Here is a 57671-nt window from a genome sequence, read left to right on the forward strand (position 1 = left end):
GAGACGGGGCCGGGGAAACCCCGCCTCCCGGAGGCGGCACCGTGGCTCGGCCGGTGGTGCCGCCGGGTGGCCACGGCGAGTAACGGGGAGTCTCGCCGTTTCGGGGCCGGTCGGGTGGGGCGCGTGGATGCGGGGCGCGCTCCCAGTCGCCGGGTGCCGGGGCGTGCACCACGGGGCGTGAGGGGGGTCATGACACCGGCTCCGTCAGTTCGCGGTCGAGCGGGATCTCGGCCGTGACGGTCACCGCCGCCGGGTCCAGGTCGGCTGGGGTCGGCATCACGCTGCCGGGGAGCTGGACGGCGGCGGCGCCGTGGGCGACGGCGGAGGCGAGGGCCTCGGGACCGCTGCCGCCGGCGATCAGGAAGCCGGCGAGGGAGGAGTCGCCGGCGCCGACGTTGCTGCGGACGTTGTCCACGCGCGCGCGGGCGAACCAGGCGCCCCTGTCCTCCACGAGGAGCTGCCCGTCGGCGCCCAGGCTCGCGAGCACGGCGCGTGCGCCCATGCCGCGCAACTCCTCGGCCGCCTTCAGGGCGTCACCCACGGTTGCCAGGGGGCGCGCGACGGCTTCCGCGAGCTCTTCGGCGTTCGGCTTCACCACGTCGGGCCGCGCACACAGCGCCTCCAGCAGCGCGCGCCCCGAGGTGTCCAGGGCGATACGTGCGCCTCCGGCGTGCGCCCGCGTGACGACGTCGGCGTACCACGAGGGCGCGAGCCCCCGGGGCAGGCTGCCGCAGCACGCGATCCAGTCGGCGTCGCGCGACTGGGCGCGCACCGTGTCCAGGAGGAGCTCCTGTTCCTCCGCGGACAGCTCCGGGCCCGGCGCGTTGATCTTGGTGAGCACCCCGTCGGACTCCGCGAGCGCGATGTTGGAGCGGGTGGCGCCGGCGACCGGGACCGGCGCGACCTCGATGCCCTGCGCGTCGAGCAGATCCGCGACGAGCGCCCCCGGCGCACCGCCCAGGGGCAGGACGGCGACCGTGCGCCGTCCGGCGGCGGCGACGGCGCGCGAGACGTTCACGCCCTTGCCGCCCGGGTCCATGCGTTCGCCGGTGGCGCGGATGACCTCGCCGCGTTCCAGGGTGGGGACCTCGTAGGTGCGGTCGAGGGAGGGGTTGGGGGTGACGGTGAGGATCATGCGCGCACTACTTCCGTGCCGCCGCGTTCGATGGCGGCGGAGTCTTCCGGGCTCAGCCCGCTGTCGGTGATCAGCAGGTCCACGTCGCTCAGGTCGCCGAAGCGGGCGAAGTGCTCCTGGCCGTACTTGGCGGAGTCGGCCAGCAGCACCACGCGGCGGGCGGCGGCGACGGCGGCCCGCTTGACCGCGGCCTCGGCGAGGTCGGGGGTGGTCAGACCGTGCTCGGCGGAGAAGCCGTTGGCCGCCACGAACAGCACGTCCGCCCGGATCTCGCCGTATGCGCGCAGCGCCCAGGCGTCCACGGCGGCGCGCGTGCGGTGCCGTACGCGCCCCCCGACCAGATGGAGCTGGATACCGGGGTGGTCGGCGAGGCGGGCGGCGATGGGCAGGCTGTGCGTGACGACCGTGAGGGAGGACTCCAGCGGGATCGCGGCGGCGACCCGCGCGACCGTCGTACCCGCGTCGAGGATCATCGTGCCCTCGGTCGGCAGTTCGGCGAGGGCGGCCTTGGCGATGCGGTCCTTCTCGTCGGCGGCGGTGGACTCGCGTTCGGCGAGGTCCGGTTCGAAGTCGAGGCGGCCGGCCGGGATGGCGCCGCCGTGCACCCGGCGGACGAGACCGGCGCGGTCGAGGGCCTTCAGGTCACGGCGAATGGTTTCCGCAGTGACCTGGAACTCCTCGGCGAGCGACAGCACGTCCACCCGGCCGCCGTCACGGGCGATCCGGAGGATCTCCTGCTGCCGTTCCGGTGCGTACATTCCGCTCGCCTCCACCTGCTGCGATCGACTCGATCGAATCGTTGTCCGGTCGCCCCCGGATACCTCCGGATGCCTCCCGCCGCTTCCGACCACTTCCGGATCATGCCCGAACGTGTGGTTTCAGTGCGAGGCTACGTCCGAATTTCCGGAAAGTAAACAGGTTCAGACTTCAATCGGGCATGAACGGACTTCCGGCTCTGCCGGGACGACAGAAAGGCCCGGCACCTGTTCGGTGCCGGGCCTTGCGTCCTGCCTGGTCAGGACACCAGCTCGGGCTCCTTCTCCGGCGCCGGCAGTTCCTCGTCCGCCGCACCCTCCACATGCTGGGCCGGCCGCTTGGGCAGGGCGGACATCAGCAGGAAGATCGCGCCCATGACCCCGGCGACCCACCACAGCGCGTGCTGGAATGCGTGCACGAAGGCCGGGCCGACCTGGGCCGGAGCCAGCCGGTCGCCGATCTCGCCGAAGAACACCACCGAAACGAGCCCCAGCCCGAGCGCGTTGCCCATCTGCTGCACGGTGTTGATCAGCCCGGACGCGGAACCGGCGTGCTCGCGCGGCACCTCCGAGAGCACCGCGTCCGTCAGCGGGGCGACGATCAGCCCCATGCCGGCACCCATCACGACCAGCGGCAGGGCCATCTGCCAGGAGGCGATGGCGAGGCCGTAGTGGTGGGCCTCCCACAGGTAGACCAGCACACCCGCGCCCATCACCAGCGCGCCCGACTGGAGCACCTTGCGGCCGAAGCGCGGGACCAGCTTCTGCACCGACATCCCGGCGGCCACGGACACCGCGATCGAGAACGGCACCCCGGTCAGCCCCGCGCGCAGCGGGCTCCAGCCCAGACCGATCTGCATGTACAGCGTCCAGACCAGGAAGAAGATGCCGAGCGCGACACCGAAGACGGTCTGTACGGCGATGCCGGCGGCGAAGCTCTTCACCCGGAACAGGGACAGCTCGACCAGCGGAGAGCCGTCGCGGGCCGCCTTGCGCCGCTCGTACGCCACCAGCGCCGCGAACACGACGAGCGCGCCCGCCATCGAGACGTACCCCCACAGCGGCCAGCCCAGCTCGCGGCCGCGGGTGAGCGGGTAGAGCAGCATCAGCAGGCCCAGCGAGACCAGGGCGACGCCGACGAGGTCCAGCTTCAGCGCCTTGGGGGCCTTGGACTCGGTGATGAAGCGGCGGCCGAGCAGCCAGGCCATGACGCCGACCGGCAGGTTGATGAGGAAGATGGGGCGCCATTCGAGGCCGAACAGGTTCCACTCCGTCAGCAGCGCGCCGAGCAGCGGGCCGGAGACCGCGCCCAGGCCGACGATCGCGCCGAACAGGCCGAAGACCTTGCCGCGCTCGTGGGCCGGGAAGGTGGCGTGCACGATCGACAGCACCTGCGGCACCATCATCGCCGCCATGCCGCCCTGCAGTATGCGGGAGGCGACCAGCATCTCCGGGTTCACCGCGAAACCACACAGCGCGGAGGCGAGCGTGAAGCCGCCGATGCCGAGCAGGAAGAGCCGCCTGCGGCCGTGGATGTCGCCGAGCCGGCCGCCGGTGATCAGGCCGGCGGCGAAGGCGAGGGCGTAACCGGCGGTGATCCACTGGATCTGGCTGACCGAGGCGCCGGCGTCCCGCTGGATGGACGGGATGGCGATGTTGACGATCGTCACGTCCACCAGGTCCATGAAGGCCGCGGTCATGACGATCGCCAGGGCCAGCCAGCGAGTGCGGTCGGATGAAGGTCCGGGAAGCGGCGCGGGGGCTGCCGTACGGATCGGGGTACGGGATGCCGCGGCGTCCCGGTCCCGGCCGGACGTCGGCTGCGGCTCGGTGTCGCGCGTCTGCGGCTCGGCGCGCCCCGCGCTGGAGCCCGTGGTGGATACGGTCCCGCGCCCGTCGGCGGCGTTGCGGTCGTTCGAGGTCATGACGTGAACCTACGTCCCCATTAGGTCAGATCGTGTCCTAGTCGTACGGCATGCTCGTATGCATGACTACCGACACACCGGCTCGGCTGCTGCAGTTGCTGTCGCTTCTCCAGACTCCGCGCGAGTGGCCCGGCGGTGAGCTGGCCGAACGGCTCAGGGTGTCCCGCCGTACCGTGCGGCGGGACATCGACCGGCTGCGGGAGCTGGGCTATCCGGTACAGGCCACGAAGGGCGCGGACGGCGGATACCGGCTGGTCGCGGGCAAGGCGATGCCTCCGCTGGTGCTGGACGACGAGGAGGCGGTGGCGATCGCGGTGGGGCTGCGGGCCGGTGCCGGACACGCGGTGGCGGGCGTGGACGAGGCGTCGGTACGGGCCCTGGCCAAGCTGGAACAGGTGCTGCCGGCCCGGCTGCGGCACCGGGTGTCCACGCTGCAGGCCGCGACCACCCCGCTGACCAGCGGGGACGGGGCGAGCATCGCGCCCGAGACGCTGACCGTGATGGCCTCGACGGTGGCGGGGCACGAGCGGCTGCGGTTCGCGTACCGGGACAAGGAGGGCGACGAGTCGCGCCGGCTGACCGAGCCGCACCGGCTGGTGTCGACGGGACGGCGGTGGTACCTGGTCGCCTACGACCTCGACCGCGCCGACTGGCGTACGTTCCGGGTGGACCGGGTGAGCGAGCCGTTCGCGACCGGGGTGCGGTTCGCGCCGCGGGAGTTGCCGGCGGGGGACGCCGCCGAGTATCTGCGGCAGTCCATCCACCGGCGGCAGGAGACGTACGAGTTCACGGTGCGCTTCGCCGCACCGGCCGAGCGGGTCTCCGCGCACGTGCCGGCGTGGCTCGGGGTGCCGGAGGACGACGGGGAGGGCGGCTGCGTCCTGAGGGGCACGTCCGGCGATCCGGTGGAGTGGCTGGCGGTACGGCTGGCGATGGCCGGGGTGGAGTTCACGGTACGGGAGCCGGGCGAACTCGTGGAGTGTGTACGGGAGTTGGGGAGCCGGCTGAGCCGGGCGGGGGGCGTGCGGCCGTCCGACGGAACCTGACCGGAGCCTGACTGGAACCCGCCCCCAGGACCCCGCCGCCAGTACCCCGCACCGGGACGCGTCTCCCGGATCGACCCTGCCCCCGGACCCCCTGCCGGACCCCGGAACCGGATCCCGCGGGACGGTCTAGTCCTCCCCGCCCCAGGCGAAGCCGCGCAGGGCCCCGAGATTGCGCAGGGCCAGGGCCGCCGGGCCCTGCGGGCCGGTGGGCGGCTCGGAGGTGGCGGCCCAGGACTCCACGGCCACGCGGACGGCCGCACCGGCGACGGCCGCGGCGAAGCGGAGGGCAGGGGTGACCGGGCGGGGCCCGGCGGGCACCGGGCCGGCTCCGAGGGCCTCCCCCCGCGTCGCGAGGATCTCGCCCAGCGTCGTCTCCGATGCCTGGCACACCTCGGCCCAGACCTTGCGCAGGGCCGGGCTGGTGTCGGCCAGGCGGATGAGGGTGCGGACCCACTCCCAGGACGCCGCCGAGACGCCGATGCCGGGGGTGAGGGTGTGCTGGACGGCGTGTTCCAGCGCCTCCGGGACGCCGAGGTGGGCCGGGGCCGCGCGGACCGCTTCCGCCCAGCGCTGGGCGCCGGCGGCGTAGAGCGGGGCGACCGCTTCCTCCTTGGTGGCGAAGTAGCGGTAGAAGGTACGGGGCGCGATGCCCGCGGCCTGGGCGATGTCCTCGGCGCGGGTCGCCCGCAGGCCACGGCGGACGAACAGGCCGCCCGCCGCCCGGGCGATCTCCATCCGGGTCTCGGCCTTCCTGCGTTCGGTCAGCGAGACCGGTGCGGAGGCGGAAAACGGCTGGTCAGCGGCGCTGGGGGTGGTGCTCATCCGGGCAGGCTATGCCCATGTGGCAGAATCTGCCATCCGGCGGTCCACCCCGGGGTTCAGGTACGGGGTGGGCCGCCGTTCCAGCACCTCCCGGGCGCGGCGATCGCGCCTGCGGTCCCGCCGGCCGGGCAACGGCTCACGGCCCGGCCGTAGTTGGCCGAACCAGCCCTCGACGACGGCCTCCGTACGGCTGGACGGCCACGGCGCCGTGCGCCCGTGCACAGGCCGTCCGGGGCACACAACAGGCCTGTCACGTGCGGGAGTTACGGTCCGGCCGCGTGGACATGAGAGAGCCGGGCTCCGGCACCCGGGGGGGATGGGTGCCGAAGCCCGGCCTTGGGAGGTCCCGGCGCCGGGGGGGATAGTGCGTCGGGACGTGGCTCACGTGGGGACGGCCGGCGGTGCGATGGTCGCCGTGCGGTGCGGCTGTGGTGTGGTGCCGTGCGGTGTCAGGTTCGGTGTCAGGTGCGGAGCGGATGCACTGTGTCGCGGTGCTGTGGGGAGTGCGGTCGCGGTTCGCGGGGCACGCATGGGTTGTTCCCGCGGGCCCGGGCGTTGAAGCGATCGGACTACGCCATGTTTGCGCCGTCTTTCGCCACCGGCGTGCGCGGCCCCGGGCAGCGCACGCCCCACAACGACGCACACCAGGCGCAGCCGCGTCCCCAGCCCCGTACGCCCACGCAACCGCGCCCCCTTCCCCGCCTTCCCTGCTCCTGCAAGCCGGTACGCCGCCGCCCCCGCATCCCTTACGCCGCCGCGTCGAACCCGGTGTCCCGCGCCAGCTTCTTCAGCTCCAGCAGTGCGTGCTTCTCGATCTGGCGGATCCGCTCGCGGGTCAGACCGTGCTCCTTGCCGACCTCCGTCAGGGTCCGCTCGCGGCCGTCCTCGATGCCGTAACGCATCTTGATGATGGAGGCCGTGCGCTGGTCCAGACGGCCGATCAGGTCGTCCAGTTCCTCGCTGCGCAGCAGCGTCATGACGGACTGCTCGGGAGAGACCGCCGAGGTGTCCTCCAGGAGGTCGCCGAACTGGGTGTCGCCCTCGTCGTCCACCGCCATGTTCAGCGAGACCGGGTCGCGGGCCCAGTCGAGGACGTCGGTGACACGCTCCGGTGTCGAGCCCAGCTCCGCGGCGATCTCCGCGGGCTCCGGGTCGCGGCCGTTCTCGCGGTTGAACTCACGCTGGACGCGGCGGATACGGCCCAGCTCCTCCACCAGGTGGACGGGGAGCCGGATCGTGCGGGACTGGTCGGCGATGGAGCGGGTGATGGCCTGACGGATCCACCAGGTGGCGTACGTCGAGAACTTGAAGCCCTTGCGGTAGTCGAACTTCTCCACCGCGCGCACCAGGCCGGCGTTGCCCTCCTGGATCAGGTCCAGCAGGGGCAGGCCACTGCGCGGGTAGCGCCGGGCCACGGCGACGACCAGGCGGAGGTTGGAGCGGATGAAGACGTCCTTGGCCCGCTCGCCGGCGGTCACCAGCGCTTCCAGCTCCTCACGGGTGGCATCCGACGCGGACTCCTCCTCGCCGTCGAGGACCTGCCGCGCGAAGACACCCGCCTCGATGGTCTGGGACAGCTCGACCTCCTTCGCGGCGTCGAGCAGTGGCGTGCGCGCGATCTCGTCGAGGTACATACCGACCAGGTCACGGTCGGCGATCTCGCCGCCATGTGCGCGAAGCCTGCTTGCCGAGTCGGCCGTCTCGCCGGAGGCGGACTGACGACGGGCGACGGCACGGGTTGCCATGCGTGCTCCCTTGCGTTGGGGCGGTGGTCCTGGTGGGCGCTCAGCACTCCGGGGACTGTGGGGGAACTCTCCTCGTGTGCCCTGCATCCGATGGAAACAACGACTGGAATCCGGACAGAATTCCCAACCTGCCCCTCAATTTTTCTGATCATGCAGTACCCTGTTGCGCCGCACGGGCGTCAGGGCGCCGCAGAACGTACAGAGCTGCAGGTCAGGCTGGGAGTCGAGGGAGATCTCGACCGCCTCGCAGCGGTCCAAGACCGCAATCGCCCTGTCCGTGAGACGGCCCTCACATGCGACACCGCGACCACCTTCACTTCGGGAGAGCGCCGCCCTTGGCCACCCTCCCACCCGGAAGACGGCCCGTGCCGGCCGATGGTTGCCACGGAAACCGAATCACAACAAAACCAGGGGTACGCCACATGCGGCCCTTACCGGGCGAAGGTCGCGCACGTCACTCCTCAGCCGAACTGCACCGACCGCTTCGCCATGCCCATCCAGAACCCGTCGATCACGGACCTCTGCGCGTCCAGCTCGCCGCCCGCCTCGGCCGCGCCCATGGTGACGAAGAGCGGGGCGAAGTGTTCGGTGCGCGGGTGGGCGTAGCGGCCGGCCGGGGCCTTGTCCAGGAAGTCCAGCAGGGCGTCCCAGTCCCGGGCCTCCAGGGCGGCACGGCCCCAGTCGTCGAACTCGGAGGACCAGCTGGGCACGCCCCCGCCCGTGTACCGCAGGGCGGCGAGGTTGTGGGTGAAGAAGCCGGAACCGACGATCAGCACCCCCTCGTCCCGCAAGGGGGCGAGCTTGCGGCCGATGTCCATCAGGCGGACCGGGTCGAGGGTGGGCAGGGAGATCTGCAGGACGGGGATGTCGGCGGCCGGGTACATCTCGACGAGCGGGACGTAGGCACCGTGGTCGAGGCCGCGGTCGGGGATGTCCTGGACGGGGATGCCGGGGGCGCGCAGCAGCTTGCGCACGGACTCGGCGAGCCCGGGGGCGCCGGGGGCGTCGTACCGGACCCGGTAGTAGTGCTCGGGGAAGCCCCAGAAGTCGTGGACGAGCGGGACCGTACGCACGGCACCCAGCGCGAGCGGGGCCTCCTCCCAGTGGGCGGAGACCATGAGAATCGCCTTCGGGCGGGGCAGGCCGGCGGACCAGGCTGCGAGCTGGCCGGGCCAGACGGGGTCGTCGGCGAGGGGAGGCGCGCCATGGCTGAGATAGAGGGCGGGCATACGCCCCTCCGGCGTGCCCTCCACGCGCGTGCCCTCCGCCGGCACGCGCTCCTGCGGGACGCGTTCCCGCGTTCCAGGGGGCATGGCAGGCATGGCGGACGCAGTGGACATGGCGGTGGCTCCCCACGGATACTTTGCTTTAACTCTCAAGTTCTATGCAGAGACTACGCCCGACTTGTTCAAGTTTCAAGGAGACGGCTCGTACAGTGGGAGACATGAACACGGCACCCGACTCCGCCGACGCACGGCATCGCTGGCTCACCGACGGGGAACAGCGCGTCTGGCGTGCGTACATGCACGCCACCACCCTGCTGGAGGACCACCTCGACCGGCAGCTCCAGCGTGACGCGGGCATGCCGCACATCTACTACGGGCTGCTCGTCGGCCTCGCCGAGGCGCCGCGGCGGCGGCTGCGGATGACCGAACTGGCGATGAAGTCGAAGATCACCCGCTCCCGGCTGTCGCACGCGGTCGCGCGGCTGGAGAAGAACGGCTGGGTGCGCCGCGAGGACTGTCCCTCGGACAAGCGCGGCCAGTTCGCGGTCCTCACGGACGAGGGGCTCGCGGTGCTCAAGCGCACCGCGCCGGGCCATGTGGACGCCGTGCGGCAGGCGATGTTCGACCGGCTCTCCCAGGAACAGCAGAAGGCCCTCGGCGAGATCATGGAGATCGTCGCCGAGGGCCTCCAGCCCAACGAAGCGGGTGCGGACCTGCCCTGGCTCCGCTAGCGGCTCACCGTCAGTGGGCCACCACCGGCACCGGCACGGCGTCCTCGGCGTTCTCGGCGCCGTCGCCGGAGGCCACCGGGGTGGAGCCCGGGCGGCCGGCGTTGACGAAGGTGAACGCGATCAGCGAGGCCAGCGCCAGGATGCCGACGGCGAGCCAGATCGCGGAGCTGTAGCCGTGCACCATGCCCTGGAGCTTCACCAGCTCCTGCTGCGGCCTGGTCGCGGCGCCGGCGATGTGGTCCTTGACGTACGACGTCATCGCCGAGGCGGCGATGGTGTTCAGCAGCGCGGTGCCGATCGCGCCGCCCACCTGCTGCGAGGTGTTGACCATCGCGGAGGCGACACCGGCGTCCCGGGGCTGGACACCCTGGGTGGCCAGGGACATCGCCGGCATGAAGGCCGTGCCCATGCCGAGGCCGAGCAGCACCATCGCGGGCAGCAGCTGGGTGCCGTACGAGGTGTCGATCTTCAGCTGGGTCAGGATCAGCATGCCGAGCGCGGCGACCAGGAAGCCGGGACCCATCAGGAAGCGCGCCGGGATCCGGGTCATCAGACGGGCGCCGATCTGGGTGGAGCCCGTGATCATGCCGGCCACCATCGGCAGGAACGCGAAGCCGGTCTTGACCGGCGAGTAGCCCTTCACGACCTGGAGGTAGTAGGTCAGGAAGAGGAACAGGCCGAACATGCCGATGATCGCGAGGCCGAGGGAGAGGTAGATACCGCCGCGGTTGCGGTCGGTCACCACGCGCAGCGGCAGCAGCGGGGCCTTGACCCGGGACTCGACGACCACGAAGGCGAGCAGCAGCACCGCGGACGCGACGAACATCGAGACGGTCACGGCGTCGCCCCAGCCGTTGGACTCGGCGCGCGTGAAGCCGTAGACGAGGGCGATCAGGCCGAGGCTGGACAGGAGCACGCCGGGGATGTCGAGCGGGGAGCGGTTGCGGCCGCCCTTGGGCTCGCGGATGACGAAGTAGGCGCCGGCCGCGGCGATGACGGCGAACGGGACGTTCACGAAGAAGGTCCAGCGCCAGTTCAGGTACTCGGTGAGGAAGCCGCCGAGGATCAGGCCCACGGCACCGCCGCCGCCGGCGATGGCGCCGTAGATGCCGAACGCCTTGGCGCGCTCCTTGGCGTCGGTGAACATCACCGCGAGCAGGGAGAGCGCGGCCGGGGCGAGCAGCGCGCCGAAGACGCCCTGGAGGGCGCGGGCGCCGAACATCATCGCGCCGGTGGTGGCGGCGCCGCCGAGCGCGGAGGCGAGGGCGAAGCCGATCAGACCGGTGACGAAGGCGCGCTTGCGGCCCCACTTGTCGGCGATCCGGCCGCCGAAGAGCAGCAGACCGCCGAAGGCGAGGGCGTAGGCCGTGACGACCCACTGCTTGTTGCCCTCGGATATGCCGAGGTCGGTCTGGGCGGAGGGCAGCGCGATGTTCACGATGGTGGCGTCGAGGACGACCATCAGCTGGGCGAGCGCGATGAAGACGAGCGCCTTCCAGCGGTTGGCGTCACCGCTCGGGGCGGCGGCGCCGGAAGCCTTGCGGGCTGTTTCGGACATGGGGTTACCCACTTCGGAACTTTCGTGACGGAAAACGAGAGGGAGGACGAGGGAGAACGAGAGGGAGGACTTCGCCGGAAAAGATGAAGTAGAGCGAAAAAACGGAACCTGCCACTACGGCTCGTCCACGGTGACGGCCGCTGTGGGGGTGGACTGGGGCGGGGAGCCGAACTGATCGGTCAGCCCTTGCGCAGCTCCCCGATGGTCACGGCCTCACCCGGCAGGGCGGAGCGGGCGGGTGCCCGCAGGCCGTCGAGGAACAGCTGCAGATGGCGGTGGACGAAACGGTCGTTGTGCAGGCAGTCCGTGCCGGCCGGGGGCCGGCTCAGCTGGGCCACGGCGATCATCAGGTCGCCGACACCGACGTCCGGCCGGAGCTGCCCTGCCGCCCTGGCCCGGCTCATGACCTCCTCGACGAGCTGCTCCAGGCGCTCGCGGGAGGCTTCCAGGTCGGGGTGGAACCGGTCGAAGGTGCTGGAGATCATCGGGCACAGCGCGCTGATCCGCTCGTCGGCGGAGGTGTGCACGAAGTGCTCCAGTGCGGCGAAGGCGTCCCCGGTCTCGGCGAGAGCCAGCTCGGCCGCCTCGGCCGTACGGTCCATGACGGAGCAGACGACCTCGCGGACGAGGGCGTCGCGGTCGGGGAAGTTGCGGTACACCGTGGCGTTGCCGACGCCGGCCCTGCGGGCGATGTCGTCCAGCGGCACATGCGGACCGTCCTCGACGAACATCTCCTGGGCGGCGGTGACGATCCGCTCCCGGTTGCGCACGGCGTCGGCCCGGGGCCGGGGCATCTTGCGCGGTGCCGGGGTGGTCGCGGTCGACACGGTCTACTCCTCGAAAGTGTGCGGGAGCCCCACGGGGTCGTTCCTGCCGGGGGCGATGATCGCGATCCGGGGAAGCAGTCCCCGTTTCGCTCGGACACACGGTTAAACGGGGAAGGGGTCCCCGGTTATTTCCCGCCCACAAAGAGAATGCCTGTGACCTGAGCCACACTCATCTCCGGTCGGGATTCACCCTCTTGCGGGCCCGCTTTCCCACGATCGGTCTCCTCCAGCGCGCGCCTGGCTCCCCCCTCGACACAGGGTGAGCGCAAGGGTGCAGCCGGAGATCCGCGGCTGCCGTGGAGCGAGAGGTTGACGCATGCCGCCGCAGCCGCCCCGCCACATACGCCTCCCTCACGAGCGCGTCCCCGCCGAGTGCCTGTCCCCCGGAGGCGCGGCCGACGAGGGGTTCGTCACGGACGAGGACCCTGCGGGGGAGGGGGGCGGGTGCGACGGGCGCCCGATACGCTCGCGCCGGATGGCCGCTCTCGCCGCGGTGACCGTTCTGACCCTCGCGGTCAGCACCTCGGCCGGGGCCGGACATCTGACGGCGCCCACCACCGCCGGGCCGATCGCCCTGGCCCGTTCCGCCGCCTTCGCACCCTGCATGATCCACGGCGGTTCCGACGTCCAGATGACCGAGGGCGTCCCCACCCCGCACGGATACTCCCGCTCCACGGGCACGGTGCACGCCCTGACCCTGATGGTCGACTTCTCCGACGCGCCGGGCGAGGGCAGCGCGATGAGCCGCTTCCACGAGTTCTTCCCGCAGACCCAGCAGTGGTTCCGCACCGCGTCGTACGGCCGTCTCGACTACGTGCCCGAGACGCCGGTCACCGACTGGCTGCGGATGCCCAAGCCCTTCAAGGAGTACGGCATAGGGCGCGGCGCGCCCTTCGACCCCGGCTACCGGCAACTGGTGCAGGACCTCGTGGCCGCGGCCGACCCCAGGGTGGACTTCCGCTCGTACGACCTCCTCAACGTCCTGGCCACCCCGAACGCCGGCCCCTCCGCGCTGGACACGGTCCTGTCCGTGACCTTCGCCGGGAACGGCGACGCCCCGGTCGCCGACGGCGTCCCCGTCGCCAACGCGTCCTTCGTCTACTCCCGCCAGGACGACGGCTCCGGCTCCTACTCCCGTACCGGCTACCGGGTGCTGCCGCACGAGAACAGCCACACCTTCGGGCTGCCCGACCTGTACACCCAGGAGGGCGGGGGCGTGGTCGGGCACTGGGACATCATGAGCGAGGACTGGGGGGCCAACAACGACCTGCTCGGCTGGCACAAATGGAAACTGGGCTGGCTGGACGTCTCTCAGATCAACTGCGCGGTCCGGCCGGGCAGCGCCGAGTACACGCTGACACCGCTGTCCCGGGCGGGCGGCGAGAAGCTGGTGTTCGTGCCTACGGACTCCCACAGCGGATACGCGCTGGAACTGCGCACCCAGGGCGGCAACGACGAGTCGGTGTGCCGCCCCGGCATCCTGATCTACAAGGTCGACGCGACGATCGACACCGGCCGCGGCCCGATCACGGTCTACGACGCCCACCGCAACAGCGGCGGCTGCACCCGCAGCCCCAACATCCAGGCAGAACTCTCCGACGCCCCCTTCTCCCCCGGCGAAACCTTCACGGACCCTGGCCACGGCATCACGGTCCAGGTGCTGGACGCGGATTCCGGGGGGAACTACCGGGTGCGGGTCTCCCGGGGGTGAGGCGGTCGGCCACCCGGCCGGCCGGGTTTACCGTAGGCGTGCCCGAACGCCGTACCGGAGAGTCGATGCCTGGGAAATCCGTACTGGACGCCGATGCACCTGCCGAGGACGGGCCGCCGGGGGAGGTGGTCGGGCCGCTGGTCCGCGGGGTCGGTGTGCTGCGGCGGCTGACCGAGGCGGGCGGCGTGCTGAGCCCGAGTGCGCTGGAGCGGGCCACCGGGCTCGCCCGGTCCACGGTCGACCGGATCGCCGCGACCCTGGCCCGCATGGACTACGTCCGCCTCGACGGCCGGGACGTCGTCCTCACCCCGCGCGTGATGGAGCTGGGCAACGCCTATCTGGCCGCCCTGCGCCTGCCCGCGCTGCTCGGCGCGCGCGCCGACGGCCTCGCCGACGAGCTGGACGAATCGGTGTCCCTCGCGGTCGCCGACCTCGACGGCGTCCGCTTCGTCCACCAGGCCACCCGGCGCCGCGCGCTGTCGGTGAGCTTCCGCATCGGCGACCTGCTGCCCGCCGAACGCACCGCGCCCGGAGCGCTGTTCGCGACCGGGTGGACCGAACCGGACTGGGCGCGCTGGCGGGAGCGCCGGGCCGCGGACCCGCGGGACACGGCCTTCCCCGCCGTACCACCCCGGCAGACACCCGCCGGCGACACGGCCTTCACGGACCGGGTGGAGCGGGCGCGCCAAGACGGCTGGGCCCTGGACGACCAGCTGATCGAACCGGGGCTGGTAGCGGTCTCCGTGCCGGTACGGGACCCGGACACCGGCCGCCCGGTCTGCGTGGCGAGCGTGGTCAGCCACACCAGCCGGCACTCGGCGGCCGACCTGCGCACCAGCCTGCTGCCCCGCCTGCGTACGGCGGTGGCGGCGATGGAGTCCGACCTGCGTACGGCACCCGTGCCCGAGCCCGGCCCGCCGCCCTCGGGCCTGGCGACCTGGACGACGGCGTCCAAGCACGAACTGGGCCGGGACTTCGTGGAGTCACTGGCCCGGGGTCTGACCGTGCTGACCGCGTTCGGCGCGGGCCGCTCGGCGCTGCCGCTGACCGAGGTGGCACGGGCGACCGGCCTGTCCCGGGCCACGGCCCGCCGCGCACTGCTCACCCATGAGCACCTGGGTCTGGTCAGCGCGCGCCCCGACCGCACCTTCACCCTCACCCCACGCGTACTGGACCTCGGCTTCCCACCCCTGTCCCGCACCACGCTCCCCCGCCTGGCCGAACCCCATCTGCGCGCCCTGGCGGACCGTCTGCACGAACCGACCGCGCTCGCGGTCCTCACCCCCGACGGCACGGAGATCCAGTACACGGCCGGGGCGGACACCGGCCGCGTCCTGACCGTGCACATCACCGTGGGGGCCCGTCTCCCGGCGGCGGCGACCTCCCTGGGCCGCGTCCTGCTGGCGGACAGCTCGCCCTCCTTCCCGGAGGTCCGCGCCCAGGGCTACGCCCTGGCCGACGAGGAACTGGAGTCGGGCCTGCGCTCCATCGCCGTACCGGTGCGCGACCGCACGGGCCGGGTGGTCGCCGCAGTGTGCGTGGCCACTCACGCGGCCCGCCGCACCCCTGAGTCCTGCGTCCACGACGTCCTCCCCGCCCTGCGCACCACCGCCGACCGCATCCGGACGGACCTCCGCGCGGCCTCCCGCTTCACCCGCGTCCCCCCGGCCTGAAACGCCGGGGTCAGAAGTGGGGTGAGGCCGGGTCGCCGCCGAGGCGCAGGTCGCCGACCCCGTCGAGGATCTTCTCGGCGGACGCGACATGGCGGCCCGCGGTGATGAGGTCGCGCAGGCACCGGTCGAGTGGGGTGCGCTCGGTGTAGACGGCGGCCGATCCCACGGCGTCGTACAGGAGCTGGACCGCCTCCCGGCAGGCCCGGTGGGCGAACTGGCGGGCCAGGGCCGCCGTACCGCGTTCGGGGGCCAGGCCCGCCGCCTGCGCGGTCCAGGTGTTCTCCAGCGTGGAGTACACGTAGGCGTCCGCCGCGCCGATCAGCGACTCGGCGTGCGCCAGGTCGGCCGGGACGCCCGGCCGGGGCAGCGCGGAACGCCTGGCGGCGAGGATCTCCCTGGCGGCGTTCAGCGCGGACCTGCCGATGCCCAGCGGCACGCCCGCCATCTTGAGGGCGAGGTTGTCGGCGCGCAGATGGAGCGGCTCGTGCCGGGTGCCGGACGGCACCAGCCCGAACGTGTGCCGTTCGGGGACGAACAGGTCGGCGACCTCGAAGTCGTGGGAGCCGGTGCCGCGCAGCCCGGTGGTGTGCCAGGTGTCGAGCACCCGTGCGTGCGCGGCGTCGAAGACGGCGATCCTCGGGGCGCCTTCCGGGGTCTGGAACCCGGCCATCACCCGGTCGGCGTGGGTGATCCCGCTGCCGTGGGTCCAGCGGCCCGACAGGACGTAGCCGCCGTCGCGCCGCTGCGCCCGCCCGGTCGGCGGCAGCACGGTCGCGGTGATCAGGTCCGGGTCCGGGAACAGCTCGGTGAACACCTGCGCGGGCAGCGAGACCACGGCCAGCGCGGCGTTCAGCGCGACGGCGGCGCACCAGGCGACCGAGGCGTCCCCCTCGGCCAACAGGTCGACGGCCCGCGTGATCTGCGGCACGGTCATCTCGACACCGCCCAGCCGCAGTGGCAGGGCGGCGCGCAGCAGCCCGGTGGCCTTCAGGCCGTCGAGGACGTCACCGGGAATCCGGCCCTGCCGCTCGATCTCCGGCGCGTGTGCCGGCAGGCCCGAGACGTACGCCCGTACGCGGTCCGTGACCGATGCGGCGGTCAGGCCCGGCTCGGCCCGGGCCGGCAGCTCCATGGTGGTGGTCATCCCGTCCTCCTGGTTCGGCGGGTTCGGCGGATTTGGTGGGATCGGCCGGTTGTGATCACAGGTCTTCCAGGGCCTTGCCCAGCTCGGCTGCCAGCGTCTGGAGGTTCGGGGAGCGCATGACGCTGTAGTGGTCGCCGGGCACGTCGATGCTCTGTGCCCGGTCGCCGAGCAGGTCCAGCCACTTCCGGGTGGTCGGGGCGGTGGCCCCGTCCATGGCCCGCAGCAGCCGGACCCTGCCCCGGTACGCGGCGGGCACGTGGCCGGCCAGCGCGCGGCTGAGGCGCAGGAACCGGCCCGCGAGCCGGTCCAGGGTGGCGGCGTCGATCTCGTCCGGCAGGACGGCGGCGTGCCGGGCCCGCGTGAGGAGTTCCTCCATCGGGGATCGGCCGCCCGTGGGTTCGAAGTCGGCCGGCTCGGGACTCCAGTCGCTTCCCGCCAGGCCGGCCAGGTCGCGGGCGAACCGGGCCAGCAGCGCCGCGTCGGAGGCGGGTTCGGCGGGACCGGGCGGTTCGAGCAGGTCCACGGCCGCGACCAGCTCGACCGTCGCGCCCCGCCCGGCGAGCAGGTGGGCGATCTCCAGGGCGATCACTCCGCCCATGGACCAGCCGCCGAGGCGGTACGGGCCCTCCGGGAACCGTGCGGTGATCGCGTCGGCGTAGTGCGCGGCCAGGGCGGCCACGGTCTGCGGCTCGGGTTCGAGGTCGGGGTACTGGAGGGCGTGGAACGGCTGGTCGTCGTCCAGGAGGGCGCCGAGCCCGGCGTAGCAGAGCACGTCGCCGCCGACCGGGTGGACGAAGAACAGGGGGGGCCTGCTCCCGGTGTCCCGGACCGTGACCAGGGCCGCCCGGCCCTCGTCGCCGGGCTGCTCGCGCAGCACCTCGGCGAGCGATGCGACGGTCGGCCGGGCGAGCAGCGTGGCCACCGGCAGCGACCGCCCGGTGCGCTGCCGGATCCGGGTCATCATCCGCACCGCGAGCATCGAGTCGCCGCCGAGGTCGAAGAAGTCCGCGGTGACGTCGACGGTCCCGTCGGCGGGCGCGAAGAACTCGGACCAGATCTCGGCGAGAAGCCGTTCGGTCGCGTCGCGCGGTGCGACCGCGGCGCCGGAGCGCGGGGCCGGCTCCCCGGGCGACGGCAGGAGGTGGCGGTCCACCTTGCCGTTGCCGGTCAGCGGCAGCTCGTCCAGGAGGACGATGCGGGCGGGCACCATGTAGCCGGGCAGTTCCCGGCCGAGCGCCTCGCGCAGCTCGTCCTCGGCGGTGCCCGACACGGCGTACCCGACGAGCCGTCTGGGGCCGCCGCGCTCGCCCTCGGCCACGACGGCGGCCGCGCGGACGTCCGACCGGCGCAGCAGTGCCGCCTCGACCTCGCCCAGCTCGATCCGATGCCCCTGGATCTTCACCTGGGAGTCCATCCGCCCCAGGAACTCGATGTCGCCGTCCGGCAGATAGCGGCCGAGGTCGCCGGTCCGGTAGAGCCGCTCCCCCGTCGTCGGCTGGCGCAAGAACGCAGCGCGCGTCTTCGCCTCGTCGCCGAGGTAGCCGCGGGCCAGGCCGGCCCCGGCGATGTAGAGGTCGCCGGGTACCCAGGTCGGGCACGGCCGCAGCGCCTCGTCCAGCACATGGAAGCGCTGGTTCCGCATCGGCCTGCCGTACGGGATGCTCGTCCAGGCCGGGTCCACGCGGGTGATCGGGTACTGGATCGACCAGATGGACGCCTCGGTCGCGCCGCCCAGGCTGCAGATCCGCGCGTTCGGCAGGATCTCGGCGATGGCTGCGGGGAGGGTGACGGGGATCCAGTCGCCGCTCATCATCACCACGCGCAGCGACGGCGGACCGCCGAGGGCCCGTACGTGCTCCACGAACATCTCCATCAGCGCGGGGACGCTGTTCCAGACCGTCACACCGTGCCGGTTCACGAGATCCAGCCAGGCGGCCGGTTCGCGCTGCGCCGACGCGTCCGGCAGGACCAGGGCGCCGCCGGCCGCGAGCAGGCCGAACACGTCGTAGACCGAGAGGTCGAAGTTGAGCGCGGACAGGGCCAGGACGCGGTCGTGCGCGGTCACGCCGTACCGGTCGTTGATGTCCTGGATCGTGTTGACCGCGCCGGTGTGCTCGATCATCACGCCCTTCGGCACCCCGGTGGATCCCGAGGTGAAGATGGTGTAGGCGAGATCGTCGGGCCCGGCCGGGGAGGGCGGCAGGGGGCCGCTCGCACCGGTGTCCGCCGGCTCGGTGTCGACGTGCAGCGAGCGGGTTCCGGTCGGCAGGTCGAGCCCGGCCGCGACCGCCGACCGGGTCAGCACCAGCTCGATACCGGCGGTCTCCATGATCGTCCGCAGTCGGCGGGCGGGCATGGCCGCGTCGACCGGCACGTAGGCGGCGCCCGCCTTGAGGATGCCCAGTGCCGCGACGACCTGTTCCCAGCTCTTGTCCATCACGATGCCGACGTGCACGCCGGGGCCCGCGCCGCGGTCGATCAGCCACCGGGCGATCCGGTCGGAACGGCGGTCCAGCTCGCCGTAGGTGAGGGTGCGGGCGGTGGTGATGACGGCGGGCGCGTCCGGGCGGGCCGCGGCCTGCCGCAGGAACGCGTCGTGCAGCAGCTCGGCGGGGACGAGGGCGTCCGTGGCGTTGGCCGCCCTACGAGCCTCTAGGTCGGCCACCGGCGCGAGCACGGACGGCGGACGGTGCCACGCCCCCTCGCCGCACAGGTCCCGCACCAGGTCCAGGTAGGCCTCCCACATCCCGTCCACGACGCCTGCGGGGAACATCTCCTCCACCACGTCCCAGTTGAGGACCAGTTCCCCGGCCTCCTCCAGAGCCTGGTGGTCGAGCCACACCTGCGGCGTCCGCACCGAGCTGGACGCGAGCCTGCCCAAGGCGCCGAGCGTGGTCAGTGCCGTGAGCGCCCCGCGCTCGTCCTCGCCCTGTCCCGAGAAGCCGATGGTGCTGGTGAAGACCACGGGCATGCTCGCCAGGCCGGTCCCGCCCCGGGTGCGGTTCAGCTCGCGCAGCACCTCGACGCCGCTGACGTGCCCGTGTTCGAGGTCGGTCAGCAACTGGTTCTGCAACCGCGTGGCGCCCGAGGTGAAGTCCTCGGCGGGAGCGGTGTCGACTTCCAGCAGGGTGGTCGCGCTGAGGTTTCCGACGACCCTGCCGACGTCCTCGTGCAGCGACCGCCGGTTGAACGCCAGCAGGTTGAGCGTGAAGCGCGGCGAGGCGCTCCAGACGCCCAGCACCTGCGCGTACGCGGTGCACAGGGCGGCCGAGGGCGAGATGCCGGAGGTGGCGGCGTTGTCCTTGAAGGCCTGCCATGCCCCGGGCGCGATCCGGGCCGTGCGGTGGGTGAACTCCGGTCGCCGTGGCGCGGGTCCGGGTCGCAGCGGCAGCTGGGGCGCGGGCGGGAGGGAGGCGACGCGTGTCTGCCAGTAGGCGAGCGACTTCTCGCGCGGCGCGGTGTCCGTCGTCGCGGCGGCGAGTACGTAGTCGCGGTAGGTGACGGCCGGGGCGGGCGTCGCGGGTGTCCCGGAGCGGTAGGCCTGCGCCCACTCCCGGAAGAGCACCCCGCAGCTGCGGCCGTCGATGATCAGCGCGTCGAAATTGAGGTGCAGCCGGGTCGTGCGCGCGTCGAGCAGGGATGCCCGGACGTCGAACAGCGGCCAGGTCTCGGTGTCGAAGACCTGGTGGCGCATCTCCTCGTGGATCCGGGCCAGACGGCGAGCCCGTTCGGCGTCGTCGCAGGCCCGCAGGTCGACGGTGGCGATCCGGTAGTCGGGGACCTCGGCGAGCACCCGCTGGTGCCCGTCCCCGGACACGACCGCGCGGAGCATGTCGTGCCGGTCGACGAGGTGCCGGAAGGAGGTGGCGAGCCGGTCGAGGTCGGTCTCCTCCAGGTCGATCTCGACGAGGAAGGAGGTGGAGACGTTGCCGAGCTCGAAGGCGTCGGTCCGGCCGATCAGGTAGGCCTGCTGGAGGTCGGTCAGCGGGAACGGCTCATGGCGGGCCGCCGGGTCGGCGACGAGCGTCCCGCCGGCCTCCTCGGCCCCGTCCGCACCGCCGCCGCGGGCCTCCTGGACGGTCCGCGCGATCTCGGCCACACTCCGGCCGTCCAGCAGCTCACGCAACGGAACATCCACACCGAAGCGCCGGGCGAGAGTCTGCCGGACGTCCATCGCGATCAACGAGTCCACACCGAGGCTCCGCAACGGAAGATGCAGGTCGTCGCCGGTGACGTCCGCACCACGCGCCCGGCCGACGATGCCGGCCACCAGCTCGGCGGCGTTCTCGGTCCCGGGCGCGGCGGGCCCCGCCGTTCCGGGCGCGGCGGGCTCGGCCGGACCGGGCACCGCTTCCAGGCGTACGCCGTCGGCGAGCGCCAGGGGCGTGCCGTCGGCGCCCACGAGCCTGATCTGCGCGATCAGCGGTCCGCCGGGAGCCGGTGCCTGTTCCTCCCTGCGGGGGCCCTCCGTCCAGAGCCAGTAGCGCTCGCGCTGGAACGGGTATCCGGGCAGGGACGCGGGCGGCCCGGCGGGCTCGCCGTGCACGCGGGTCCAGTCGATCCGGACGCCTCGGGTGTAGAGCGCGCCGAGGCTGTCGAGGAGGGTGCGGCGGGCGTCCTCACCCTCGCGCAGCGACGGCAGGAACGCGGTGTGCTCGGCCGCCTCGACCCGGTCGAGGAGCGGCACGGCGGACCCGATCTCCACGAAGGTCCGGTGCCCGTCCCTCACCAGCGCGGCGACGGCATCGGTGAATCGTTCCGGCTCGACGGTGTGCGCCGGCGTCCGCAGCGCCTCCTCCAGGCTCATCGTGCCCGTGACGCACGCGGCGACCGGCTCGCCGATGCCGTGGCCGAGGACGGCGGCCGGTTCCACGCCCCACGACCGCCACAGCTCGGCGAGCGCGTACGCGACGGCGAACGGCGTTGACTCTCCGCCGGCCGCCTCGGCGCACCGGTCCAGGGCGCGGCGGAAGACCGGCTCGGCCTCGGCCAGTTCGGCGGCCGCGCCCGTGTACCGCGCGTCCAGGCGGCCGGTGAACAGGAACACCGGGCCCCCGCTGGTCGCCGGGGTCCGCGCGCCGACCCGGACGCCGGGCGGCGGCGCCTGGTCGGGGCGTGTGCGGGTGAGCAGGTCCCGCAGCTCGGCGCGCGAGGACGCGACGGCCGTGAGCCGGTGCGTGAAGTGCGCCCGCCCGAGGCTCGTGGTCCGGCAGATCGACGCGAGCGGGTCGCCGTCGGCACCGTCGGCACGATCGGCGCCGTCGGTGAGCAGGCCGGCGTAGCGGGCGGTCAGCTCGGCGAGCGCGGCCGGTGTCCTGGCCGACAGGGTCAGCAGACGTGGCCCGTTCTGCCCGGCGGGCCGGACCCCCTCGCCGGGCGGCGCCTCGTCGAGGACGACCGGAGCCTCTTCGATGATCACGTGCGCGTTGGTGCCGCTGATGCCCTGCGAGGACACCGCGGCGCGTTTCGGCCCCGCCGTCCCGGGCCACGCGGTCTCCTCGGTGACGAGTTCGACCGCGCCCGCCGACCAGTCGACGTGCGGCGTGGGCTCGTCCACATGCAGGGTGGCGGGGAGCCTGCCGTGCCGCATCGACAGCACCGTCTTGATGACCCCGGCGACGCCCGCGGCCGCCTGGGAGTGCCCGATGTTGGGCTTCAACGAGCCGAGCCGCAGCGGCCGGTCACGGTCACGGCCGTAGGCGGCCAGCAGGGCGCGCGCCTCGATCGGGTCGCCGAGCGCGGTGCCGGTGCTGCTCGCCTCCACCACCTGGACGTCACCGGGCGACAGCCGCGCGTCCTTCAACGCCTGCTGGATGACCCGCTGTTGGGCGGACCCGCTCGGTGCGGTGAAGCCGTTGCTGGCGCCGTCCTGGTTCACCGCGCTGCCGCGCACCACGGCCAGCACGGGGTGACCGAGCCGCCGCGCGTCCGACAGCCGTTCCAGCAGGAGCAGACCCACGCCCTCGGAGAGCCCGCTGCCCGCGGCGGCGGCCGAGAACGGGCGGCACCGGCCGTCCGGCGACAGGCCCTGCATACGGGTGAACTCGGTGAACAGCTGCGGTGTGGCCATGACCGTCGCGCCGCCCGCCAGCGCCATCGCGCACTCGCCCTGGCGCAGCGACCGGACGGCCAGGTGCAGTGCGACCAGTGAGGACGAGCAGGCCGTCTCCACGGTGATCGCCGGGCCGCGCAGGCCGAGCGTGTAGGAGATCCGGCCGGACGCGGCGCCGCCCACCGTCCCGGTCGTCAGGAAGCCCTCGGCCTCCTCGGGCACCTCGCCGTGCCCCAGCCCGTAGTCGTTGCAGGACAGCCCGGTGAACACGCCGGTCTCGGTGTCGCGCACCGACTCCGGGTCGATCCCGGCGTCCTCGAAGGCCCGCCAGGCGCTCTCCAGCAGCAGCCGTTGCTGCGGGTCCATGGCGAGGGCCTCGCGCGGGCTGATGCCGAAGAAGCCCGCGTCGAAGTCCGCCGCGTCGTAGAGGAAGCCGCCGGAGCCGGTCAGGCTCCGGCCGCCGTTCTCGGGGTCGTGCAGGCCGTCGGCCCAGCCCCGGTCACGGGGGAACGCGCCGACGGTCTCCCCGCCCGAGGCCAGCAGCCGCCACAGGGCGGCCGGGGAGTCGATCCCGCCCGGATACCGGCAGGCCATGCCGACGATCGCGATCGGCTCGCGGTCGCCGTCCTCCAGCTCGCGCAGGCGCTCGCGTGCCTGGTGCAGGTCGAGGGTGAGCCGCTTGAGGTATCCGAGCAGCTTCTCGTTCGATTCTGATCCCATGACGGATCGGTCCTCCGTAGGCGGGTCAGGAGCCGGAGAGCTCACGGTCGATGAAGTCGAGCAGTTCCGCGGCGGTCGCGGCTTCGACGAGCGCCGCCACGTCCGCCCCGATGTCCCCGCAGGTGTCCTCCTGGGCGGCCGGGGCGGCCGGGGCCTCCTCGGGCGGTACGAGTTCGGTGTCCAGGACGGCGACCAGCTCGGGCAGCGTCGGTGCCTCGAACAGCAGGGTGAGGGGGAGCCTGAGGTCCGTCGCCGCGCCCAGGCGGTTGCGGAACTCGACCGAGGTGAGCGAGTCGAACCCGAGCTCGCCGAAGGGGCGGTCGTCCGGGATCGCCTCGGGCCGGGAGCCGAGGACGGCGGCCATGTGGGTCCGGATCAGGTCGGCCAGGACCCCGGCGCGCTCACCGGTGCCCAGGCCGGCCAGCTCGTCCCGCAGCGGCCGCTGCCTGCGGTGTGCGGGTACGCTCCCGGGCCGCCCCGCTCCGGCGGCCGCCACGATCTCGCGAAGGACCGGCGGAAGGTCCGCTCCGAGGCCGCGCAGGGTCTCGCGGTCGAGCCGGGCGGGCACCAGGACGGCGTGCGGTGACGGCAGTGCCGCCTCCAGCAGGGCCAGACCGTGCTCGGGGGCCATCTCCACGAGCCCGGCCCGGGCGAAGCGGGCACGGTCGGCGGCGGTGAGGGCGCCGATCATGCCGTCCGGGTCGTCCCACAGGCCCCAGGCCAGTGCGAGGGCGGGCAGGCCCTGGGCCCGGCGGCGGCGGGCGAGCGCGTCGAGGAACGCGTTGGCGGCGGTGTAGCCGCCCTGCCCGGCGCCGCCGAGCGTCCCCATGATCGAGGAGACCAGGACGAACGCGGTGAGCGGGTGACCCGCGGTCAGCTCGTGCAGATGCCAGGCCCCGTCGGCCTTGACGCGCATCACCCGGTCGATCTGCCGGGGGGTGAGCGAGGTGATCGGCGCGTCGTCCACCACGCCCGCGGCGTGGATCACGGCGGTCAGCGGGTGCCGGCCGGGGACGGCTTCGATCATCGCGGCGACGGAGTCCCGGTCGGCGACGTCCACGGCGGCGAACCGCACCTCGGCGCCGAGCCCGTTCAGGTCGGACGCCAGCTCGGCCGCTCCGGGCGCGTCACCGCCGCGGCGTGAGGCCAGCAGCAGGCGTCGTGCGCCGTGTTCGGTGACCAGGTGCCGGGCGACGGCCCGGCCGATGGCGCCGCTTCCGCCGGTGATCAGGACGGTTCCGTCCGGGTCGAGGACCGGCGGGACGGTGAGTACGACCTTGCCGACGTGGCTGCCCTGGCGCAGCAGTCCGAAGGCTTCGGGTGCCCGCCGGACGTCCATGTCGGTGACGGCGGGCCAGCCGAACGCGCCCTCGGCGAACAGCTCCACCGCGCGGTTCAGGAGGCGGGCGAGGTGCTCGGGCGGCAACTGGAGCAGGTTGAACGCCTGGTAGCGCGCGCCGGGATGTGCGGCGGCCACCGCTGTCGGGTCGCGCGGGTCGGTCCTGCCCAGTTCGACCAGGAGCCCGCCGGGACGCAGCAGCCGCAGCGACTCGTCGACCAGCTCACCGGTCAGCGAGTTCAGGACGAGGGCCATGCGCCGGCCGGCCGCGCCGAAGCGTTCGCCGAATCCGGGCTCGCGGGACGAGGCGAGGTGGTCGTCGTCGACGCCGAGGGCACGCAGCGCGGGCCACTTGGCGGGACTCGCGGTCGCGTAGACCTCCGCGCCCAGGTACTGGGCCAGTTGGACGGCGGCCATGCCGACGCCACCCGCCCCGGCATGGATCAGGACGGGGTCGCCCGCGCTCACGCCGCCGAGCTCGACCAGGGCGTGCAGGGCGGTCAGGTGGGCGACCGGCACGGCGGCGGCCCGGGTGTACGACCAGCCGTCGGGGATCTTGACGAGGGTGCGGTGGTCGGCGTGGGCCACCGTGGCGAACGCGGCGGGGAACAGGCCCATCACCCGGTCGCCGGTGGCCAGGCCGTGGACACCGGGCCCGGTCGCGGTGACCACGCCCGCGCCTTCCAGGCCGAGCGGGCCGGGGTCGCCGGGGTGCATGTCGAGCGCGCCCAGGACGTCGTGGAAGTTGAGCCCGGCGGCGCGGACCGCGATCCGGACCTGGCCGGGGCCGGGTTCGGCGGCGGCCTCGGAACAGGGCCGGACCTCCAGGGCGCTGAGGGTGCCGCGTTCGGGGATGTCGAGCCGCCAGGCAGGCGCGTCCCCGGGAAGCCGAAGCGCAGGATCGCCCACCGCCGAGCCGAGCCGCGGCACCAGGACGGCACCCTCACGGACCGCCACCTGGTTCTCCTGCGGCACCAATGCCGCAGCCGGCACCTCGGTGATGTCCGGGGCGAGGTCGACCAGGGCGAACCGGCCCGGGTGCTCGACCTGTGCCGTCCGCACCAGGCCCCAGACCGCCGCCTGCGCGAGGTCCCGGACGCTCTCGCCGGGCCGGACGGCGACGGCCTCGCGGGTGACCAGCACCAGGCGGGAACCGGCGGGCCGGTCCTCGGCGAGCCATCGGCCGAGCAGATCCCGCGTCCGCTGGACCGCGTTCCTGGCCGCCGTCGCCGCGTCGGCCGCGTCCTCGCCCGCCGGGCAGGCCACGACGGTGTGCTCGGGCGGCTCGGCCGCCGCGAGCAGCGCGTCCAGGCCGGGGACGTCCCACGGGACCGGCACCTGCCCGGCCGGCGATCCGGCCGCCGGCTCGGGCAGCGGTTCCCAGCACAGCGCGAACAGGGAGCCGCGGGCCACGGCGGCGGGATCGGCCGGGCGGCCCACCGCGACCGGGCACAGTTCCAGCGACTCGACCAGCCCCGCCGGCTCCCCCGAGGCGTCGAGCAGGGTCAGAGGCAGGCCCGCGGCCACGGCGGGCGCCGCGTGCACCCGCAGGGACGCACTGCCGCCCGTGCCGAACAGGGACACCCCGCGCCAGCGCAGCGGCTGCACGCGCTGCCCCTCGCGGCCCGGGGCATCGGCGAACAAGCCGTGCAGGGACGCGTCGAGAAGGGCGGGGTGCAGCCGGTAGGCCCCGGCGTTCGCGGCCTCCGGCTCGGGCAGGACGGCCTCGGAGAAGTGCTCACCGTTACGGCGCCAGGCGGCCCGCAGCCCCTGGAACACCGGCCCGTACTCGTACCCCCGCAGACCGAGGTCGTCGTACATGCGGGCCGCCGGTACCCGCGTCGCGCCGGGCGGGGGCCAGTCCAGGGGAGCCGGTGGCGTGGCCGTGTCGGGGCCGAGGACGCCGGCGGCGTGCTCGATCCACTTCCCACCGGTCGCCCGGCCCGATATCCGGCAGGTCCGCAGCCCGTCGCCGTCCTCCCCCGCGACCCGGACGCGCAGGTCGACGGCACCGTCCTCGGGAAGTTCCAGCGGCGTCGAGACCGTCAGCTCCTCGACCCTTGCCGTACCGGCCTTCGCACCCGCGTGCAGTGCCAGCTCCAGGAACGCGGTGCCCGGTACGACGATCGTCCCCGACAGGGCGTGGTCGGCCAGCCAAGGATGGGTGCGGGTCGACAGCCGCCCGGTGAACACCGTCTCACCGTCGCCGAGTTCGACGGCCGCGCCGAGCAGGGGATGGCCGGCCGGGGCCTGGCCGAGGTCGGCCGTGCCGGACGGCCCGGCCGTGCCCGTGAGCCAGTAGCGGCGTCGCTGGAAGGGGTAGGTGGGCAGGTCGACGTGGCCGGCGGCCGTTCCGGTGAGCCGTTCCCACGCGAGGGGCAGACCCTGGACGTAGGCCTCGGCGGCGGAGGTGAGGAACCGGCGCAGGTCCCCCTCGTCGCGGCGCAGCGAGCCGGTCACGATCCCGTCGGCCCCGGCCTCCTCGAGGATCTGGCCGATGCCGGCGGCCAGCACCGGGTGCGGGCCGACCTCGACGAACGTGGTGTGGCCGGACGCGACGAGCGCCTCGACCGCCTCCTGGAAGCGCACGGTGTGCCGCAGGTTCCGGTACCAGTAGGAGGCGTCGAGCCCAGCGCCCTCCTGCCAGTCGGCGGTGACCGAGGACATCAGCGCGATCTCGCCGGTGCGCGGTGCCAGCGACGCCAGCCCGGACAGGAGCCGCTCGCGGATCGGTTCGACCGCCGGGCAGTGCGAGGCGTAGGCCGCCGGGATCACGCGGGCGTTGACGCCCTCGGCCCGGTAGGTGTCGACCAGCTCGGCGATCGCGTCCGGGGCTCCGGCCACGGCGGTGGTGGCCGGACCGTTGATCGCGGCGATGCTCAGCGTGCCGAGTCGTTCCCGCACCCGCTGGGCGGGCAGCGGGATCACGGCCATCGCCCCCTTGTCCATCAGGTCGACGGCCAGACCGCTGCGCAGCGCGACGGCGCGGGCGCCGTCGTCGAGGGAGAGCGCCCCGGCCACGACGGCGGCGGCGATCTCGCCCTGGGAGTGGCCGACCACGGCGTCCGGGACGACCCCGGCCGACCGCCACAGCTCGGCCAGCGACACCATCACGGCCCACAGCGCGGGCTGTACGACGTCGATCCGGTCCAGCAGGGGTGCGCCGTCCAGGACGTCGGCCAGCGACCAGTCGATGTACGGCGCGAGTGCCCGCTCGCACTCGGCCAGGCGGGCGGCGAAGACGGGACTTTCGGCGGCGAGCGCCGACGCCATGCCCCGCCACTGGCCGCCCTGTCCGGGGAAGACCAGAACGGTCCGGCCGGGCTCGCCCGCGCGGCCGGTGACGACGCCGGGGGCCTGTTCGGCGCGGGCCAGTGCGGCCAGGCCCTGCCCGGCCTCCTGCCGGTCGCCGGCGATCACCACGGCGCGCTCGTCGAGGGCGGCCCTGGCGGTCAGGGCCGGTGCCGCGCCGACCGGGTCGAGCGGCTCGGCGGCCAGCGTCCGGGCCTGCTCCCGCAGCGCGTCCGGTGTCCGGGCCGACAGGACGACCGGCACCACGGGCGGCCGCGCCGGCTCTTCGGCGGGTTGGGCCCCGGCCGGCGGCTGCGCCAGGATCACGTGCGCGTTGGTGCCGCTGATCCCGAACGAGGAGACGCCGCCGCGCCGGGGCTCGCCGGTGTCCGGCCAGGGTCGGGCCCGGTCGAGCAGGGCCACCGACCCGGCCGCCCAGTCCACGTGCGGGGACGGCTCGTCGACGTGCAGCGTGGCGGGCAGGGTCGCGTTCCGGATGGCCTGGACCATCTTGATGACACCGCCGACGCCGGCCGCCGCCTGCGCATGTCCGATGTTGGACTTGAGGGACCCCAGCCACAGCGGCCGGTCCCGGTCCCGCCCGTAGGCGGCGAGCAGGGCGCCTGCCTCGATCGGGTCACCGAGGGCGGTGCCGGTCCCGTGCGCCTCCACGGCGTCGACCTGCCCCGGCGTGAGCCCGGCATCGGCGAGAGCGTCCGCGATGACGCGCCGCTGGGCGGTGCCGCTCGGCGCGGACAGCCCGTTGGAGGCGCCGTCGGAGTTGACGGCGCTTCCGGCGACGACCGCCAGCACGGGGTGGCCGTGGCGGCGGGCGGCCGAGAGCCGTTCGACCACGAGCATGCCCGCGCCCTCGCCCCAGCCGGTGCCGTCCGCCTGGGCGGAGAAGGCCTTGCAGCGGCCGTCGGCGGCCAGCACCCGCTGGCGGGACAGCTCCACGAACATGCCGGGGGTCGCCATGACCGTGACCCCGCCGGCCAGGGCGAGCGAGCACTCTCCGGCCCGCACCGACCGCACCGCCTGGTGCAACGCGACCAGCGACGCCGAGCAGGCGGTGTCCACGGTCAGCGCGGGCCCGTTCAGGCCGAGGACATAGGCGATCCGCCCGGAGATCACGCTCACGCTGGTGCCGGTCAGCAGGTGTCCCGCGACCCCGTGCCCGGCCGCTTCCATGCTCGGCCCGTAGCCGGAGTGCATCGCCCCGGCGAACACACCGGTCCGGCTGCCCGCCAGCGTCGTGGGGTCGATCCCGGCGCGCTCCAGCGCCTCCCAGGTCACTTCCAGGAGGAGCCGTTGCTGCGGGTCCATGGCGAGGGCTTCACGCGGGCTGATCCCGAAGAACTCGGCGTCGAAGTCCGTCACGTCCCGCACGAAGCCACCGTGCCGGACGTACGACGTCCCGGTCCGGTCCGGATCCGGGTGCTGGAGCGTCGCCAGGTCCCAGCCGCGGTCGTCGGGGAAGTCGCCGATGGCGTCGGTTCCGGAGTCGACCAGGTTCCACAGATCGTCGGGCGAGCGCACCCCGCCGGGGAACCGGCAGGCCATGCCGACGATGACCACGGGGTCGTCGGCGTCGTCCGCGTCGTCCGGGTGTGCCCGCTCCCGCACGAGCGCCGGGGTACCACCGGTGGACGCGTCCGCACTCAGCTCACCGAGTACGACGGCCAGGGCGGCCGGGCTCGGGTGGTCGTACAGGAGGGTGCTCTCCAGCTTCAGCCCCGTCGCGGCCGACAGCCGGTCGCGCAGTTCGAGCGTCATGGCCGAGTCCAGGCCCATCTCCCGGAACGTCCGCCCGGGCCGCACGTCGCCGGCCGACCCGGCGCCCAGCACGACCGCCGTGAGGCTCCGGACCAGCTCCGGCATGGATCGCCGGTCCACGACCACGGCCGGGGCCGGGGTCGTGTCCGGCGCCCGCTCGCCGGCCCCGGGCATCCCGGACGGCCAGTAGGAGCGGCGCTGGAACGGGTACGTCGGCAGGTCGGCCAGCGGCGCCGAACCGGGCAGCAGCGCGGCCCAGTCCACCGCGACGCCTCCTACGAAGGCCTCGGCCGCCGCCGTGAGAAACCGGTGACGGTCGCCGTGGCCGCGCCGGAGCGTGCTCAGCGCGGCGCCGTCCCCGCCGTGCGCGTCGATCGCCTGCCGGATGCCCATCGCCAGCACGGGATGCGGGCTGACCTCCAGGAACGTCGAGTGGCCCGAGTTCAGCAGCTCCTCGACGGCCGGTCCGAACCGCACCGGCTCGCGCAGGTTGCGGAACCAGTACCCGGGGTCCAGCTCGGCGGTGTCGATCGGTCCGGCGGTGACGGTCGAGTAGAACGGCACGCCGGTGGAGCGCGGGGCGATCCCGGCGAAGGCGGTGAGCAGTTCCTCCCGCAGTTCCTCGACGTCCGCGCTGTGCGAGGCGTAGTCGATCGGAACCCGCCGGGTCCGCACCTGCTGCCCGTAGTGGGCGGCCAGCGCGTCGAGCGCGTCGAGGGGACCCGCGACCACCGTGTGCGCGGGGCCGTTGACCGCCGCGATCGACAGCGAGGCCGCCACCGCCGCGAGGTCGCGCTCCACGCGTTCGGCGGGACGTTCCACCGACAGCAACCCGCCGCGGCCCGCGATCCGGTTCAGCACCCGGCTGCGCAGGGCCACGATCCGTGCGCCGTCCCGGAGCGACAGGGCGCCCATCGCGGTGGCGGCGGCGATCTCGCCCTGCGAGTGGGCCACCACGGCGGCCGGCTCCACGCCGGCCGAGCGCCACAGCGCGGCCAGCGACACCATCACCGCCCACAGCGCGGGCTGGATCACCCCGTCGCCCTCCAGCGGGGGCGCACCGGGGACCCCGCGCAGGACATCGGTCAGCGACCAGTCCACGTACGGGCCCAGAGCGTCGGCGCACGCGCCGATCCGGTCGGCGAAGACCGGGGAGGTATCGATCAACTCCGCTGCCATTCCGGCCCATTGGGAGCCCTGGCCGGGGAAGACGAAGACCGGCCGGACCGGCGGCCCCTCGTGCCGGCCCTCCACCACGGCCGCCGACGGCCGGCCGGCCGCCCGTGCCGCCAGTCCGGTGAGGAAGCCGGCCCGGTCGTCCGCGACGACGACGGCGCGGTGTTCGAACGTGGTGCGGGTGACGGCCAGCGACCGGCCCACCGAGGCCATGCCCAGCTCCGGACGCGCCTCCACATGGGCGCGCAGCCGTGCGGCCTGGTCACGCAGCGCGGGTTCGTCACGCCCTGACAGGACCCAGGGCAGCGTTCCGGCGTCGGACTCGCCGGCGGCACGCTCCGCGCCCTGCCAGTCCGCGAGGATCACATGGCAGTTGGTGCCGCCGATCCCGAACGAGCTGACTCCCGCGACCAGCGGCTCCTGCGGTGACGGCCAGGACCGGGTCTCGGTGTTGACCCGCAGACGCAGCTCGTCGAGCGGGATCCGGTCACCGGGCCCGGAGTGGTTCAGGCTGGGCACGAGTTCGCGTTCGCTGACGCACAGGACGGCCTTGATGAACCCGGCGATCCCGGCCGCGCCCTCCAGATGACCGATGTTCGTCTTCACCGAGCCGACCAGCAGCGGGGCGTCCTTCGGGCGGGCCGGGCCCAGCGTCGCACCGAGCGCGGCGGCCTCGATCGGGTCGCCGACCCGTGTGCCCGACCCGTGCAGCTCGACGTACCGGACCTCGCCCGGCTCGACGCCCGCATCGGCACAGGCGGCGAGGAGCACCCGCTCCTGCGACGCACGGCCCGGCGTCGGCAGCGTCTCGGTCGCGCCGTCGTTGTTCAGGGCGCTGCCACGGATGACGGCGTAGATGCGGTCGCCGTCCCGGACGGCGGCTTCGAGGAGCTTGAGGACGACGACCCCGCCGCCCTCGCCCCGGACGTAGCCGTTCGCGCGGCCGTCGAAGGTGAAGCAGCGCCCGTCCGCCGACAGCGTCCCGGCCCGTTCCAGGGCCAGGGTGCCCTCCGGCGCGAGCACCAGGTTCACCCCACCGGCCAGCGCCAGGTCGGACTCACCGTCCCGCAGGCTCGCGCACGCCAGGTGCACGGCGGCCAGCGACGACGACTGCCCGGTGTCCACCACCAGGCTCGGTCCGTTCAGGTCCAGCGCGTGGGAGATCCGGTTGGCGATCACACCACGCTGCACCCCGGTCAGCGTGTGCCCGGTCACCGCGTCGGGGCCCAGTCCGTTGAGCAGCGTCGCGTAGTCGTCGGCGATCACCCCCAGGAAGACACCCGTCCTGCTGCCCTGGAGGCCCCGCGGCAGGGTCCTGGCGTCCTCGAGGGCCTCCCAGGCCAGTTCGAGGGCAAGCCGCTGCTGCGGGTCCATGGCCACGGCCTCGCGTCGCGAGATGCCGAAGAACTCGGGATCGAACCCGTCCACCCGGTCGAGGAACCCGCCGCGCGCCGGACCCCGGCCGCCGCGCCGGCCGGTGATCGCGTCACCGCCGCCGCGCAGCAGCCGCCAGAACGCGCCCGGCCCGTCCGCCTGCGGGAACCGGCAGCCGATCCCGACGACGGCGACCGCGCGTGAAGGGAGGTCACGCACGTCGTGACCAGCGATGTCCATCAACGTAAGTTCCTTTGGTGGAGTGGATTAGATCCCTGATCAGCACCCCCGGGTGGAGGGTCGACCGGATGTACGGCCGGATGTGCTACCGGACTTGAACGGGCGCACTCGGGTGCACCTCACGCTCGATGCGCGGCATGATGACGGGAACGTAGATGTCCTGGATGGCCTCACCCGCGTCATGGGCCTCCCAGTGCTCACGGCTCGCCCAGCGCTCGACGAGGACGAACCGCCCGGGATCCTCCTGCGAGTGATAGGCCTCCCAGCTGACACAGCCGTCCTCGCCGAGGCAGAGCACACGCATCCGGGCCAGAGCGTCGCCGACGACGGGAACGTTCTCGGGGTCGGGGACCCGGACGATGACGATGAGGTCGAACATCACTGCTCCTTGGCGGCGGTACGGGCGAGCTCCGGCAGCCACTCGGCGGCGGGAGTGAACGGGTGGCCGAGCGAAGTCGCCCGGTCGGTGGCCATGGCGAAGTCGGCAGGGCAGGAGAAGGGCGACAGGTCGGGGTCGCCGGCCGCGTCCTCCTTCTCGATCACCCGGGCCTTGAGCCCGGTGGCGTTCTCCACCGAGGCGCAGACGTCGTACACGCCGACGGGATCGGGAGAGGCGACGTTGACCGCTCCGGTGACGTGCGAGGTGACCGCCCAGGCGAGGAAACCGGCCGCGTCCTCGGCGTGGACCAGCGAGGTCCGGCCGGGCCGGGCGTGCGCGACGATCGGCCGGTCCTCCCGGACCCGGTCGAGGTGGAAGCGGTAACGACCCGTGAAGTCCCCCTCGGCGGCCAGGACATGGGCCACCCGGGCAAGGACCACCGGCACCCGCGCATGACGGGTCAGCGCGGCCTCGGCCTGGCGCTTGCCCTCGCCGTAGTTGGCCTCCAGATAGTCGGGGTCGTGCCACGGGAGGCCGGTGTCGAACGCGTACTGTGCCGGGTCGAGTTCGTCCTCCCGGGCGAGTGCGCTCAGCGCGGGTGCGGCGCTCGCGCCGCGGAACGTGTCCGCGTTGTACACCTCGATGGTGCTGGTCATGACGATCTTCCCGGCCCGGTCGCCGAAGGCCTCGGCGGCCTCGACGGCGGCGTTGGGGGTGTAGCACATCTGGTGCACCACGGCGTCGAACCGCTCCCCCGCGACGGCGGCGGCCAGCTCGCCGGGGCGGGTGACGTCGGCGCGCAGCCGCCGGACCGAGTCGCCGAAGGGGTCGGCGGTCCGGCCGCGGGTGACGATGGTGACGCGGTGGCCCTGGTCGAGCAGCCGGCGTACCAGCACCTTGCCGAAGTAGCGGGTTCCCCCGATGACGCAGATCTCAGCCATCTGCTGTTTCCTCATCTTTCCTGTAGTGCGTGAGCAGGGTCCGCCCGGTGGGTGGGGCCCGTGCTAGGCGGTCGCGGCCTCGACCTCTTCGGGTGCGGCCGCCGGGGCCTCGGGCGCCGCGGTCTCGTCCCGGCTGACCAGGCAGACGACCGCGCACACGGCGGCCACCGCGGCGGCGACGTACCAGTTTCCGCCCGGTACGCCGAGGGAGCGTGACAGGTCGAACAGGACGCCGGCGAGCAGGGAACCGATCATGTTTCCGGCGCTGCGGAAGAAGTGCATGGCGCCCATGGCCTTGGCGAGCCGCTGCTCGGGGACCTTGCGGGCGACCCAGACGTCGAAGGACGGCACGAAGAGGATCTCGCCGAGGACCACCGTCAGACAGCCGACGACCACCCAGGCGGCACTCCGGCCGGCGCCGAAGGCCAGGAACGCCACCGTCATCCCGGCCAGACCGATCGCCATGACCGTGCCGGGGCGCAGGCGCCCGTTCAGGAACTTGAACACCGGGTACTGCAGCACCAGGATGCTCAGACCGGTGATCCAGAACGGTGAGGACGGCGCCCACTGCGGGACGTACTGCTCCAGGTGCAGCGGGATGCCGACCACGAATCCGATCGACAGGAACCAGAACACGCCCGACAGAAGCAGATAGCGGGTGGCGCCCCGCACCTCGATGCCCTTGAACACGGCCGTGCTGAACAGCGGCCTGCGGATCTGCCCGGCAGCCTCCTCGTCGTCCCTGGGCGCGAAGCCGTCCCGGGGGATGAACGCCGAGGCCACCAGGCAGTAGCCGAGGAAGACCGCGAACACCACGGTGAACAGGGTGCGCAGTTCGACGCCGGCCAGCAGCGCGCCGAGCAGCGCACCGCCGAACAGGCCCACCTGCGCGGCCATCTGGAAGGTGGAGAAGGCCTTGGGCCGTTCGTCGTCCGGATAGGAGACGAGGACGTTCTTCAGGCCGGGAAAGGAGATCCCGGAGCCGAAACCGATGAAGAACGCGAGCACGCTGTAGCCGAGCACGCCGCTGCTGAAGCCCATCAGGCCGAGGGCGCTCGCCTCCAGCGCGGTGCCGAGGAACACCGCCCGGCGGACCCCGCCCCGGGCCGCGATCCCCTCGTAGAAGAAGGTGGCGAGCAGCCGGCCCACGTAGGTCATACACATGACCAGGCCGGCCCAGAACCCGCTGTCGGTGCCGCCGAGCGAGGCGACGAGGACGGGGAACCAGATGTAGCTTCCCGTGTTGGCGAGGAGGATGCCGGCGTTGACGCCGATGAGCGCCCGCCTGCGTTCGGTGCTCACGCGGCCTGTCCCCTCTGTGCGGGGGCGCGCAGCCCGGCGATGGTGCGCGCGATGGCGGCGCGGTCGATCGCCACCCCCTGGACGACGGTGGCCGAGGGGAGCGCGGACAGCGGCTCGCCGGGGGCGTGCAGGTTGTACGTGGCGGTGGCTCCGACGCTCAGCGGGTGGGCGCCGCCGGCTTCGCCGCGCAGCTCGTCGAAGTAGCGCCGGCCGCCGACCGTGGCCTGGTGGCGCAGCGGCTGGGCCAGCGCGGCGTCGTCGCCGCGCAGCAGGTCAAGCTCGCTGAGGAAGGAGTATCCGTGGTAGGCGCCGGTGTTGCCCGAGTCGGTGCCCACGAGCAGATTCCCCCGGCCCAGCGCGGCCAGGGCGTTGCGGCGCATGTCGGCGAGGGCGGCGGTACGGGTCTCCTGGCAGCCGTACTCGATTCCGAAGGGCTTCTCGATGCCCTTGACGAAGTCCAGGTTGCGGCTGTCCTGCGTCTCGACGAAGCCCTCGCGGCCGTACTCGGTGAGGAACTCGTCACGGGTCATGACCATGGGGCGCAGTCCGGCGAGGGTGGAGACGAACCGGGCGCCCTCGAGGCCCTTCCAGTCGGCCGCGCCGAGGGTGCGGTCCCGCACGGTGTGGGCGAAGAGCCGGAAGCCGCACTCGTACGCCCAGCGGGTCTCCTGCTCGGTGTTGCAGTCGATGACCGCGGTGATGCCGCGCTCGGCGGCCATCCGCGCGGTGAACGTGAGGACCTCCCGCGACAGCCGGGAGAACCGCACCGGGCTGCCCGGCTGCTCGGTGCCGTCGGTGAACATGACCTTGAGGAAGGTGCCGCCGCGTGCGGCGTTGGAACGCAGCGCGTGATCCAGGTCGGCCTCGACGGCGAGCATGTGCACCGGCGCCGGGAACTCGACGCCGTGGCCGGTCAGACCGGCGGTGTTGGTCATCGCCGTGACGGCGTATCCGCAGTGCACGACCTCGGGGTAGGGCCAGGGCGAGGCCTGGCGTCCCGCCTCCCAGGCGTCGGCCACCAGGGGGTAGCCGAACATGTCCACGACGTGCGTGACCCCGTGGTACAGGTACTGCAGGGCGATGATCCGCGGGTCGTCGGCCGTGTCGTCCCAGTTGGCGGGGAGCGAGACATGGGCGTGGGTCTCGGTGTAGCCGGGCCACAGCTCCGGCTCGTCGCCTTGGCGGGTGCCCGAGGGGTCGATACGGGTGAAGACACCGTCCTCGGTGGTCACGTCGAAGAGCGTCGCGGCGTCGAGGGCGGGGACGGCCACGCCGCGCAGGGTCGCGGGCTGCCGCGGGTGCTTGAGGGCGGTGTTCATCGGGCGACGTCCACCTTCAACCGCAGGTCGATGCGGTCCAGGCCTTCCTCGCAGCGCTTGTTGACCTCGGTGCGGTCGGCGCCGGTGAAGATGATGTGGCCGATCCAGTCGAAGTTGCTTCGCGCGAGCCGGGTGACCTCGGTGCCCGGCTTCTTGTAGGCGAGGGCGTCGTGGAAGCCGGGCAGCTCCCGCAGGCCGTCGAAGCCGATGGACTCGACCACGCCGGCGATCGGGGCGCCGAACCAGTGGCCGCCGGCGGTGGTCTCGCCGGGGAAGGGCAGTTCGGGCCGCTCGCCGAGGGCCTGCCGGATGACTTCCAGATACGGGTCGACGCCGGAGCTGATCTGCATGAGGCTCGGCACGATCCCGCCGATGAGACGGCCGTTGACCTCGCAGAGCACCGGTCCGTCCGGGCCGAGCAGGTACTCGGTGTGGATGAAGCCGAAGTCGACGCCCAGCTCGTTCAGGACGCGGGTGGTGGTGGCGAACAGCTCGTCCTGGAGCGGGTGTCCGCCGAAGTAGGTGGCGCCCATCTCGATGAAGTGCGGGAAACCGCTGAGCGGCCGGTCGGTGAGGCCGAGGTTGACCACCTCGCCGTTGCCGAGGACACAGGACTCCACCGAGATCAGCTCGCCGGTGACGAACTCCTCGATGACGATGTCCGGGATGCGTACGACGCCGCGCCCGTAGTCGGCGACCTCGGCGAGTTCGGCCAGGTAGGCGTGCAGGTCGTCCTCGTCCTTGAGGTGCAGGACGTGCAGGCTGGCCGTGCCGTCGGAGGGCTTGACCACGCACGGGAAGCCGATCTCGCGGACGGCGGCCTCCACCTCGGCGGGGTCGGCGACGTGCGCGAAGCGCGGCTGGCGTACGCCGGTGCCGTCCAGGGTGAGGCGGGTCAGGTGCTTGTGCCGGGCGTTGCGGGCGCCCTCGACGCTCATGCCCGGCAGGCCCAGCGCCTCGGCGACGGCGGCGGTGTGGACGGTGTGGTACTCGCTGTACGTGGTGACCCCGTGGATCGGCTTCTCCGTGTGCAGCTTGCGTGCGAGAGCCGTCAGTTCCTCGATGGAGAAGGCCTGTTCGCTCTTGACGACCTGGCAGTTCGGATGCGCGTAGGCCGCCTCGGCCAGCGGCGACGCACCGAGGTAGAAGTCGGGGTCGACCGACACCAGGGTGACGTCGTGTCCGAGCTCAAGGGCGTTGGCGATGCCGGCGATCCCGTTGGGATTGCATTCGATCATGAGGATGTGCATGACGTACGTACTCCTTGGCAGTCTTGGGGTGTGGGGAAGTCCGGTCAGCGCGCGCAGGCCCTGGAGAGCGCCTGCGGCCGGCCGCCGGCGCGGGCCCGGTGCACGGCCGCGACCACGGCGGGCAGGTCCAGGCCGAGCGCGGCCATGACCTCCTCGTGGTCACCGCCCTGTGCGGGCCAGCTCTGGTCCGCGCTCACCGGGGTGACCTCGCAGTGGGGCAGGAGCAGAGCGAGGGCCTCGGCCGCGCCGCCCTGGGCACGGTGCTCCTCGACGACGACGAACTTGCGGTGGTGGCGGGAGAGTTCGGCCGCGGCCTCGGTCAGATGCGGGTGGTCCAGGTAGGTCAGGTGCGCGTGGGCGGTGCCCGGCGTGTCCTGCCGTGCGGCCAGGGCCAGGCGGGTGCCCTCCTCGCCGACCGACACCAGACAGACGTCGGCGGGATCGCCCCGGTGCTCCCAGTTGACCAGCGGGGGCCGCTCGCCGGACCAGTCGAGCGACTCGTAGCGGGCATTGCGTCCGGTGCGGATGTAGTGCGGTGTGCCGGAGCGCGCCGCGTCCCGGACCACCGCGCGCATCTCGGCCTCGCCGTAGGGGGCCGCGATGGTCACGCCGGGGACGCTGCGCAGGATCGCGAGGTCCTCCAGGCAGTGATGGGTGGTGCCGAACCACGCCCCGGAGACGCCCGCGTACGGCGCCACCACGGTGACCCCGGCGGACAGATAGCCCAGGGCCAGCTTCAGGCTCTCCGCCGCCCGCAGCGCCGCGAACGGCGCGAAGGTGCTGACGAACGGCTTGTAGCCGCCGGCGGCGAGACCGGCCGCCATGTCCACCATGGCGCCCTCGGCGATCCCGAGGTTGAAGAAGCGGTCGGGGTGCGCGGTCTGGAAGGGGTGCCCCTTGCCGCCCAGGTCCGCCTCGAGACAGAGGATGGCGGTGTCGTCGGCGGCGAGCCTCGTCAGCTCGTCCCGGTAGGCGTCACGGCCCGAGAGGGTCATCGGATGGCTCGCTTCCACTTGGCTGCGCGCTCGGCGTCGATGGTCACGTAGTGGGAGGCGGCCTTGCCCTGTACGGCGGGCACGCCCTTGCCCTTGACGGTGTTCGCCACGACAGCCAGTGGTCTGCGGGCAGTCGACCGGTCCGCGGCGAACAGCTCGGTGAGGAGCCCCAGGTCGTGCCCGTCCGTCTCGGCCACCTCGAACCCGAAGGCGGCGAACCGCCCGGCGAGGTCCGGCAGCGGCGAGATGTCCGCCACCAGACCGTCGTTCTGGCCCCCGTTACGGTCCACGACGAGCACGAAGTTGCCCAGCTCCCGTGCGGCGGCGACCTGGCAGGTCTCCCAGACCAGCCCCTCCTGCAGCTCGCCGTCACCGGCGATGGCGATCCCGAGTCCGTCCTTGCCGCCGATCCGGCGGGCGAGGGCCCATCCGGCGGCGTAGGGGACGCCGTGGCCGAGGCTCCCGGTGGGGAACCGGACACCGGGGACCTTCGGGCCCGGATGACCGGTGTAGGGCGAACCCGCGAGGCCGTAGAGCGGCGCCGGGTTCTCCGGCAGGACGCCGCTGACGTGCAGGGCCGCGTACAGCCCGGCGGCCGCGTGCCCCTTGCTCAGGACGACCTCCGTACCCTCGTCGGCCGATGCCCGGTGCAGGGCCGCGACCAGGATGTCGAGTACGGACAGGCTGCCCCCCAGATGGCAGCCGCGGGGGCCGGCCGCCATGTCGACGACGAGCCGGCGGGCCTGTGCCGCGCGTGCGGTCAGGGTGGCGAGCACGGCCTGGCGGGTGTGGTCCTGTGCCACGGGTACGGCGGTGTCGAGTACGGCGGTCATCAGCGGCTCCTCTCGGGCAGGGCGAACCACCGGTTGACCGCGTCGGCGAGCAGCGAGCGCGCGGTGCGGTACTCCATGCCGTCGATGCGCTCCTCGTCGGTGTGGTCGAGCGAGGAGTCACCGGGCCCGTACGCCACCATCGGCACGTCGCGCCAGGTGGTGGCGAGCGTGTTCATGTCGGAGGTGCCCTTCTTCACCACGAAGCGGGGCTTGACCCCGGCGTCGGCGAAGGCCCGCGTGAAGACCTTGACCAGCGAGCTGGAACGGCCGCCCGCGTAGCCGGGGGTGGCGCGCAGCACCTCGATCGCCACGTCGTCGTCGGTCTGGCCGAGCGCGGCGGCGCGCAGCGCGTCGAGGTCGGCACCCGGCGGCACCCGGAAGTTGAGGATCCCGGTGGCCGAGTTGTGCTCGCGCTCCGTGGCGCAGCTGATGTCGATGACGGCGCTCAGGGCCTCGGGCGCCAGTGCGAGCACCGCGTCCCGGAGGGCACCGAGGGCTCCGGTCAGGCGGTCCGGGGCGGACACCGCGTCCATGCCCGCCGAGTGACCGCTGGGCACCGAGGCGGTCACCCGGAGCTTGAAGAGCCCGAAGTAGCCGAGGGTCAGCTTGTGCGAGCCGCTCGGCTCACCGATGACGACGGCGTCGGCGGGGTAGTGGTCACGGACGTGGTAGGCGCCCTTGGAGGAGGAGATCTCCTCCTCGACCGCGCCGACCACGCACAGCTGGCCGTCCTCCGGGATGTCCGCGTGCGCGAGCACCTCCAGGAAGTTCGCCAGGCTGCCCTTGGCGTCGACGCTGCCCCGGCCCCACAGCTCGCCCTTGTTCCACTCGACGGGCCAGTGGTGCGGGACCGTGTCGAGGTGGCCGAGGAGCAGCAGCCGCCGCGGGCCGCTGCCACGGGTGGCGACGAGGTTGCCCGCCCCGTCGACGCCGGCGTCCATCCCGCGCTCCCGGCACCATTCGGCCAGGAACGAGGCGAGCTCCGCCTCGTCGCCGGAGACCGAGGGCACCGAGACCATCTTGGTGAGCAGCGTGAGGTCGGCGGCGGGCTCCCTGGTGCGCCAGAAGCGGGTCCAGGCCGAGGGCTCGGTCATGGTGTGCGGGCCGGTGATGGCCACGTCCGCGCTGCCTTCCAGGGCGATCTCGGCCGCACGCACCTTCTGCCGCATCCGGCCGCCCGCGTAGCGCGCACCGTCGCCCGGATAGGCGTCGCACAGCGTCGAACGCGGGTCGTCCGGGTCGGTCAGGAGGCCCGCCGTGCCGGTGACCAGGCGCAGATGGTCGGCGTCGAGCGCGTTGGCCAGGACGGCGGCCAGCACATCGGCGTCCACGTTCAGCGGGGCACCGCCGTCGTGGTCCGCCACCGGCGCCGAGAGGCAGACCACGTCGTACGCGTCCAGGAGGGTGCTCAGACGTGCGCTGTCGACGCCGGTGGGGACGCCGGCCCGGTGGTCGCGCACGACGACGGACCGGCCCGCGTCGGTGTGTGCCTTCAGGGGACGATTGGCCCGGCCCGTCACCAGAGCGCCGCGCGCCGCGACGGCGGTGAACGCGCTCAGGTCCAAAGCCCGGAGGTTGTGCTCCACGGCGGGCAGAGTCACCTGCTCGTAGGCGTTGACCAGGTGCGCCATCTCCGCCGGCGGGCAGTAGCGCACCGCGTCGCCGTTGGCGAGCCGCAGGTGGGGCATCGGGCGGCCGATCGCCGCGTAGTGACGCTCGATGCCGGTGGCTCCGCCGGCCACGAGGAGCACCCGGGCGCCGCGGGCCACGAGCTCCGCGATCTCCTTGTGGATGGTCTCGCGGTCCAGCGTCGCGCTGCCCGCCTTGATCACGTACAGGGGCCTGGTCATGGTGAGACCGCCGTAGTGGGAAGACCGGCCGTCTCGTCGAGGCCGTGGATCAGGTTCATGGCCTGAACGGCTTGTCCGGCCGCGCCCTTGAGCAGGTTGTCGAGGGCGGCCACGGCGACGCACTGGCCGTCGCGCACCGCGATCGCGACCTCGGCGACGTTCGAGCCGACGACCGCCTTGAGCATGGGGAACTCCTGCGGCGCCTTGGGGGCCGGCCGGACCTTGACGAAGGGCTTGCCGACGTAGGCCTTGGCGTAGGCGCGCTTGACGTCCAACGGCGTGACGCCGTCCCGCAGTTCGGAGTACGCGCTGACCATGATGCCGCGGGACACATCGAGACTGTGGGTGGAGAACCGCAGGTCCACGGTGGCGCCGGTGAAGTCCGCGATGGCCTGCTCGACCTCCGGCGCGTGCCGGTGCCCGTGCAGCTTGTGCACGCGGAAGTTGCCGCTGCGCTCGGCGGGCGACTCGTCGCCGCCCCGGCCGCCACCGGTCGAGCCGGTCTTGGCGTCCACGACCACCCGGTCGGCCACCAGTGACTCGGCGAACAGCGGGTACAGGGCGTAGATGGTGGTGACGGCCATGCAGCCGGGCAGGCTGATGAACCGGCTCTCCGGGACGGCGCCGCTCAGCTCCGGTACGAAGTAGGAGAACTCCTCGTGCGGTGGGTGCGCGGCGGTCTTCGGGTAGTGCCTGCGTACCTCCTCGGTGTCCCGCAGCCGGAAGTCACCGCCCAGGTTCAGCACCCGCTTGGCGCACGCCGCGATCAACGGCAGCTGCTCGGGCAGGGCACCGGTGGGCAGACAGCCGAAGGCGATGTCGACGGGGTCGATCTGCGCGAACTCGGCCAGGGGCCGGAACTTGAGCCCGGCGGCCTTGGGGTGGTTGCGCAGCCAGGGGTGGACGCTGCCGACCGTGGCACCCGCGCTGCGCTCCGCCGAGAGGAACGCCAGCTCCACATGGGGGTGTTCGAGGAGCAGTCGCATCACCTCGCCACCGGTGTATCCGCTGGCGCCGATGACGCCCACCCGGATCTTCGGCTCAGCCAAGGCGGGCCGCCTTCTCGTAGGGGCGGCGGTAGTCGCCGCTCTCGACGAGCTTGCGGATGGCGTCCGGGCGCCGGGCGACCTTCCGGAAGGCGTCGGCGTAGCGCAGGATGCGCTCGTACTCGACCGGAGAGCGCAGCTCGCGGCAGAGGACGAGGGTGCTGTCGAGCATCTGCTGGGTGACCGGGAAGTCCTGCGGGCGGTGGTCGCGCACCGCGCCCGGGTTCAGCGAGAACGGGTAGCCGTTGCCGAAGCCGGCCCGGTGCTGGAAGGGCAGATGGCACGGGATCGGGGTGTTCTGCCACTCACGAGCCGGTACGCCCTCGGCGACGAGCAGTTCGTGCACCGCCTCCTTGACCGCGTACACGGGCAGATCGCCCAGGCCGACGGCCTCCGGGTGGAGGGTGACGCGGTACATGTTGTAGGCGTGCACGTGCCCGTCCGGCACCTGAGGCGGCGTGAACAGACCGGTCTCGTGCAGGGCCTCGCCGAGCAGGGCGGCGTTGCGGGCCCGGATCTGGTCGTAGTACGGCAGCCGCTTGAGCTGGCTGGTGCCGAAGGCGGCGGCCACCCACGACATGCCGTAGTCGATGCCGTGCCGCTCCAGGTAGGAGACGGCCCTGTCGTACGCCTCCTCGGTGGCGAAGAAGGCGATGCCGCCCTCGCCGCCGAGCGGGAAGTTCTTGTCGGCCATCAGGCTCTGGCCCGCGGCGTCGCCGAAGGATCCGGCGACCTGGTCGCCGATCTTCGCGGAGTGGGCGTGCGACGCGTCCTCGACGAGGGCGATGCCGTGCCGGTCCGCCAGGGCGCGCAGCGCGGGCACGTCGGCGGGCAGGCCGTGGACGTGCACCGGCATGAGTGCGCGGGTCCGCTCGGTGACCGCGGCGGCCGCGGCCTGCGGGTCCATGCAGTACGTGACCGGGTCGACGTCGACGAACACCGGGACGGCGTGGGCGGCGACGACGGCCTGCGCGGTGGCGATGAAGGTGAACGCGGGCACGATGACCTCGTCGCCGGGCTGGACGCCCGCGCCGACGAGCGCCATGTGGAGACTGGAGGTTCCGCTGGCGGTCGCCAGGGCGTGGTTCGCCCCGACGTAGCCGCGGTAGGCCTCGGCGAACTCGCCGACGACCTTCTCCGGGTCCTGACGCTGCGCGAGCATCAGGTTGAAGACGTCCTCCTTCGTGATGACGGGGAAGAGCGTGCGCCGCAGGGCCTTGGGGATCATCGCTCCGCCGCCGAGGGCGGCCAGCTCGTCCTCCAGGTCCTTCTCGCTGGGCAGGGGCAACGGGGCTGCCGGGAAGTCAGTGATCATGAGCGTGCTCCGGAAGCGGCGGCGGGACGTGCCGCCTGGGTCAGGGCCATCCGCGCGCAGGCGGCCACCAGCGGGCTCAGCCGGTAGTTGAACTGGACGCCGGGTACCAGCGAGGCGTCGGCCTCGTCCTGCGTCCACATGGTGCGCAGGTCGTAGGCGCCGAAGATCTTCAGCCGCTCGGCGCGAGCCCAGATCTGCGGGTCGTCGGTCAGGACGGCGGCGGCCGGTCCGAAGCCGAGCCCGGTCAGGTCGATGACCAGGGCGGGCGCGGTGCGGCCGGCGGCCAGCTCGGCGAGCCGGTGGGCGTTGTCGGCGTCGAGGGCCAGGTAGTCGTACGCGGCCGGGCCCTCGCCCGGGTCCGTGACCCGCACGCCGAGCCAGTTCAGGAACGCCGCGGTGGACGCGTCCTGCCCGGGCAGCGCGGCGGTGTCGCCGTGACCGATGCCCTGGCCCGCGAGGGCCGCGTGGATCGCGCCGGTACGGGAGTTGAGGAGGACGGCCTTGGCGCGTCCGGTCTGCTTGGTCAGCAGTCGTTCCAGACCGGGCAGTTCCCGGTCACTCTTCTCGATGCTCATGACCACGCCCGAGGTGAGGACGCGGGCGAGCACCGTTGCGGTGTCGAATGGTTCCATGGGTCTTCTCCGTGTCACACGGCCGCGGCGGCGAACTGCTCCGCGATGTAGGCGGCGAGGTGGCCTGCCACGTTCACTCCGTGCTGGGCGGAGGAGCGGGCGAATTCGGGGTTGGCGTTCACTTCGAGCACCAGCAGCTCACCGGCGGCCCGGTCCTCGACCAGGTCCACTCCGTAGAAGCCGGGCCCGAGGGCGTCGACGACCTGGCCGCAGAGCTTCTCGATCTCCGCGGTGATCTCGATGCGCCGGACCTCGGCCCCGAGATGGGTGTTGGTCCGCCAGTTGTCCGAGACGCGCTGGATCGCCACGACCGGTGTGCGTCCGACGACCACCACCCGCAGATCGTGGCCCGGCTTGTCGACGTATTCCTGTACGACGACGGGGAACAGCTTCCCCGCGGCGTCCACGGACTCACGGCCACCCGCCCAGGCGTCCACGCACTCGGCGTTGGCCATCTTGGTGACGCCGCGTCCCCAGGACCCGCTGACGGGCTTGACGATGGCGGGAAGGCCGAGGTCGGCCACGGTCGCACGGACCTGGTCGTAGCTGAAGGCATGCCGGGTCTCGGGGTGCGGGATGCCGTGCCGGGCGAAGAGCAGGGCCTGCAGGCCCTTGTCGTTGCAGGTCTCGATGGTCGCGGCGCGATTGAGGGTGGTGATGCCCGCGTGCTCAAGCCGGCGGGAGACACTGGTGGCGTCGCGGTGCGACAGGTTCCTGATCAGGGCGAGACGCGGCGGGCCCGTGCGGCCCGCCACGACCTCGGCCAGATCCTCCGTCAGCAGCGGTTGTGCCGTCAGACCCTCGTCACGCAGGGCCCCGAGCAAGAGCTTCTCCTCGGGGCGCAGCATCGTGACCGAGAGCAGGACCTGGTCGGCGATGGTCACTCGCCCCAGTCCTCTTCCACCTCGGGAGCAAGGTCCAGACGCGCGCCGGCTTCGGATTTCTCGATGACCTCGTGCTCCTGGCCACAGGCCGTGCACTCGGTGATCTCGCCCCTTTCCCAGTCCTCCTGTATCTCGAATTCGGTGTCGCATACGAGACACTTCGGAGGCGCAACTGCTGTAGTCATTCTCCGGACTCCTTCTGTAAATCGGCATGGCGAAATCGCCGGATGGCGAGTTCGGTCGAGCGGATCGACGGGGCGACATCTTTCAACGCCCCGTCCGAGAGCGGTACGTCACACGACGGCCGGGTCAATTGCCGTCAGTTCATTAGCTGATGACGTACCGTCAGTTGTGTCGCGCGCCGATCACGCACGCGGCCGACGCGGATCGACGCGGGCGAATCGATTTAGGCCCAGCCCTGGTCCTGGGCAGCGGCCGAGGTCACGGCGCTGGAGGCGGTCGGCTGACCGGTGCCCTCCGAAACGGCGGAGAGGGCGATCACCGAGGCGGCGGCAATCGCGAACACGCCGACAGCCCTGCGAATGAACTTGACGTACTTCATTTCCATCCCCCTGAAAGGTCTCCGAGCGGCGATTCATGTGCTGTCGCCGCCCCCCATGGAGATCATGCCCCGGAGGGGAGGTTGCCAGAAGCGAATGCGAGGGCCATGATCTTGCATTGCAGGAATCTGAAGGGGGTAGCTCGTGTGCGGTAACGCAGACGCAAACGGAGCCAGAGCGCATACGGAACTCTGCAGCGAGGGGATGGAGGTCTACCGGACCGCGACCCTCAAAGGCAGGGTGACGCGGGCCGGTGCCCCCGAGTGTCTGGCCACGCTCGGGCTGCTGGCTCCCGCCGTGGACGATGCCGAGGCCCTCGTGCCGATACCGCCCACGGTCGCGGACGCGACGCTGGTGCATCAGCTGGAGCAGCAGATCCTCGAACAGCAGCAGGCCGTATTCGCCATGCGCGCGTCAGTGGCGCAGGCGGAAAGCGTCTACCGGAGCCTGCAGCAGGAGAGGGGCGAGGCCGTCCAGCGGCTCACCGGCGCGTCGGTGATCGCCGCCGCGGTGGAGGTGGAGGCCCAGGCCGCCAAGAGCGAGGTGCTCACCGCCCATCCCGGTGGCGGCAGGCCCGAGGACGTGCTGGCCAAGTCCCTGACCTACGCGCTGGAGGCACAGAAGCGGGGCATCAGCCAGCGCACGCTGTACCAGCACACGGTGCGGACACACGGCCCCACGCTCGACTACATCAAGGCCGCGACCGAGGCGGGCGTGGAAATACGCACCGTCGACGAGGTCTTCGACCGGCTCCTCGTCTGGGACCGCTCCGTCGCCCTCATCCCCGACAAGGACAGCGAGCACCACAACCACGCCCTCAAGGTCACCGACCCCGGCATCGTGCACTTCCTCGCCTCGGCCTTCGAACACGTCTGGGAACGCGCCGTACCCGTCGTCTACGAGCCCGACCAGCAGCGCCCCAGGCTCCTCACCAACGAGACCCGCATGCGCGTATTACGACTCATGGTCGACGGCTACACCGACGCCGCCATCGCCGCCCGACTCGGAATCAGCACCCGCACGGTGGCGACCCACCTGAAAAAGGTCTCGGACGAACTCGGCAGCAACAGCCGCGCCCAACTCGCCTATCTGACGGCCCAGAGCGGACTCCTGGAATGCCCTCCGGCTGCTGACCGCCCCGGCGGAAAGAGGTTGTGACCGAGGAGGCTTCCGTGTCGAGGGGGCGGGTACGGTGAGCCGGGCGGGCGGCGGCCTTGTGGACACCGCGACATCCCAGGTGCCCGCGCCATGACGGAAGCCGCGGTGGTGCATGATCGCGGCACGGTGCTGCTGGACGTGGCGTGGCGCTCATGATCGCACCGGACGAGGTCTGCGTCACGGACGCCGGGGTGCCGCGGGCCCGAGCCGGCCGTGCTGAGCCGACGGGCAGGTGATCGTCGACCTCGACGACGTGCCCGTACCGCCACACCCCGCCCGGCGGCCGAGTACGGCACGCGGCCCACGGCCGTCACCGAGCGACACGATCTTCTCCTCGCGAACCCAGCCGGTCACCACCCGCAGCCCCCGGCACCGTGCGCAAGATCCTCCAGCCAGCCACATCCCCAGTGCGTCGCGCGCACCACCCGCTACACTGGCGTCGGCGAGCAGACCCTCACCGGTCGATCACCAACCTGTCCAAAACATGTCAGGAACCTGGTCGCGTGCGTGACCTCGTTCTGGACACGTTTGCCGACAGAGCCCCGCCTTCGTAGCTCAGGGGATAGAGCACCGCTCTCCTAAAGCGGGTGTCGCAGGTTCGAATCCTGCCGGGGGCACCATGTAGTTCGTTGCTGACCTGGGATTTCTCCCCAGGGAGGCGCTCTCTTCGGCCTCGGGCTTCTTGTCCGGGGCCGTTTGGGGTGACCAGCGGTGTACTGCTGGCTCAGTGACGGGCGGGTCTGCGCAGGTCCGGAGTTCAGCCTCTCCCAGAGGCAGGCCGGCGACCACGACGTCGTGGGCTCACCAGTGGGAAGCCAGCCGACGGGGAGGGTGCGTGAAGGAGATCGGCGTGCCGGACGGGTGGTGGACAGTACGCTGAATCCAGCGGGATCGGGCCCGCGGCACAGTGTCCGGGAGGTGCTTCATGACGGCCGAGATGGTGGCCCCGGCATGGATGCATGAGCAGATCACGGCGGAGGAGTACGAGTCCTGGTCCGAGGAGCAGTGCGCCGGTATCGAGATCGTGGACGGGATGGTCGTCGTGAGTCCGAGTGCGTCCAAGCGGCACAACCGGCTGGCGCGGATTCTGGCGAACGCCCTGGATGCCGCCGCGGGCCCGGAGTGGAACGCCGACACGGACTTCGACGTCCGGCTTCAGGACGTCCCGCTCACCAATCGCCGCCCGGACGTCGTCGTGTACCGCGCAGACACGATCGACATCACCCCCACCCGCCCCGAGCACGTGTTGCTGGTCGTGGAGGTGGTGTCGCCGGGCTCGGAGACCACCGACCGGATCGTGAAGGTCGACCAGTACGCCAAGGCAGGCATCGGCTTCTACTGGCGGATCGAGCAGGCCGCGACAGGCGTTCCTCTCGTGTACACCTACGTTCTCGACCCCGCAACGAAGACCTACAGGGACGGAGACGTGTTCACCGGCGTCGTCAAGGCGGCAGCTCCCTTCCCGGTGGAGATTGACCTCGGCCAGGTCTGACCTACTCACTGCTCGGCAGTCGGCAGCGCGTGTGTGCGATACATGAGCGGACGGCCCGCTACAGGGCAGCATGAGCCGGATCAAGTGGCATTCCGTACGGTGCTGACCTTGGGAAACAGCACCGCGCGGCAGCACCCGGCAAGGATTCGATCCAACGCTGAACGGGTGCCGCGGGTTCGAATCCTGCCTGGGGCACAGTATGGAGCAGGGCTACGCCTCTGGAACTCCCAGGTCAGAGAGGGTCCGGGCCGCGGGTGCCGACCTACTGAGCATCGCCTAAACGATCAGAGGGAAACCGCAGGTCACTCCAGACGCGAACACCCCCGTACGCCATCAGGGTGCTGTTGGTTGAATCGGGCCTTGCGCGACGTCGGCCTCCAACCAGGTTGGGGGTCGGGAAGCAAGGCCGCCGCACACCCGGCCTTCGACGCCTCATCCTCCCTGGGCTGTGACGTCGGTGATCTCCACGGATACATTCGTGCCCGCCGAAGCAGTGCTGATCATGGACGGCGTGTAGTTCAGGCTCGTCCGGTCCGACAGTTCAGCTGTCTCGATGACCGGGCCGGACTCGTCGCCGTGGATCTCGTAAGTGATCTCGTAGACGGCGTCCGGGTCGATACTCTCGCTGTCCCCCAGGTAGGTGAGGGTCGGCTCGACCGTCACATTGCAGCCAGCCGTCCCGAAACACTGCCGCTTCGTGGTTCTCAGCTCGATGGTGAAGCTGTCGGCGGTCACCTCGGCGTACGACGGCGTGGGGGTCGGTGTCTCCGTGGCGGCCGCCTCCGTAGCGCCGCCCGTCGGATTGGCGGCTGCGGCCTGCTTGCTGCCGTGGCCGGAGTGCACTACGACCATGCCGGTGCCGACGACCGCCACAATGACGGCGGCGGCTGAAGCCGCGATGACCAGGCTGGCGCGGGACTTCTTCACCGGTGGTGTCGGGTTGTACGACGGCATCGGCGGTGTGCCGGTGTCGGTCATGGTTCCCCCAGAGGCAGTTGTTCGGTTCGAGGATGGGCAGCCGGGAATCCGGACCGCTCTTACTGCCAGCCACCGGTGAAGTCGCCGCTGAGCTGGGCGTCGCAGATGTTGTAGCCGCCCGACGCGTGCCCGGACTTCGTTTGCCCGTCCACGGTCACGCTGCAGTTGATGTCCCCCGAACCCTGCAGTTGGGCGTTCAGCGTGTAATACATCGCCCCCTTCTTGAGGGGCAGGGTGGCCTCGAACTTGCCGTTCTTGAACACGCCCTTGCGGGTGTCGCTGTCAGAGCCGTAGTTGATGTCGAGACCGCCGAGCGCTCCGGCCGGAGCGGTCCCCCAGATTTTGAAGACGACGGTCTTCGGGGCGCCGGACCCCTTGCTGTCTCCCTTGGCATCGGCGGCCGTCTTGTTGCCGGTCGTGGTGGTGGACGTGGACTTCGAGCCGCTGCTGCCGGAATCGTTCGAGCCGCTGCCGCTGACGGCAGCGGCTGCGATGCCAAGGGCGACAGCCACGCCGACGAGGCCGAGACAGCCGAAACCGATGACCTTCCCTGCGCCAGGTCCCTTTTTCGGCGGCTGCGGCTGGAACGGCGGCTGCCCGTACGGCTGCCGGCCGTGAGGGGCCTGGCCGAAGGGATGCTGCGGGCCAGCCCATCCGGGATGCTGCGGCGGCTGGTTACTCATGGGTCCCCCTGAGGTGTCCGCTGTCGAAAGCAAGATGTGTGACATGTGAAGGTGGCGCTCGGTTGCCGCTTACCTGCGGGATTCACCCCATCGTGTAAACCCGCCAGGCGGGTACGGCCGGCTGCCACGCAACGAAGGCCCTGACTGGGCGGATTACCGCCAAGGGATGGGATGCGGGCGAGGGGGCGGCGGCCGGTGAGGTGGCGCTACAGGCCGGTCTTGACGAGGCTGCGGTAGCGGGATCCGCCCAGGCCGAACGGACAGACTGCTTGGGAGATGGTGGCCCGCCACTGCACCCTCGCCAGCGCGGCGCACCTGCCTCCGGTGGTGATCCAGCCGTCCGGCGCCCCGCTCCTCCCCGAGATCTGCCCCGGCCCACCGCTCGGCCTCGGTGGCATGCCCTTCGAGACCACCGGCTTCGACCTGCCCGAGGGCAGCACCCTCGCCCTGTACACCAACGGCCTGCTGCGCGGTGAGGGACGCAAGGGCGAGATCTACACAGCGCTGCGCACCCTGCGCAGGGCTCTCACCTACCCGGACGGAAGTCCGGAACGCACCTGCGACGCCGCTCTCGACGCCCTCGTGCCCGGCCGCACCCCGGACGACGACGCGGTGCTGGTCGTCGCCCGCACCCACGCTCTCGGCCCGGACCGCGTCGCGACGTGGGACCTTCCCCTCGACCCGGCCATCGTCGGCCAGGCCCGCTCGCTGACCAGCCGCCAACTCGCCGCCTGGGGACTCGAAGAGCTCGCCTTCACCACCGAACTCATCGTCAGCGAACTGGTCACCAACGCCATCCGCTACGCCCGTGCCCCCGTCCAACTCCGTCTCATCCGAGCGACGTCGCTCATCTGCGAGGTGTCCGACGCCAGCAGCACCTCACCGCACATGCGCCGGGCGCCGGGCGCCGGGTCCGATGAGAACGGACGTGGCCTTTTCATGATCGCGCAGACGGCCGACCGCTGGGGCACCCGCCACTCCCTCACCGGCAAGACGATCTGGGTCGAGTGCGCCACCCCGTCGTCCTGACCGCCCTGGTCGGAGCGGAGGCATGCGTGCGCGATGCGTGAGCGGACGGTCCGGCACGAGACGCCATGAGCGGGATCGACTACGTAGCCGCGTGACGCTGACCAGGGGAAACGGCACCACCCGGCAGCCTCGGGCACCACCCGGGAAGGATTCGGTCCCCCTCCCGATCATGATGATCCGGTGGTCCGGGACCACTGATTCGGCAGCGCCCGCCCGTCCCCGCGGGCCGCCCCCGGATGCACGACCCTGTCCGCAGCGGAAGGATCGGACGGGAAGGGGCTCGCTCCGCGATGCCGCGCGGGGCGCACCGCGATCGGCGCTGGGTACATGTCCGAGCTGGGAAAACGACCCTTTCCGGCGTTTCTACCGGAGCAACGCCATGTTCAACAAACACATCCTGAACCGTCCTGCTTCTTCCGCCGGGCCGGCAGCGCGTTCCACAGCCGCACCCGGAGCCGCCGACGTGGGCCTGCTGCTCATCAGGCTGACGTTCGGCCTGCTCATGGCCGCACACGGGGCCCAGAAGGTCTTCGGGCTCTTCGGGGGCCCGGGCCTGACGGCGACCGGCAAAGGGTTCGCCGCACTGGGCTACCACCCGGGAAAGCTCTTCGCCGCCATCGGCGGTCTGTCCGAGTTGCTCGGGGGCCTCGGTCTGGCCCTCGGGCTGCTGACACCACTCGCGGCGGCCGCTCTGATCGGCGTCATGATCAATGCGATGGTGACCGTCACCGGCGCCCACGGCCTGTGGGACACGAACGGCGGCGTGGAATACAGCGTCTGCATCACCGTCGTCGCGCTGGCCGTCGCTGCCATCGGTCCCGGCCGGCTGGCCGCCGACCGCTTCTTCCGCTGGGGCAAGGGCGGCTGGAAGGAGGCTGCCTTCGCCCTCGGCCTGGGCGGCATCGCCGCCGCGATCACGCTCAGCCTCTAGACCGGAAGCCCCGCCCGCCGTGAACCCCCGCGAGCCGCCGTCCGCCGCGCGGGGGGCCAGTCATCGGTGGTGTCGTCGAAGCCGGCGCGGTCCCACGCGCCTTCGTCAGCGGGACACGGCTCCCGAAGGCACACGTCGGCGGGCCGGGATCACGTCCGTGAGGCGGCGTGCGCCCTACGCGTGGCACACGCCCTGGTCGACCATCTGGGTGTGGCGTGCGACCACCGGGCGCGCGGTCTTGGCCAGGGACTTCACGAGCGGGTTGGTGCCCGACGCGATTTCCTTGTCGATGAGCGCGAGGGTCTGCACGTGGGCCGGGTACTGGGCCTTGAGCCACGCGGCATCGTACGCGGGTGTCCCGGCGAGGGACTTGAGGTCGGCGGTTTGCCTCAGCTGCGCGCTCGTCTGCCCGGACGGCAGTGCCACGCCGAGCTTCTCCGCGGTCTTGACGACACCGGCGTCAAGGGTGCGGTGGTCGCGGATGAAGTCGGCGGCGACCCGCTTGACGCAGGCGGTGGTCGCGGCGCTCTGCGCTTGCTGACTGGTGCTGATCTCCCACAGATTCCCCTGGTGGGCCGCGGTCAGGAGTTGGCTGTCCAGGGTGGAGACCGCCGACGGCGAGAACGACGACGAAGCGAGGGCCGGGAGCGAGGCGGCACCCATGACACACAGGGTGGCGGCGCAGACCGCGGCGGTACGGGCACGGGCACGAGTCGTGTACATGAGTCCTCCACAGATCGCACGTGCAAGCCTCGGCGAAAACCTCATCCTCAGTGCTCGAAGTGTGAGAAACCGGACCTATGTCATGGTTCACCCGGTTGGGTTCCTCGGCAACCGAGGACCGGGCGTCCCTGTCGGCTTCGGTGGCGGGTGGGGCGGCAGCCGAGTTCGAGGAACGCTTCACGGATGCCGGCTCCGTGCTCCCGGTGGATCCGCAGGTGTCGGCAGCCGCCCTCAGGGCTCGCCGGAGCCGCTCCAGGGCGGCACGCCTGCCGGGCCCGTCCGGTGCGGTGGATGCCGGCATGAGCGACGGTGCGGCGTTGCGCTCGGCAAACGGATCACGTTCGTCGATCAGGATCGTCCTGGAGCCCGTGAAGCCGGACCATTCGGGCTCGTGGTCACGCCCTGGAGGACAGGCGGCGAGCCGAAGAACCGTCACGCTCCCCCCTCCGGTCAACTGCCTTGCCCACAGGTTTGGTTGGCCCCGGTCACTCCTTGGTGTGGAGTGCGCTCGGGTGCGGAATGCGAGTGATGTGCGGTTGGGCAGTCTCCCGCCGTTCTGTCCGCGATGCCCTTTGGAGGGCTTGTGACCATCAGTACGACGGGTAGGTCGCGCCGGGTGCGCGGGAAGCGCCCGGCCGGTCTTGTGGGTGCTGTGGCGATCGGCGCCGGGCTCATGCTCGGCATGGCGGGGGCGGCGCCCGCCGCGACCACGGCGAACGTCGCCGCGGCACAGGTGGAGGCGGTGACCCTGCGCCTGGCCGGTGAGCCCGGCCAGGACGTCAACATCGCCGGTGCGTCCGAGGAGAACGGCGCCAGGGCCGTTCAGTGGCCGGTGGCCCGCGCGGGCAACGACCTGTGGGAGCCCGAGGCCGCCGGGGGCGGTTACTACCGGCTGAAGTCGGTGGGCAGCGGCAAGTGCCTCAACGTCAAGGGCGGCGGGAACGAGGTGAACGCCGAGGTCATCCAGTACACGTGCAGCGGCGGAGCGGCGAACGAGGAGTGGAGGTTCGTCCCCAAGGGCATCGGCTACCAGATCGTGGTCAGGTCCAGTGGCCAGTGTCTCAACGTGCGCGGCGGGGTCGGCAAGGGCAACCAGCTGATCCAGTACACCTGCACCGCGCACGGCGTGGCCAACGACACCTGGCTGCCCGTGTGGGAGCACGCCTCCAGGTGAGTTGAGCGGGGGGCAGTGGAGCGGGGGGGCAGTGGGCGGTGGGCAACCCGGTGGGGCCGCGAGCCGGGGTGCCCGCCGTCCGCAGGTGCGGTGGCAGAATTTTGACGCAGTCATGACGCGGGGGTCGCATCCGCGGGGGCATCGGCGGTGTCCTTGCCGGTATCCATGCCGGATGCGAGGAAAGGACTGCCATGGGAGGCACCGTGGTGGGGGTCGTCGTGGTGGCGCTGTTGGCGCTGCTCGTGCTGAAGAGCGGGATGCGGGTCGTCAACCAGGTCGAGCGCGGGGTGGTGTTCCGGTGGGGCAAGGCGCTGCCGAGCCATCGGCAGCCCGGCATCACCTTCCTCATTCCGTTCGCCGACCGGATGCGCAAGGTGAACGTGCAGATCGTGACCATGCCCGTGCCGACCCAGGAGGGCATCACCAAGGACAACGTGTCGGTGAAGGTCGACGCGGTCGTCTACTTCCGGGTGACCGACCCGGTGCGCGCCGCCATCGAGGTGCAGGACTACGTCTTCGCCGTCGGGCAGGTCGCCCAGTCCTCCCTGCGGTCCATCATCGGCAAGAGCGATCTGGACGATCTGCTGAGCGACCGGGAGCGGCTGCACGAGGGGCTGGCTCTGATGATCGACAGCCCGGCCACCGGGTGGGGCATTCACATCGACCGCGTCGAGATCAAGGACGTCCAGCTGCCCGAGTCGCTGAAGCGGTCCATGTCGCGGCAGGCCGAGGCCGAGCGGGAGCGGCGGGCCCGGGTCATCACCGCCGACGGTGAGTTCCAGGCCGCGCAGCAGCTCGCCAACGCGTCCAGGATCATGTCCGACACGCCTGAGGCCATGCAGTTGCGGCTGCTGCAGACCGTCGTCGAGGTCGCCGCCGAGAAGAACTCCACCCTCGTGATGCCCTTCCCCGTCGAGCTGCTGCGCTACTTCGACAAGGCCGCCCAGCAGATCGGCGCCAACCTCAACGCGCCTCAGCCGTCCCAGCCGCCTCAGCAAGCCCCGGCCTCGGTCCCGGCTCCGGCTCCGGCTCCGGCTCCGGCTCCGGCTCCGGCTCCGGCTCCGGCTCAGGAGACGGCGCAGGAGAGCGACGGCCGGCCGTAGCCAGCGCCAGCGTCACCAGCACCGAGCCCGCCGCCATCACCGTCATCCCGGCGGCGGGCGAGGTGAACTGGGCCACCGCCCCGGCCAGCGCCGCGCTCACGCCCTGCATCGTCAGCATGCCCGCCGAGTGCAACCCCAGCGCCTGACCGGCGAGTTCGTCCGGCGTCAGTTCCATCAGCCGCTCCTGCTGGACCAGGCTCGCACCGAAACCCGCCGAGGAGACCGTCACGCACACCATCGCCACCGGCAGCGGCGGGTGCGCCGCGAACAGCACGTACGGCGTCGCCAGCAGGAGCAGCAGCGGGGTGGCCGTCCGGCGGCGCAGCGCGGGCGACAGCAGTCGGCCGACGGTCACGTCCCCGGCGAACATGCCGAGCGCCCCGCAGGCGAACAGGGTGCCGGCCGCGTGCGGGGCGTACGACACGTACAACGACTCGCAGCCGACCACCAGGCCGTTCGGCAGCCACAGGCCCAGAAAGGTCAGGCGGCGCGAACGGGACGACCACAGCAGGGCGTTGGTGCGCCAGGTCGCCGACGCGGAGGGCCGGCCGGCGGTGCGGGGCGGGCGGGCGGTCAGGCCGAGGCGCAGCACGAGCGCCGCCGTCAGGTACAGGGCCGCCGACAGCAGCAGGCAGACGCGCGGGGACAGTGCGGCGAGCAGGGCGCCGCCGGTGGCGAAACCGGCGATCTGCATGAGCCCGCTCATCATGTTGAACAGCGAACGCCCGGGCAGATAGCCGTCCTTGGCGGAGCCGTGCCGCGTGAGGATCTCGTTCAGCAGGCCCCAGCGGACGCCGCCGCCCAGGGAGGCGACCAGGCCCAGAAGCAGGACGACGGCGAAGACCGCGCCGACCGGCAGTCCGGGCAGCGCCTGCACCGCCGTACCGGCCGCGAAGGCCAGCGCGATCGCGGACAGGGCCGTGCGCGGCGGCAGCCGGTCGGCACCGGACAGCAGGAAGGTCGCGCCCAGCACCTGGGCGAGCGACGGGCCGAACATGCTCACCGCCGATAGCAGCGGGGAGCCGGTCGCCCGGTACACGAGCGTGGCGAGGGCGAGCCCGCCGACGGTCTGCGCGGCGGTCTGCGCGGCCGTACCCAGGAAGAGCGGGGTGAACTCCGGGGTGCGGAACAGGGATCGGTAGCCGGTCATGTACGAGAGTCTTGGGCGGCCCGCACGCGGGTCGTTATTGTTTCGCCGTCACGCGAAAGCACGACAGCACGACAGCACAGGTTTCACTACGGCGGTCAGGGGGGCTCGTGGGGTGGTGGCAGCTCAACGCGGACACCCTTGCCGGAAGCCGGTTCGTCATCTCGCCGCACGCCGAGACCTTCGCGTCCCTGAAGCTGCTGGACGCCGGTGACGCGGCGCATCCCGGTGAGCAGGCGTGGCTGAGCCGGCATCTGCCGGGCTACCGGGCGCGGCTGGCGGCGGACCCGGTGACCGGGCGGCTGGTGCGGGCCGGGCTCGGACAGTGGGGGTCCCCCCGCGCGAGCGCATTCGAGCGTGCGGGATGGATCGCCGATTTCCTGACCCCCACCCCGCGCGGTGGGGAGCCGTTCGCGGACGAGATCGCCCGGGTCCGCTCGACCGCGCCCGACGCGGCCCGCGCCCAGTTGCGCACCGCCCTCGCCGGTCCGCTCCCCGCCGAGCTGGACCGGGACGATCTGCCCGAGCGGGCGGCCGGGCTGCTGGAGTGGGTGTGGGAGGAGACCGTACGGCCGTACTGGCAGCGGCGCCGGCGGGTGCTGGAGGCGGATGTCGTCGCGCGGACGGCGCAGGTGAGCCGGGGCGGCTGGGTGAGCGTCCTGGACGCCCTGCGGCCGGGGCGGACGCGCTGGCTCGGTGAGAACCGGCTCCAGATCAATCTGCATGAGTATCCGCCCCGCGAGATCTCCGGCGCCGAGCTGGTCTTCGTGCCGGTGACCGTGCAGCGGGCGGGGTGGGTGGCCTGGGAGGACGGGGTGCGGTACGCGGCGGTCTACCCGTGCGTCGGTGTCCTCGCCGACACCGCTGGCCGGAGCGTCCCGGCCGCCCTGGACGCCCTGCTCGGCACGGCCCGGGCCGCGGTACTGGTCCTCCTCGGCTCCCCGATGAGCACCACCCAGCTGACCGCGGTGACCGGGCAGGGCCTGGGCTCGGTGGGCCGCCATCTGAAGGTGCTGCGGGAGGCGGGCCTGGTGGAGCGGTGGCGGGCGGGGCGCTCGGTGCTGTACGGGCGGACGGCGGCGGGCCAGGTGCTGGTCGAGGCGGGGTCCGGGGGCGAGGAGGGGTCCGGGGGTCGCGGCAGGGGGCGGTCGCCGGGCGGGGCTAGCCTTCGGGCATGACGACTTCTGACCACACCGGTTCGGTACTGAACGTAGAGATCGGGGCCCTCCAGGGCGGCTCCGCCCATCTGGAGGGGTACGCCGGCCAGGCCGTGCTCATCGTGAACGTGGCCTCCAAATGCGGGCTGACCCCGCAGTACTCGGGCCTGGAAAAGCTCCAGGAGCGGTACGGCGACCAGGGCTTCACCGTGCTCGGCGTGCCCTGCAACCAGTTCCTCGGGCAGGAGCCCGGCAGCGCCGAGGAGATCGCCGAGTTCTGCTCGGCGACGTACGGCGTGACGTTCCCGCTCACCGAGAAGGTGGAGGTGAACGGCGAGGGGCGGCACCCGCTGTACGAACGTCTGGTGGGCTTCGCCGACGGGGAGGGGCACAGCGGGGACATCCGCTGGAACTTCGAGAAGTTCCTGATCGGCAGGGACGGCCGGATCGTGGCGCGTTTCTCGCCGCAGACGGAGCCGGAGTCGGCACAGGTCGTGGCGGCCATCGAGGGCCAGCTCGGCTGA

General features: G+C 72.3%; 40 protein-coding genes, 1 tRNA gene and 1 pseudogene. 13 read left to right on the forward strand and 29 right to left on the reverse strand.

What is annotated here, in order from left to right; genetic code table 11:
* Nucleotides 1-187: 187 nt before the first annotated feature.
* The 3 genes from pfkB to ADK64_RS11135 all read right to left on the reverse strand — a co-directional run bounded on the left by pfkB (nucleotide 188) and on the right by ADK64_RS11135 (nucleotide 3590).
* A complete protein-coding gene (gene pfkB / locus ADK64_RS11125) occupies nucleotides 188-1135 on the reverse strand; it encodes a 1-phosphofructokinase (RefSeq protein WP_053657646.1) in 948 nt (315 codons plus the stop codon).
* Complete coding sequence (locus ADK64_RS11130; protein ID WP_053657648.1) at nucleotides 1132-1893, reverse strand: DeoR/GlpR family DNA-binding transcription regulator; 762 nt, start codon at nucleotides 1891-1893, stop codon at nucleotides 1132-1134. The genes pfkB and ADK64_RS11130 overlap by 4 nt, the downstream gene beginning before the upstream one ends.
* A gap of 257 nt (nucleotides 1894-2150) precedes the next feature.
* Nucleotides 2151-3590, reverse strand: a complete 1440-nt coding sequence (locus ADK64_RS11135; protein ID WP_234384546.1) for an MFS transporter — start codon at nucleotides 3588-3590, stop codon at nucleotides 2151-2153.
* Between the two features lie 287 nt (nucleotides 3591-3877).
* On the opposite strand from ADK64_RS11135, the gene ADK64_RS11140 reads away from it, so the two are divergent.
* Complete coding sequence (locus ADK64_RS11140; RefSeq protein ID WP_199829568.1) at nucleotides 3878-4861, forward strand: helix-turn-helix transcriptional regulator; 984 nt, start codon at nucleotides 3878-3880, stop codon at nucleotides 4859-4861.
* Nucleotides 4862-4987: 126 nt separating this feature from the next.
* Here ADK64_RS11140 and ADK64_RS11145 read toward each other — a convergent pair whose 3' ends face one another.
* From ADK64_RS11145 to ADK64_RS11155, 3 genes are all read right to left on the reverse strand, one after another.
* On the reverse strand, nucleotides 4988-5596 hold the full coding sequence (locus ADK64_RS11145) for a TetR/AcrR family transcriptional regulator (RefSeq protein ID WP_053658205.1): 609 nt from the start codon (nucleotides 5594-5596) through the stop codon (nucleotides 4988-4990).
* 833 nt (nucleotides 5597-6429) lie between these two features.
* Nucleotides 6430-7428 carry a sigma-70 family RNA polymerase sigma factor gene (locus tag ADK64_RS11150; RefSeq protein ID WP_053657652.1) on the reverse strand — a complete coding sequence of 333 codons (999 nt, stop codon included), beginning with the start codon at nucleotides 7426-7428 and terminating at the stop codon, nucleotides 6430-6432.
* A gap of 461 nt (nucleotides 7429-7889) precedes the next feature.
* A complete protein-coding gene (locus tag ADK64_RS11155; protein ID WP_053658207.1) occupies nucleotides 7890-8657 on the reverse strand; it encodes a dioxygenase in 768 nt (255 codons plus the stop codon).
* Nucleotides 8658-8872: 215 nt separating this feature from the next.
* On the opposite strand from ADK64_RS11155, the gene ADK64_RS11160 reads away from it, so the two are divergent.
* Nucleotides 8873-9385 (forward strand): MarR family winged helix-turn-helix transcriptional regulator, encoded by a 513-nt coding sequence (locus ADK64_RS11160; RefSeq protein ID WP_053657654.1) that lies wholly within the window; start codon nucleotides 8873-8875, stop codon nucleotides 9383-9385.
* Between the two features lie 10 nt (nucleotides 9386-9395).
* On the opposite strand, the gene ADK64_RS11165 is transcribed toward ADK64_RS11160, so the two are convergent.
* Together ADK64_RS11165 and ADK64_RS11170 are read right to left on the reverse strand one after the other, a co-directional pair.
* Nucleotides 9396-10943 (reverse strand): MFS transporter, encoded by a 1548-nt coding sequence (locus ADK64_RS11165; RefSeq protein WP_053657656.1) that lies wholly within the window; start codon nucleotides 10941-10943, stop codon nucleotides 9396-9398.
* 179 nt (nucleotides 10944-11122) lie between these two features.
* Nucleotides 11123-11737: a TetR/AcrR family transcriptional regulator gene (locus ADK64_RS11170; protein WP_199829586.1), complete on the reverse strand. Its 615-nt coding sequence runs from the start codon at nucleotides 11735-11737 to the stop codon at nucleotides 11123-11125.
* A gap of 508 nt (nucleotides 11738-12245) precedes the next feature.
* Here ADK64_RS11170 and ADK64_RS11175 point away from each other — a divergent pair.
* Entirely contained in the window at nucleotides 12246-13481 is a 1236-nt protein-coding gene (locus ADK64_RS11175; protein WP_053657660.1) for a M6 family metalloprotease domain-containing protein, read from the forward strand.
* Nucleotides 13482-13546: 65 nt separating this feature from the next.
* Nucleotides 13547-15154, forward strand: a complete 1608-nt coding sequence (locus tag ADK64_RS11180; RefSeq protein ID WP_053657662.1) for an IclR family transcriptional regulator domain-containing protein — start codon at nucleotides 13547-13549, stop codon at nucleotides 15152-15154.
* 10 nt (nucleotides 15155-15164) lie between these two features.
* Here ADK64_RS11180 and ADK64_RS11185 read toward each other — a convergent pair whose 3' ends face one another.
* The 17 genes from ADK64_RS11185 to ADK64_RS45855 all read right to left on the reverse strand — a co-directional run bounded on the left by ADK64_RS11185 (nucleotide 15165) and on the right by ADK64_RS45855 (nucleotide 45574).
* Complete coding sequence (locus ADK64_RS11185) at nucleotides 15165-16298, reverse strand: acyl-CoA dehydrogenase family protein (RefSeq protein ID WP_053657663.1); 1134 nt, start codon at nucleotides 16296-16298, stop codon at nucleotides 15165-15167.
* Between the two features lie 55 nt (nucleotides 16299-16353).
* A complete protein-coding gene (locus ADK64_RS11190) occupies nucleotides 16354-23070 on the reverse strand; it encodes a hybrid non-ribosomal peptide synthetase/type I polyketide synthase (protein WP_053657665.1) in 6717 nt (2238 codons plus the stop codon).
* 25 nt (nucleotides 23071-23095) lie between these two features.
* Nucleotides 23096-32266 (reverse strand): type I polyketide synthase, encoded by a 9171-nt coding sequence (locus ADK64_RS11195; protein ID WP_063789890.1) that lies wholly within the window; start codon nucleotides 32264-32266, stop codon nucleotides 23096-23098.
* 85 nt (nucleotides 32267-32351) lie between these two features.
* Entirely contained in the window at nucleotides 32352-32645 is a 294-nt protein-coding gene (locus ADK64_RS11200; protein WP_053657667.1) for a putative quinol monooxygenase, read from the reverse strand.
* Nucleotides 32645-33586: an NAD-dependent epimerase/dehydratase family protein gene (locus ADK64_RS11205; protein ID WP_053657669.1), complete on the reverse strand. Its 942-nt coding sequence runs from the start codon at nucleotides 33584-33586 to the stop codon at nucleotides 32645-32647. Before ADK64_RS11205 ends, ADK64_RS11200 begins: the two co-directional genes overlap by 1 nt.
* Before the next feature lie 63 nt (nucleotides 33587-33649).
* The gene (locus ADK64_RS11210; protein WP_053657671.1) at nucleotides 33650-34888 is read right to left on the reverse strand and encodes an MFS transporter; all 1239 of its coding nucleotides are present in this window, start codon (nucleotides 34886-34888) and stop codon (nucleotides 33650-33652) included.
* Nucleotides 34885-36207: a hydrolase gene (locus ADK64_RS11215; RefSeq protein WP_234384534.1), complete on the reverse strand. Its 1323-nt coding sequence runs from the start codon at nucleotides 36205-36207 to the stop codon at nucleotides 34885-34887. Before ADK64_RS11215 ends, ADK64_RS11210 begins: the two co-directional genes overlap by 4 nt.
* Nucleotides 36204-37457, reverse strand: coding sequence for an ATP-grasp domain-containing protein (locus ADK64_RS11220; RefSeq protein WP_053657673.1), 1254 nt, complete (start codon nucleotides 37455-37457; stop codon nucleotides 36204-36206). The genes ADK64_RS11215 and ADK64_RS11220 overlap by 4 nt, the downstream gene beginning before the upstream one ends.
* A 44-nt stretch (nucleotides 37458-37501) precedes the next feature.
* The gene (locus tag ADK64_RS11225; RefSeq protein WP_053657675.1) at nucleotides 37502-38452 is read right to left on the reverse strand and encodes a transketolase; all 951 of its coding nucleotides are present in this window, start codon (nucleotides 38450-38452) and stop codon (nucleotides 37502-37504) included.
* Nucleotides 38449-39285 (reverse strand): thiamine pyrophosphate-dependent enzyme, encoded by an 837-nt coding sequence (locus tag ADK64_RS11230; protein WP_078992607.1) that lies wholly within the window; start codon nucleotides 39283-39285, stop codon nucleotides 38449-38451. Before ADK64_RS11230 ends, ADK64_RS11225 begins: the two co-directional genes overlap by 4 nt.
* Nucleotides 39285-41135, reverse strand: coding sequence for a M20/M25/M40 family metallo-hydrolase (locus ADK64_RS11235; RefSeq protein ID WP_053657678.1), 1851 nt, complete (start codon nucleotides 41133-41135; stop codon nucleotides 39285-39287). The genes ADK64_RS11230 and ADK64_RS11235 overlap by 1 nt, the downstream gene beginning before the upstream one ends.
* Nucleotides 41132-42184, reverse strand: a complete 1053-nt coding sequence (gene argC / locus ADK64_RS11240; RefSeq protein ID WP_053657680.1) for an N-acetyl-gamma-glutamyl-phosphate reductase — start codon at nucleotides 42182-42184, stop codon at nucleotides 41132-41134. Before argC ends, ADK64_RS11235 begins: the two co-directional genes overlap by 4 nt.
* Complete coding sequence (locus ADK64_RS11245) at nucleotides 42177-43496, reverse strand: aminotransferase class I/II-fold pyridoxal phosphate-dependent enzyme (RefSeq protein ID WP_053657682.1); 1320 nt, start codon at nucleotides 43494-43496, stop codon at nucleotides 42177-42179. The genes argC and ADK64_RS11245 overlap by 8 nt, the downstream gene beginning before the upstream one ends.
* Entirely contained in the window at nucleotides 43493-44128 is a 636-nt protein-coding gene (locus ADK64_RS11250; protein ID WP_053657685.1) for a DegT/DnrJ/EryC1/StrS aminotransferase, read from the reverse strand. The genes ADK64_RS11245 and ADK64_RS11250 overlap by 4 nt, the downstream gene beginning before the upstream one ends.
* 14 nt (nucleotides 44129-44142) lie before the next feature.
* Entirely contained in the window at nucleotides 44143-45012 is an 870-nt protein-coding gene (locus tag ADK64_RS11255) for a RimK family alpha-L-glutamate ligase (RefSeq protein ID WP_053657688.1), read from the reverse strand.
* Nucleotides 45009-45197: a lysine biosynthesis protein LysW gene (locus ADK64_RS11260; RefSeq protein ID WP_053657690.1), complete on the reverse strand. Its 189-nt coding sequence runs from the start codon at nucleotides 45195-45197 to the stop codon at nucleotides 45009-45011. The genes ADK64_RS11255 and ADK64_RS11260 overlap by 4 nt, the downstream gene beginning before the upstream one ends.
* Before the next feature lie 221 nt (nucleotides 45198-45418).
* Nucleotides 45419-45574 carry a hypothetical protein gene (locus ADK64_RS45855; protein ID WP_159046221.1) on the reverse strand — a complete coding sequence of 52 codons (156 nt, stop codon included), beginning with the start codon at nucleotides 45572-45574 and terminating at the stop codon, nucleotides 45419-45421.
* Nucleotides 45575-45776: 202 nt separating this feature from the next.
* Here ADK64_RS45855 and ADK64_RS11265 point away from each other — a divergent pair, with 202 nt between their 5' ends.
* The 3 genes from ADK64_RS11265 (at nucleotide 45777) to ADK64_RS11275 (ending at nucleotide 48222) form a co-directional block, all read left to right on the forward strand.
* Nucleotides 45777-46730: a helix-turn-helix transcriptional regulator gene (locus ADK64_RS11265; RefSeq protein WP_063789891.1), complete on the forward strand. Its 954-nt coding sequence runs from the start codon at nucleotides 45777-45779 to the stop codon at nucleotides 46728-46730.
* Nucleotides 46731-47274: 544 nt separating this feature from the next.
* Nucleotides 47275-47350, forward strand: a tRNA-Arg gene (locus ADK64_RS11270).
* Between the two features lie 305 nt (nucleotides 47351-47655).
* Nucleotides 47656-48222: a Uma2 family endonuclease gene (locus ADK64_RS11275; protein WP_053657694.1), complete on the forward strand. Its 567-nt coding sequence runs from the start codon at nucleotides 47656-47658 to the stop codon at nucleotides 48220-48222.
* Between the two features lie 432 nt (nucleotides 48223-48654).
* Here ADK64_RS11275 and ADK64_RS11280 read toward each other — a convergent pair whose 3' ends face one another.
* Both ADK64_RS11280 and ADK64_RS47120 read right to left on the reverse strand, forming a co-directional pair.
* Nucleotides 48655-49200: a hypothetical protein gene (locus tag ADK64_RS11280; RefSeq protein ID WP_053657696.1), complete on the reverse strand. Its 546-nt coding sequence runs from the start codon at nucleotides 49198-49200 to the stop codon at nucleotides 48655-48657.
* Between the two features lie 59 nt (nucleotides 49201-49259).
* Complete coding sequence (locus tag ADK64_RS47120; RefSeq protein ID WP_234384535.1) at nucleotides 49260-49883, reverse strand: MmpS family protein; 624 nt, start codon at nucleotides 49881-49883, stop codon at nucleotides 49260-49262.
* A 276-nt stretch (nucleotides 49884-50159) separates the two neighbouring features.
* Here ADK64_RS47120 and ADK64_RS11290 point away from each other — a divergent pair, with 276 nt between their 5' ends.
* Together ADK64_RS11290 and ADK64_RS11295 are read left to right on the forward strand one after the other, a co-directional pair.
* Nucleotides 50160-50912, forward strand: a complete 753-nt coding sequence (locus tag ADK64_RS11290) for an ATP-binding SpoIIE family protein phosphatase (protein WP_053657698.1) — start codon at nucleotides 50160-50162, stop codon at nucleotides 50910-50912.
* 379 nt (nucleotides 50913-51291) lie between these two features.
* Nucleotides 51292-51843 carry a DoxX family protein gene (locus ADK64_RS11295; protein WP_053657699.1) on the forward strand — a complete coding sequence of 184 codons (552 nt, stop codon included), beginning with the start codon at nucleotides 51292-51294 and terminating at the stop codon, nucleotides 51841-51843.
* Nucleotides 51844-52017: 174 nt separating this feature from the next.
* Here ADK64_RS11295 and ADK64_RS11300 read toward each other — a convergent pair whose 3' ends face one another.
* The gene (locus ADK64_RS11300) at nucleotides 52018-52566 is read right to left on the reverse strand and encodes a DUF4142 domain-containing protein (RefSeq protein WP_053657701.1); all 549 of its coding nucleotides are present in this window, start codon (nucleotides 52564-52566) and stop codon (nucleotides 52018-52020) included.
* A gap of 652 nt (nucleotides 52567-53218) precedes the next feature.
* Between ADK64_RS11300 and ADK64_RS11305 the strand changes: the two genes are divergently transcribed.
* A complete protein-coding gene (locus ADK64_RS11305; protein ID WP_234384536.1) occupies nucleotides 53219-53740 on the forward strand; it encodes an RICIN domain-containing protein in 522 nt (173 codons plus the stop codon).
* Nucleotides 53741-53997: 257 nt separating this feature from the next.
* Nucleotides 53998-54456: pseudogene (locus ADK64_RS48935) on the forward strand (SPFH domain-containing protein); the annotation flags it as partial.
* Between the two features lie 247 nt (nucleotides 54457-54703).
* Here ADK64_RS48935 and ADK64_RS11315 read toward each other — a convergent pair.
* On the reverse strand, nucleotides 54704-55993 hold the full coding sequence (locus ADK64_RS11315) for an MFS transporter (protein ID WP_234384537.1): 1290 nt from the start codon (nucleotides 55991-55993) through the stop codon (nucleotides 54704-54706).
* A 107-nt stretch (nucleotides 55994-56100) separates the two neighbouring features.
* Between ADK64_RS11315 and ADK64_RS11320 the strand changes: the two genes are divergently transcribed.
* Both ADK64_RS11320 and ADK64_RS11325 read left to right on the forward strand, forming a co-directional pair.
* Nucleotides 56101-57168 carry an ArsR/SmtB family transcription factor gene (locus ADK64_RS11320; RefSeq protein ID WP_053657705.1) on the forward strand — a complete coding sequence of 356 codons (1068 nt, stop codon included), beginning with the start codon at nucleotides 56101-56103 and terminating at the stop codon, nucleotides 57166-57168.
* Nucleotides 57165-57671: a glutathione peroxidase gene (locus tag ADK64_RS11325; protein WP_053657707.1), complete on the forward strand. Its 507-nt coding sequence runs from the start codon at nucleotides 57165-57167 to the stop codon at nucleotides 57669-57671. The genes ADK64_RS11320 and ADK64_RS11325 overlap by 4 nt, the downstream gene beginning before the upstream one ends.

The organism is Streptomyces sp. MMG1121 (assembly GCF_001280015.1).
Lineage (GTDB): Bacteria > Actinomycetota > Actinomycetes > Streptomycetales > Streptomycetaceae > Streptomyces.

Excerpts from the sequence above, each read along its gene's own strand:
- pfkB (WP_053657646.1), bottom strand. The coding sequence starts at position 1,135 with ATGATCCTCACCGTCACCCCCAACCCCTCCCTCGACCGCACCTACGAG.
- ADK64_RS11130 (WP_053657648.1), bottom strand. The coding sequence starts at position 1,893 with ATGTACGCACCGGAACGGCAGCAGGAGATCCTCCGGATCGCCCGTGAC.
- ADK64_RS11135 (WP_234384546.1), bottom strand. The coding sequence starts at position 3,590 with ATGACCGCGGCCTTCATGGACCTGGTGGACGTGACGATCGTCAACATC.
- ADK64_RS11140 (WP_199829568.1), top strand. The coding sequence starts at position 3,878 with ATGACTACCGACACACCGGCTCGGCTGCTGCAGTTGCTGTCGCTTCTC.
- ADK64_RS11145 (WP_053658205.1), bottom strand. The coding sequence starts at position 5,596 with ATGGAGATCGCCCGGGCGGCGGGCGGCCTGTTCGTCCGCCGTGGCCTG.
- ADK64_RS11150 (WP_053657652.1), bottom strand. The coding sequence starts at position 7,428 with ATGGCAACCCGTGCCGTCGCCCGTCGTCAGTCCGCCTCCGGCGAGACG.
- ADK64_RS11155 (WP_053658207.1), bottom strand. The coding sequence starts at position 8,657 with ATGCCCGCCCTCTATCTCAGCCATGGCGCGCCTCCCCTCGCCGACGAC.
- ADK64_RS11160 (WP_053657654.1), top strand. The coding sequence starts at position 8,873 with ATGAACACGGCACCCGACTCCGCCGACGCACGGCATCGCTGGCTCACC.
- ADK64_RS11165 (WP_053657656.1), bottom strand. The coding sequence starts at position 10,943 with ATGTCCGAAACAGCCCGCAAGGCTTCCGGCGCCGCCGCCCCGAGCGGT.
- ADK64_RS11170 (WP_199829586.1), bottom strand. The coding sequence starts at position 11,737 with ATGCCCCGGCCCCGGGCCGACGCCGTGCGCAACCGGGAGCGGATCGTC.
- ADK64_RS11175 (WP_053657660.1), top strand. The coding sequence starts at position 12,246 with ATGGCCGCTCTCGCCGCGGTGACCGTTCTGACCCTCGCGGTCAGCACC.
- ADK64_RS11180 (WP_053657662.1), top strand. The coding sequence starts at position 13,547 with ATGCCTGGGAAATCCGTACTGGACGCCGATGCACCTGCCGAGGACGGG.
- ADK64_RS11185 (WP_053657663.1), bottom strand. The coding sequence starts at position 16,298 with ATGACCACCACCATGGAGCTGCCGGCCCGGGCCGAGCCGGGCCTGACC.
- ADK64_RS11190 (WP_053657665.1), bottom strand. The coding sequence starts at position 23,070 with ATGGGATCAGAATCGAACGAGAAGCTGCTCGGATACCTCAAGCGGCTC.
- ADK64_RS11195 (WP_063789890.1), bottom strand. The coding sequence starts at position 32,266 with ATGGACATCGCTGGTCACGACGTGCGTGACCTCCCTTCACGCGCGGTC.
- ADK64_RS11200 (WP_053657667.1), bottom strand. The coding sequence starts at position 32,645 with ATGTTCGACCTCATCGTCATCGTCCGGGTCCCCGACCCCGAGAACGTT.
- ADK64_RS11205 (WP_053657669.1), bottom strand. The coding sequence starts at position 33,586 with ATGGCTGAGATCTGCGTCATCGGGGGAACCCGCTACTTCGGCAAGGTG.
- ADK64_RS11215 (WP_234384534.1), bottom strand. The coding sequence starts at position 36,207 with ATGAACACCGCCCTCAAGCACCCGCGGCAGCCCGCGACCCTGCGCGGC.
- ADK64_RS11220 (WP_053657673.1), bottom strand. The coding sequence starts at position 37,457 with ATGCACATCCTCATGATCGAATGCAATCCCAACGGGATCGCCGGCATC.
- ADK64_RS11225 (WP_053657675.1), bottom strand. The coding sequence starts at position 38,452 with ATGACCCTCTCGGGCCGTGACGCCTACCGGGACGAGCTGACGAGGCTC.
- ADK64_RS11230 (WP_078992607.1), bottom strand. The coding sequence starts at position 39,285 with ATGACCGCCGTACTCGACACCGCCGTACCCGTGGCACAGGACCACACC.
- ADK64_RS11235 (WP_053657678.1), bottom strand. The coding sequence starts at position 41,135 with ATGACCAGGCCCCTGTACGTGATCAAGGCGGGCAGCGCGACGCTGGAC.
- ADK64_RS11245 (WP_053657682.1), bottom strand. The coding sequence starts at position 43,496 with ATGATCACTGACTTCCCGGCAGCCCCGTTGCCCCTGCCCAGCGAGAAG.
- ADK64_RS11250 (WP_053657685.1), bottom strand. The coding sequence starts at position 44,128 with ATGGAACCATTCGACACCGCAACGGTGCTCGCCCGCGTCCTCACCTCG.
- ADK64_RS11260 (WP_053657690.1), bottom strand. The coding sequence starts at position 45,197 with ATGACTACAGCAGTTGCGCCTCCGAAGTGTCTCGTATGCGACACCGAA.
- ADK64_RS45855 (WP_159046221.1), bottom strand. The coding sequence starts at position 45,574 with ATGAAGTACGTCAAGTTCATTCGCAGGGCTGTCGGCGTGTTCGCGATT.
- ADK64_RS11265 (WP_063789891.1), top strand. The coding sequence starts at position 45,777 with ATGGAGGTCTACCGGACCGCGACCCTCAAAGGCAGGGTGACGCGGGCC.
- ADK64_RS11275 (WP_053657694.1), top strand. The coding sequence starts at position 47,656 with ATGACGGCCGAGATGGTGGCCCCGGCATGGATGCATGAGCAGATCACG.
- ADK64_RS11280 (WP_053657696.1), bottom strand. The coding sequence starts at position 49,200 with ATGACCGACACCGGCACACCGCCGATGCCGTCGTACAACCCGACACCA.
- ADK64_RS47120 (WP_234384535.1), bottom strand. The coding sequence starts at position 49,883 with ATGAGTAACCAGCCGCCGCAGCATCCCGGATGGGCTGGCCCGCAGCAT.
- ADK64_RS11290 (WP_053657698.1), top strand. The coding sequence starts at position 50,160 with ATGGTGGCCCGCCACTGCACCCTCGCCAGCGCGGCGCACCTGCCTCCG.
- ADK64_RS11295 (WP_053657699.1), top strand. The coding sequence starts at position 51,292 with ATGTTCAACAAACACATCCTGAACCGTCCTGCTTCTTCCGCCGGGCCG.
- ADK64_RS11300 (WP_053657701.1), bottom strand. The coding sequence starts at position 52,566 with ATGTACACGACTCGTGCCCGTGCCCGTACCGCCGCGGTCTGCGCCGCC.
- ADK64_RS11315 (WP_234384537.1), bottom strand. The coding sequence starts at position 55,993 with ATGACCGGCTACCGATCCCTGTTCCGCACCCCGGAGTTCACCCCGCTC.
- ADK64_RS11325 (WP_053657707.1), top strand. The coding sequence starts at position 57,165 with ATGACGACTTCTGACCACACCGGTTCGGTACTGAACGTAGAGATCGGG.